The sequence below is a fragment of the Neobacillus sp. YIM B06451 genome, assembly GCF_032667185.1.
Classification (GTDB): Bacteria; Bacillota; Bacilli; order Bacillales; family Cytobacillaceae; genus Bacillus_D.
Genome location: NZ_JAVFKJ010000001.1, coordinates 576,717 through 632,988, shown reverse-complemented (window position 1 = coordinate 632,988; position 56,272 = coordinate 576,717). Strand labels below are relative to the sequence as shown.

The window sequence follows — 56,272 nt, the reverse complement described above, 5'->3', positions numbered from 1 at the left end:
GCCACGGCTACCGGCTCGATGCCATTAAGCACATAAATCATAAGTTTATCAATGATTTCGTTCATACGATGATGGACCACCGCGGCGAGGATTTCTTTTTCGTCGGGGAATTCTGGAAGCCCGATCTTCAAAAATGCCGCGAATACCTGGACATCGTCGACTACAATATCGCCCTGTTTGACGTACCTCTTCATTATAAATTGCACAATGCTTCAAAAGCCGGCCGTGACTTCGATTTGACGACGATATTCGATGACACGCTCGTCCAGTCCCACCGCCGCAATGCGGTCACCTTTGTGGATAACCATGACTCCCAGCCGCATGAAGCTCTGGAGTCGTGGGTTGAAGACTGGTTCAAGCAAAGCGCATATGCATTAATCTTGTTAAGGGGCGCCGGCTACCCTTGCCTCTTTTACGGAGACTATTTCGGAATCGGAGGGCCCGAACCTTGCGATGGGAAAAAAGCTGCCCTCGACCCCCTTCTGTATGCCCGAAAACATTTGGCCTATGGCGAGCAGACAGACTATTTCGACCATCCGAACACAATCGGATGGGTGCGTGGAGGCGTACCGGAACACGAGAATTCGGGATGTGCTGTTCTCATTTCAAACGGCGACGAGGGCGAAAAACGGATGTTCGTCGGTGAGGAGCGCGCCGGCCAAATGTGGAAGGACATTACCGGCAACCGCCAAGACGAAGCGGTGATTGAGCAAGACGGCTGGGCAACGTTCCGCGTCAATGGCGGAACCGTATCTGTTTGGGCGGTTGGCTGATTTTACTTGAATGTATGGGAAAACCACTTTCCATCCGCCAAACAGTAAACCGGCTTTTCGTTACCATTTTAACTGTCAAGTTTATAAGTCGATACAAGGTAACTGAAAACGGCTTTCCCAACGAGGGGGAAAGCCGCTTTTTCTTTTTTAAAAATTGAAGTTGTCCGGATCGGGACCGACACGGCGATCCTCATTCAGGCCGTTGATTTTTTTTATATCGTCCTGAGAAAGTTCAAAATCGAAAACCGATGCGTTTTCAATGATGCGGTGTTCATTGATTGATTTAGGGATGGTGACCACCTTATTTTGTAAATCCCATCGCAAAATGACCTGGGCGACCGATTTATTGTATTTGCTGGCGATTTCCTTCAATGTTTCATTGTCTAGAAGCTTACCATGGGCAAGTGGAGACCAAGCTTCTAGTTGGATCCCCTGCTCGCGGCAGAATGCAAGAAGGTCACGCTGAGCCAATTGCGGATGGTATTCAACCTGGTTAATCATCGGCTTGATTTCCGCATCCTTCAAAAGGTCCTCGAGATGATGGATGTGAAAATTGCTCACGCCAATCGCCCTGACACGCCCTTCCTTGTAAAGGGTCTCCAGCGCGCGCCATGTTTCTTTGTACTTCCCCTTCACCGCCCAGTGAATAAGGTACAAATCAAGGTAATCGAGGCCAAGCTTTTTCAAGCTCGTTTCATACGCCTCGAGTGTAGAATCGTACCCTTGGTCTGAGTTCCAAACCTTCGAGGTAATGAAAAGTTCCTCTCTGCTGAGTCCATTTTCATCAAGCGCTTCCTTGATCGCTTTTCCAACACCCTCTTCATTTTTATAAACAGCTGCCGTATCAATGCTTCGATAGCCATTTTTAATCGCAGCTTTCACGGCCCTGACAACCTCATCGCCTTCCTGGACCTTATAAACCCCAAGCCCGAACCAAGGCATCTTCACGCCATTATGTAATGTCACCGTATCCTGCAAATGCTTCGCAGTCATCCTCATTCCTCCAGACACGTTTCCTTAAAAATTGAACACTATACTTGCACTTACATATTGCCACTGTGCATATTTGATTGCAAACATTCCCGCTTTGCGGCATGTGGATGGTGCGGGTATGGGTTTGTACATTGTTTATGTCCATTTGTCATCATCATCAATCCATTGTTTATTATTTAAGTCATATGATTTTACATCATCATGGAAGACAAAATATGCAGGTATTTTCAAACCATCTCCACCCGCTTTTTCCCAGCATTGATTAAACCAATCCGTAAATACTTTTTGTTCTTGCGTATTCAGCACCTCTTCATTCTGCTCGTAAAACTCAAAAAAATCATCCAACTGACTTTCGTTAAGTTGAAAGTATTCAACTTCTGTAAGTACCTCACTCCCAGCAAAAACCGTTAAGTCATCCCCTTCATGAAAAACTTCATTGGCTTCTTTATCCATTGAAAACAATCGAATAGATAGTTCAAACCTTGTAGGCTCAATAAATGCAGAGAAATCAATTAAATCTATTTCCGAAGAAAAGTTATAGGTAAAAATAGTTTTTAAATTCCCTACCAAAACATCAGTTTGTTTTTCAAGGTTTGCTTTAATTGAATTTAAATAGCCATCCACTGAAAACATACATACCCCTCCATGATTAAGGAATTTTGCTGATTAGTTCAAAACGAAAAATTAGCCGATTCATTAGTTCTTTATTTCTCTTCAGTGCCACTATTCCCTCTTTTGAGCAGCACTTAATAAAATTTGAAAAGCCGTATAGGGAACTACAAACCCCATACGGCTTCTTATTGCAACGTAGGACGCAAATGAATTTGACGAGCGCCTGCTCCTGTTTATGTGACGAGGATAAATTTTTTAAAAAAACTGGCTGGTTCATTCATAAAAGTAAACTCAAAAACTTATGGACGATCACCGATCCAGTACAACTGGGTACCTGGGTAACTCCTTCCATGTTTATAAAAATTTTCTATAGCCTACGCCAGTTCGCAAAGTTTAGCGCAAAAACTTAAAAGTCGCATGCAAGAACGTCTTAACACCAATTTCCAGCGCATCCTCATCAATGGTGAATTTTGCGTGGTGATGTGGATACACAATCCCTTTGTCTTTGTTGCCTGCTCCGACATAGAAGAACGCGCCAGGAGCTTTTTGCTGGAATGCGGAGAAATCTTCTCCTCCCATGTTCGGGCGCATGAGGTCGAGTGTTTCTTCGCCGAATACTTCGAGGACTGTTTCTTCAATAACCTTCGTGACCTCGGCATCATTAATGACCGGGCGGTAGCCGAATTCATATTTGAAATCATAGGTTGCAGCATGGGCTTCGGTGATTCCTTTGATGACCCGTTCCATCACCGCAGGCATGGTTTCTCGCAATTTCGGGTCGAAGCTGCGGACTGTACCGCACATTTGCACGGAGCCCGGGATGACGTTATGAGTTGTTCCGCCAATGAACTGGGTGACGGACAGTACAAGATTGTCTAGCGGGTCGGTATTCCTTGAAACTACGTGCTGAAGGTTTGTGACAACCTGGGCGGCAATCGCAATCGAATCGATTGTCTGATGCGGAAGCGCTGCATGGCCACCTTTTCCTTTTACGGTAATCCAGAATGTATCAGGTGCGGCCATCATCGGGCCGTACACAACGCCAATTTTCCCAATCTCAAGCGGTGACCAAAGGTGAGTTCCGATGACGAGGTCGACGCCGTCCATAACCCCGGCCGAAACCATTTCCTCGGCGCCGCCTGGAAACAATTCCTCGGCGTGCTGGAACAGAAAACGGACTTCCCCTTTAATCTGGTCCTTCAAGCCAGAAAGCACTTTCGCCGTCCCGAGAAGCATCGCAGTATGGCCGTCGTGACCGCACGCGTGCATGACGCCAGGGTTTTGTGATGTAAATTCGAACTCATTTTCTTCCGTGATTGGCAGCGCGTCCATATCGGCGCGGATGGCAAGAACCTTACCTGGCTGTCCGCCAATGAGCCTCGCCATAACACTCGTTTTTGTCGGCCTCGACAATTCCAGCCCGCCAAATCCGGCAAGTGTATCATAAACAAATTGTGCTGTCTTTTCCTCTTGGAATGACAATTCCGGGTTGCTGTGAAGGTACCTTCTCCACTCGACAACCTGAGCAGAAATCTGCTCTGCCAGTTCGTTCAAGTTTAATGTTGCGCTTGTTTCCATTTTCCCCATCTCCTTCGATTAGTTTGCCAGTTTTAAAAGAGTCCTGTATAACACGTCCGCTCCGGCGGCGCAATCTTCCTGGGATGTCCATTCAGCAGGGTCATGGCTGATGCCGTTTTTCGAACGGACGAAAATCATGCCAATTGGCCATAAACCGATGAATTGCATCCCATCATGGCCGGCGCCGCTAGGCAGGGTCATTGTTTGTAAACCTGCTTCTGCAATTGACTCACGAACCGCCTGCTGGATTTCTTCGTTACAAGGTGCGGGTGGTATCCGCTGCAGGTCTTCGACAGTTAGTTTGACCCCCTGTTCCTCAGCTATCCTTCCCGCTTCTTTTAAAATTGCCCTTTCAACCATATCCCGGGTTTCTTCATTAATATCCCTTAGATCGAGCGAAAACTCTACCCTGCCTGGAATGATGTTAATTCCGCCTGGGAAAAGATTGAGCTGGCCGACCGTTCCGACGGACGTTCCTGTTTTAATAGCCTCCTCCTCAATCATCAACATCATCCGTGCAGCTGCTGTCATTGCGTCGTGGCGGATGCCCATTGGCGTATTGCCTGCATGGCCGGCCTCGCCTTCCACCGTAAACTTCATCCAAAGCGGTCCGGCAATGCCAGAAACAACTCCCACCGCTAAATTCTCTTTTTCAAGAACCTTTCCCTGCTCAATATGTAGTTCAATATATGCTTTCACATCTTCTTTTTTCCGGGCGGCCTTGCCGATTTCTTGAGGGTTGAACCCCGCTGCTTCCATCGCCTCCGCAATGGTAATGCCATCCTTGTCCCTGTTTTCAAGTTCTTCATTCAAAACCAGTCCAGCAATCGCGCGGCTTCCGAGCATCCCGAAGCTGAAGCGAGCCCCCTCTTCATCCGTGAAGGCTACAACCTCAATCGGATGCTCAGTTGTTACTCCTTCTTCCTCCATCGTCTGCAACGCTTCGATTGCCGACATCACGCCAAGTGGCCCATCGAAATTCCCGCCGTCAAATACGGAATCGATGTGCGAACCAGTCATAACGACAGGTGCACCCTCAACTGTGCCTTCCCTTCGGCCAATCAGGTTTCCGGCTTCGTCTTCCCTAACCGAAAGGCCCGCCTCTTTCATGAATTCAGCGATTAAATCCTTCGCCTCCCGCTCTTCTTTTGTAAAAGAAAGTCGGGTAACTCCCCCGTTCTGTGTCGCTCCTATCTTACTAAGCTGCTGCAGCCTCTCCCACAGCCGGTTCGAATTTACCATTCATAACATCTCCAATTAACGAATTATCATATAATTATAAAACTTTTTATTACGAAATGCGAACAACAAATGCGAACAGTGCCTGTCACTCCCCGAATTTTCTTGTTTCACAGAGTGTTTCACGGCGCTCTTGTTCTTTTACACGCCGTTTAATTGTGTCTAAAAAGTGGCAGTTTTCGATATCCGCCTTGAAATTTTCGATATCATTGAAAAAGTGGGGGATAAATTCAAAAAAGTGGGCGAAAAAATCCAAAAAGTGGGCGATATATTCTGGAAATCGGACGATACGCCGTGATTGTGAACCTAATCCATCCTCTATTCCAAAGCGAACCTGCCATTTCACACCGTAAAAGACGGCATTTCGCCGCCCTTCGCATAGGAAATCCTATTTTAAAAGAAAAGCTCAACAGATTTCTTCGTTTCAACTGTAAGCTTGCCGCTCTTCACTACGAAAAGCTTGGCTGGCATGTCGATGACTGCGTTAGTTACAGATTGAGTGTCAAGAAGGACAACGTCAGCGTTATTCCCCTCTTCAATGCCGTACCCGGAAACTTGCATCGCTTTTGCAGGGTTTGTTGTAATCATCGGCAATACGGTTGGCAGGTCATCCGCTCCGCCAAGGTGGGCCGCAGGGATTGCGAGCATCGCAGTTAGCATCACGTCGCCTGTTCCGTATGGCGTGAAGGCGTTGCGGATGTTATTTGTCGCGATGCACATATTGACGCCTCCGTCCCTAAGCGCTCTGATCGGAGTCAAAGCGCGGCGAACGTTGAACTCATCGTGCCTTCCGCCCAGGTGAAGATCGGTTGCGGGTAAGCTCATGACGCTGATTTCCGCTTCAGCCATTTTTTCAATGATTGGCTGCAAGCGTTCCTTTGGAAGTGCTCCTAGTGCAGTCAAGTGGCCGACGGAAACTCGTCCTTGGTAGCCTTCTTTTATTGTTTTTTCACAAACGTATTCGATGTTCATTCCGTCGGCACCATCTTTGAAGTCCTGATGGAAGTCGATGGGCTTGTCGTATTTCTTCGCAATTTCAAATACGAGGTCGATATGTTTATCCCATGGAGTATCGTTGTAAGGGATTCCGCCAACAACATCCGCGCCCATATCCATCGCTTCGTACATCATTTTTTCTGTTCCGGGCGCTTTCAAAATCCCTTCCTGCGGGAAAGCAACAACTTGGATATCTACGATGCCCCTGTACTTTTCCTTCAGTTCCATAACGGTTTCGAAACCTGTAAAGCCTTGGGAAGGATCGAACTCGGAATGCGTGCGGATGTGGGTAGTACCATGTTTGATTAGCATTTGAAGGGTACGTTCCGCCCGGTCGGCAATATCCTCTTTTGAAAAAGTAGGCTTCAGCTGGGCAGTTACCGACAGCGCCTCCTGCAAAGTACCTGATTTATTTGGAAGCCTGTCGGCAATCAGCGCTTTATCCAAGTGGATATGGCTTTCGACAAGGCCAGGGATTAATACTTTTCCGTTCCCTTCGATAACCCTCGCAGCATCCACATTCAGTTCTTTTGCAATCGCTTCAATTTTTCCGCGTTTGATGGCAACGTCTTTCAGCTCTTCACCATCTTTTAGCCTTACTTGCTTGAACAAAATATCCATCATACTGTCCTCCAGATTTTACGTTTTCCCTGCTTTAATAATTTTTAAATTCTCTCATCCATCATACGGAACGGCTGTATTCTCCGCAATTAATTCGTTTTTTTAGAATAAAACCAAATCTGAAAACTCCATATCCCAGCCTTAACTTACCTTGATTTTTTGTCATTTGCCAAGACAATTGCTATACTAGTATTATTTCTTAAAAAGAACCATTTAGAGAAAGAAGTTGAACGATATGAAAACAACTGTTGTGTACAAAACAATCGGTAACCTTGAAGTGAAAGGGGATTTTTATCCAGCATCGGCCAACTCGGCGCCAGTGATTATGTATATACACGGAGGCGGCCTCATTTGGGGCTCCCGCGAGGATATGAAGGAAGAGCAAATCAGGCTTTATAATGACGCGGGTTTTGCCGTGTTCTCCATCGATTACAGGCTTGCCCCGGAAGTAAAGATTCCTGAAATCAAGCAGGATGTAGAGGATGCACTCGATTGGTTGAGAACAGAGGGTGCGGCCCAATTTGGAATTGACCCGGAGAAAATTATCGTTTCGGGTGGTTCTGCTGGCGGCTACCTTTCCCTTTTGAGTGGGACATTAGAAACAAAGCCGAAAGCGATCGTTTCCTTCTATGGGTATGGAGATATTACGGGCAACTGGGCACTTAAACCAAGCCCATACTTTCAGGCGATGGCCAGGGTTCCAAAGGAGCTGCGGACCATGCTTGTAAAAAAGGACCCGATCACTGTAGGGCCAATCACCGAACGATATGGAATTTATTTATATGGAAGGCAAACCGGAGATTGGATTGGGGATGTATCAGGAATTGACACCCTCTTCGAGAAGAAGCAGCTTCAAAAATGGTCTCCTTTTTGGAATATCAATGCGAATTACCCACCAACAATGCTTCTGCACGGCACGAAGGATGACGATGTTCCATATGAAGAATCGGAACAAATGGCCCAAAAGCTGACTGAAGCGGGAGTCCAAAACAAACTGATTACTATACCCGGAGGCGCTCATTTATTCGATGAAAAGATGGACGACCCAGCGGTGAAGGATGCATTCTCCGAAGTCATCAACTTCCTGAAATCGGTTATTTGAAGACCAGTTAAAGAAAATCAATTATCTAAATAACAACCTTCTTAAAAGTCGCGCGCTTCGAAAAATACATCTTTAAACAAAACAAACCGGACTGGAACTGCCAGCCGGTTTGTTTTGTTCTTCTTAGGAAACTTTAAATAGAACATTGTTGAAAACTCAAAATGAGTTATTGTAATCCAGCTTCAGCGCCTAGCCCCTCGAGGTCTTAAGCCGGTTCCCTCCGGAGGGCAGGCCCGTCCTCGGAAATGCTTGCATTTCCTTCGTGCGTGGGCGAATTCAGGGGTGACATTCAGTGTCCTGCGGGCCCCGTCTTAAGCTTGTCGGGGCTAACCAAGGCGCTTGCGCATTTTGTTTTAATCAGCAAGTTCTTTATTCTTAAAAATCCTCATCGCGAGGAAGAGTAATATGGCGAGGATTACTGCCGTAAGCACGATCGTCATACTCCCATCCTGTTTAAGGCCATCCTCGAGAAGATAGCTTGAGGCGTATGTTGGCAGCATCCCTGGGCTCCATTCAAGAAGGTGTGCGAGCGAACTGCTGACAAGAGAAAGAATGATGACGATTCCCGCGCCTGCAAACCCCGCAGCGCCGGGAACATTGAATAAAGCGCTGAAAAACAACGTAATCGTGGCAATGAATGTTAGCCATAAGCCTTCAATAAAAAATGAACCAAGAAACGAGTCAAACGGGACCCAATCAAAGAGTAGCCCGGTATAATACCATGTTACAAGATATCCGATAAAGAATGAGGCCCAAAGGAGTAATAGGACGCCAACCCATTTTGCAGCGATATAGTAGCCATGTTTCACGGGCTTAACAAGGATCATCGCGGCTGTCCCGCTTTTCACCTCACCCGCTACGAGGCTCATGCATAAAAGGATAGTAATTATGAATCCAAACATATTGTACTGCCCGATGCCGCCAACGAGCACTTCCGCTGAGGAGGGCGTCGGGATTTCGATGACTGACCCTTCAGGTAGCCCGCCAAGCGAGTCAATAAGCTGCGGCATGTAATAGATTGACAACGGCTCCTGTACGCCGAGAATAATAAATACGATCGGAACCCAGACCCATTTATAGTTCCGCCACATTTCGAGTATTTCTTTTTGCAGAAGGGTTAGGAACTGGCTCATTTTCCCACCACCTTCATAAAAATATCTTCAAGTGTCATCCGGCTGGATTCAATCTTTGTAACCGGAAACTCTCCATTCGCTGCAATCTTCAGTATACTATTCGTAGCTTTATCAAGGTCGGTAACGAAAATCTTCATTTGGCCGTTTGCGACTTCTATGTCATGTACATACTGGGCCGATGCAAAGGCTCCTTTGTAATCTTCTGCCTGGCCATTGAATTGCAGCTCAACCCTCGATTGCTTATGGCGATCCCGTAGTTCAACCATCGTACCCGATTCTACGATTTCCCCATTATGGAGGAAGAGGATTTCATCACAAACTTCCTCGGCATCATTTAAAATATGTGTGGAAAACAATACTGTCGTTTCGTTTTTCAATTTTTCAAGAAGCTCAAGGACTTCCCTTCTGCCAAAGGGATCGAGCGCGGAAACCGGTTCGTCGAGCATAATGAGTTTTGGACGGTGAATCAGCGCCTGGGCGATACCGAGCCGCTGCTTCATACCGCCTGAATATTTGCCAACCTGACGCTTTTTCGCATCAGCAATCCCGACCATTTCCAGTAGCTCCCCGGTCCTCTCTTTCGCTTCCTTTTTCGAAAGCCCGCCGAGCCTTCCGGCGTACGACAAAAATTCCTGGGCAGTCATCCAGTTATAATACACAGGAAACTGGGGCAGATACCCGATAAACTTCCGGAGATCTTCCCCTTTTTTCGCATCCGGGAAAACGATTGTCCCTTCCGTCGGCTCCATCAGCCCGGACAGCATTCTCAGCGTCGTCGTTTTCCCAGCGCCATTTGGTCCAAGCAACGCTGTACATTTCCCTTTTTTTAAAACAAAGTCGAGCCCCTTGATGACTTCGTTTCCTTTAAAGCTCTTTTTAAGGCCGCTAATTTCTACGAGGGGCATTAAGTATTTCTCCTTCCAAAAATGAAATACACAATTGGCCCGATAAAACTGAACACCAAAATAACCAGCGCCCATACCCACTTCGGCCCATTCGTCTCTTCAGTCCGAATCAGGTCAACAATCGCGATAACAAGCAAAACTAGCTGGATTAGCATGATCGGCAGCAAAATGCCTAATCCAATACCGCCAACATCCATTTTTCATTCCCCCTTAACGAATATATGGTGACAATTCTGTGACTAAAGTCTTATTTTATAGTAGCATAAATAGGAGTTGCGTCCATATTTTTCTAATAGATTTTCAGAAAAAATATTATAAGGGAATAAAAAAGATTACTCCCTACTATTTAAGCCAGTATATAACTAACCTACTCGACGGTTAAAAAAACCTCAAAAAAGAGAGCTTGCCAAGTGGCAGGCTCTCTTTCAAATACTAAATAAAACGGATTGCCCAGGCTCTCAGCAAGTTGTTCCTATGACAATTTATAAACCTCAGAATATTTCGCTTCAAGGTACTCAGTAAGGTAATCTGCGTTCAATTCTTCTCCTGTTACCCGGACAATCAGCTCATTTGGCCTGTAAAGTGAACCGTGCTGGTGGATTTTCTCCTTCAGCCACCCGACGATTGGAGCAAAATCACCCTTGGCAATGGCCGCTTCATAATCAGGCATTTCCTTCCTAATGGTATTCAGGATTTGCGCCGCGTATAGGTTGCCAAGTGAATACGAAGGGAAGTAGCCGATGCCGCCAAATGACCAGTGGACATCCTGGAGGACGCCTTCCCGGTCCGTTTCTGGCGTGATTCCAAGGTATTCCTCCATCTTCCTGTTCCAGATGGAAGGAAGTTCATGTACCTCGATTTCGCCGGCCATGAGCGCTTTTTCAATTTCATAACGGACCATGATATGCAGGTTATACGTCAGTTCATCCGCCTCGATCCTGATAAAAGAAGGCTCCACAGTGTTAACCGCCCGGTAGAAATCTTCCTCGCTGACAGCTCCAAGCTGCTCTGGGAAAAACTCAACCATCCTTGGGTAAAAATAGCTCCAGAACGCCCTGCTGCGGCCAACCATGTTCTCAAGGAAACGCGACTGGGATTCATGAATGCCAAAGGAAGTCCCACTTGCCAATACGGTACCTTCAAATTTCGGGTCGATGTTCTGTTCGTAAATACCATGTCCTGCTTCATGGATTGTTCCGAAAAGCGCGGAGCGGACATTGTCTTCAAGATACCTTGTCGTCAATCGGACATCGCCGATCGTGATGCTTTGCGCAAATGGGTGGACGGTTTCATCTAGCCTGCCCGCTTCCATGTCAAAACCGATGATTGGCAAAATGAAGCGGTTGAATTCCTTTTGCTTCTCAACATTGTATTTCTGGCTGAAAATCTCCGAATTTGTCTGGTTCGGCGATTTCTTGATCCGCTCCAAAAGCGCGACGCTTGTGTCCCGCAGCCTTGCAAAAAGTGGGTCTAGCTTGGCCACCGTCAGTCCTGGTTCAAATTCATTGAGCATCGCATCATATCGATGGTTTTCATAACCGAACAACTCGGCGAATTTCCGCCTGAACGCAACAATTTTTTCAAGGTACGGAGCGAAATGGCCGAAGTCGTTGTGCTCTCTCGCGTGCTCCCACGCGTCATTCGCTTGGGCTGTCAAAATGGCGAATGCTTTAAAGTCCTCAGCGGGAATCCGCTTTGAACGATCATATTGTTCCTTCCGCTCGCGAACCTGTGCAGCTGTTACTTCGTCAAGTTCAGCCGATTCAGATGTCAATTCCTCAAGCAGCCTGCCCATCTCTTCTGAAACGGACAGCTTAAACGCTTCCGTCCGCAACGTGCCAATCGATTTGGCGAACTGGGCGCGCCCTTTTTTCGGTGCCATTACTTTCTGATCCCAATCGGCAAGGCCTGATATACTTTGGAAATGGGTAATTTTTTCGTCAAGTGCTTTAAAATCTTCAATTGCTTTCTGTCTATCCATTGATTTTCCCCCCTTTGAAAATTGCCGCCCTTAAAGGGTGGGCCGCTTCCCCATTATACCCGTTTTCTCTCTCCCATCCAAAAATTAGCTTAAATTTTCAAACTACTTTTTTATACAAAAGGAACCATTAAGTCCGTCTTTACGTAGACAAAACGCTAAAATTTCTGTTTCTTCCTATATAAAAATACAAAATTCTACAATTTTCTCCCAATATTGTCGAATATTATGTATACTAGGAACGGACAACTTTGGAAACAGCTCTTCCTATAACCTCAAACAAATCATCAAAAAGGCAAATCCCCTGAAAAGGGGTGGCGCAAAACTATAGGGACTAAGGCGAAATGCTATGTTAGCCAGTTGCTGGATTCGGAAGCGTGTAAATCTATTCAGTGCGCTTTTATTAAGGGGTGGATCGTATGTTGAAAAAGCTGAGTGAAATTAAGCCGGGAGACATTCTGAACGAAAATGTATATCTGGATCAGCTGTTAATCTTAAAGAGGGGCATGTCCCTTTCTCCTATTTTTATCAAAAAGTTAAGGGACCTGGGGATTGAAGAAGTGAACATCATTCATCCTTCTTCCTGGCATGAAGGAACAGCAAGCCATCCCCATAGCCTGAATGATATGAAGAATTCAAAAATGCATATTGAACAATTTTTCAATCTACTGGTGACCATTGGTACCGAAAAAAGATATGGACACCTTCTGTTTGAAATAGATGACCTTAATTTTGCCGAGACGATGTTCATCGGTATTATGAGAGATCGAACAATCTCTTCCCTTTTTTATGAAATGAAGGAATATGACACACTTACTTGGCAGCATTCCTTTGATGTTTTTCTATTAGGAATCCTCCTTGCCAAAAAGATTGGCCTGCGAAACCTGGAGGAGATTGCTATTGGCTATTTGCTGCACGACTTCGGAAAAACGAACATCACTAAAAAGATTCTTGATAAACCGGGTAAACTTACATACGAAGAATTCACGGAAATGAAAAAACATACCATTTACGGGCACAGGTTGCTGACGGAGAACGGATTTTCAGAATCGATAGCTGCTTGCGCCAAAAGCCATCACGAGCGCCTTGACGGATCCGGTTATCCAGAAGGCCTTGAAGCAAAAAATTTGGACATCCCGATGAGGATATTGATGATTGCCGATGTATATTCCGCCCTTACCCTCGAACGGCCGTACCGGCTAGCATACTCACCCCAAAAAGCCATCCAGATTCTGCTCGAGGATGAGAAATGCTACGACCTTGATATTCTCCTCCAATTTATCGATTTGATGAAAATCTATCCCGAGGATGCAGTCGTGAAGCTCTCAAATAACGAAAGAGCAACTGTAGTGAAAGTCATCGATGCAATACCGACCCTTCCCATTATCCGGACTGAAACAAAACGGGAAATTATCAAGCTTCCTGTTGACCACTCATTGACGATTAAGAGGATGCTGAAATGGAAGAAGGTGAATTCCGCTCTTTTATTCGAGTCTTACACAGATGCTCTCCTCCATGGAAGAAACACTCTCGCGTATGATTTATTCTCTGAGCTGACGGAGCATATGAGAATCGAAGAAATGTACGAAGAAGTCATCGGCAAATCCATGGACCGGATCGGTTCTCTTTGGGAAGAAGGCAGGATTTCTATTGCACAGGAACAGTTAGCGTCTTCCGTTACCATGGAACTGTTGGAAGAGCTTTCATTGAAAATTCCCCAGTCCGGGGATAACAATTCCGGAACGATTATCCTTGCCGTGCCTGGAACAGAGCAGCATATCATTCCACTCGAAATGGCGGCCGGCATCATAAAGCTGTATGGATTTAACATCCATATGGTATATGCATCGGTTCCAGATTCCGTACTAGCCTCTCTCATTGCCGATAAGCAAGCAATATGTGTTTGTTTTTCGGTAACAATGGATGAGAATATACCTTGTCTTATCCGGACCTGCGAAAGATTAAAGGAACTCTTTCCTGGGATACCCATCATAGCCGGCGGGCGTGCCGTCCAGGGCAAAAAAATAAAGTCTGCAGATCTAATTGCCAAAACGGTCCTTGATGCGGTTTCCTTTATGAAAACACTCAACTCTTCCAAGGTGTCTTAAAAGGCTGCCCACAAATTAAGAGTCATTTTACCCTGGGCTTAATGAAGGTATAGTTAGAAAGTGTGTTTTTCGGGTAAAAATAAAGAAACAAGTGTGGGAGGAATCATCGTATGTGGATTATTTACTTAAGCATAGGCGCTATCATCCTGTCACTGGCATACCTAGGGTTTGTCGCCTTTAAAACATTCAAGGAATCAAAACCGGCAATCAACAGACTGAATGAAACGATCGCAAGGGTTCAGCAAAAAGCCGATACGCTAAAAGTTGAATCGGACCAGCTGACGAAAAGCCAGCAGGAAATTGTCTCGGACATCGATTACAAAAAAGAGGCTGTTTCCTATACTACGGATGCTGCAAAGGATACCCTTGCCACTTTTAAAAAGCTGGTGAAAATCCGGCCTATAGCAAAGTTGAAAAGGAAGAAGTCCAGGACGCCCGCTTATTGATTTTTCCAAAACCCGCCCACTATTGGCGGGTTTTTATCATTATTTCCGCTCCGTTCATCCATACTAAAGATGAGGAGGGAAGCCCGAAGATGATAAAAGCAGTCATACTGTCAGCTGTTTTAACTTTATTGCCAGCTAGCCATCACACGTTATTCATCGAGTCTGACGGACAGCTCATCACTGTCATTCACCGTGAGAATATAACCCTTCTCCCAGTTCCGGGCAGCGCATTTCCAGACCCAAACAAAGTCTCAAATTTATTGGACAGCCTAGAAAAAGAAGTGGATGCTCCACCCGAAAACGCCAAAATCGATGGATCCGGAACAATCGTTCCCGAAAAGGCCGGCAGTAAGCTTGATCGCGAAAAGATGGAGGAGATTTTGTATTCGTTTATTTATTCCGGAAAACCTTTGCGGACCGAAATACCGACCAAAACGATCTATCCCGATGTTGACAGCGAGTTGCTCGACCACATTCGGACAAGGCTGATCGGCCGCTATAGGACTTTTTATAATGGAGGCAATAAAGAACGCGCTCATAATATCAAGCTAGCCACTGAAACGCTGAATGGCAAAGTCGTTTTCCCCGGTGAAACTTTTTCCTTTAATAAAGCGATTGGAAAAAGAACAGCGGAGCGTGGGTATATGAAAGCCCCTGTCATCGTGCGCGGAGAATTATCCGAAGGGATTGGCGGAGGAATTTGCCAGGTTTCCTCAACCTTGTTCAATGCGGCGGACAATGCCGGCATGTCGATTATCCAGCGTTATTCGCATACAAAGGCTGTAACCTATGTCCCCTCAGGCCGTGATGCGACAGTCAGCTGGTACGGGCCCGATTTTGTTTTTAAAAATCCGTATAGCCAGCCTGTGCTAATACGGGCCAATGCGTATGGGAGCACATTATCAGTTACCATGTACTCTGCTCCGAACATTGCATTCAAGCCGCGGAGCATCCCCGGCGCCCCTGCCATCCTGCCTGAGGAAACAACGTTCAAGAATTCGGGACGATAAGTTCGCTTGTGGAAAAATCGGTTAGGATTATAAAGGGACATAAAAAAACCAAGGCTACGCATTGGAATGATGCGTATGCCTTGGTTATTCTTATTAAAAAAGTTACCCACTGCTGAACGATTTCGTTTTGCGTCTAGCAATAACACATAAAGGGCCAGATGCGTTTTTTAAAAAAACTTCAATTCCTTCAATGCCTGTTCTAGGTTGCTGTAGATGGATATTCCCTGCAGATTGATTCCCAGATTGATGAATGTCTGGCTAAGCTCGCCTTTCATCCCGGTTATGACAGGCTTTACGCCAAGAAGATTGAGGGAACGGATAAGCTTGAAAAGAACCTCAATACCGATCAAATCCACTTCATAGACTCCGGAAAGGTCGATGACGAGCGTTTCGATCCGCTTTTTTACACACGTATCAAGGGAATCGACAATCAATGTTTCCGAACGCATTTCATTGATTTCACCAATAAGCGGCAGAACAGCGAGCTTTTGCGAAATCGGTACAATCGGAACGGAGATTTTCAAATAAAGCTCCCTTGATTCCTGAAGGAGTTTTTCGGCATTGTTCGTAAATGAGGTGCTGAAACCGTGGACCATGTTATTGAAAATATGGTCGGTTTCCATGATGATATCCAGCAACTCCTCATTGTTTATTTGAATATTCCTTCCCTCTTCAAGCAAAAAGGACCAAATGACATTTTTATAAACTGTCACTCCTTTGATGGTCCTTCCAAGATTCCCCCCATTTTCCACGGACTTGGCACCAATCAGTTCCCCCCACTTAAAGGCATGGTCCTTTACATCCTTATCTTTCAGGCTATTCAGGACAATTTGGACAAGCTCCCTGAATTTTTCGGTCGTCTCCTCTTTCTGCTCTTCATCCTGAAAGCGGAAGTTGTAGAAGGAAAGCATCTCCGATAAGAGTTGTTCTGTAATCCTGTCAATATTGGCCTCAATTTTTTCGCTAAAGTATTTTTTCAATTGATCAAGTTCCATTTGGCGTTTTCTCCTAAAAAATTTGGTTAAATTGACCATACCATTTTCCTTGCCTGATGCAAAGCGGGGAGTTGCTAATTGGACAATTTTCCTGAATTCACAGTTCATTTCCTATGTTTGATGCCTCATGCTAGGGGTAAATGTAACAAAGAAATGACTTGATGAAACGGAGGATGATGAACAATGGAAAAGGATCATGCGGTCCATAAGGATGGAGATTTTGAGCCATCGAAAGTAGATGACGTCATCGACCGGATTGACGAAGGCAAAATGTACGATAAACTCCAGGATTTCAATGAATTTCGATCATACCTGAGCAAGCGGATTGAACTAGGCAAGCGGATCGGGATGAATGAGGAAGAATTGGCAGTCGCTGCCCAGAAGGTTGCGAATTACCTTGCCAAGAACGCCGCACCGCAGAACCGCGAGGAAGCGCTCCTGATGGAACTGTGGCAAGTTGGTAATGATGAGGAACGCCATATGCTAGCCCACATGCTCGTGAAGTGGGCAGAATAATAAGGATTACTTTCAGCACCGGCTTATTTCGAAGCCGGTGTTTTTGGTTTTAGGGGATGGTTACTATTTGTAGTAGGTCACGGCAACCGAGTCGCTTAGTTTCTGGTGTATGACAAAGATTTGGGGAAGAACTGTAAAGGTGTCGCTCAAATCCCGTTGAGTGACAAAGATTCGGGCAAAACCCGAAAAGGTGTCCCTCAAATCCCGTTGAGCCACAAAGATTCAGCCAAAACCTGAAAAGGTGTCACTCAATTCCAAATGTGCGACAAAGATTCAGCCAAAACCTGAAAAGGTGTCGCACAAATTCCGTTGAGCGACAATGATTCGTTCAAAACCCGAAAAGGTGTCGCTCAAATCCAAATGTGCGACAAAGATTCGGCCATAACCCGAAAAGGTGTCGCTCAAATCCAAATGTGCGACAAAGATTCGTGCAAATCTCGAAAAGGTGTCACTCAAACCCCGTTGAGCGACAAAGATTCAGCCAAAACCTGAAAACGTGTCGCTCAAATCCAAATGTGCGACAAAGATTCGTGCAAATCTCGAAAAGGTGTCACTCAAACCCCGTTGAGCGACAAAGATTCTTTCAAAACCCGAAAAGGTGTCACTTAAACCCCTGATGAGTTTTACCAACCCCTTTGTTTTACTCAGAACCGCACTAGTTACTATCCCCTCCCCTTTAGTTTTCCAATTTGGCACAGGAATGTAGAAAAATCGTAACATTACGCCGATTTTTCCACCATGCCCACTCTTATAATTAACTTATAGAACATCATGATTATGTTGCTTTCCACTAGGACGAATCATGGAACAAATACTAACGTGAAGCATGGTGATGAAAATGCAAGGAATGGGACATCCACATGGAATGGGACATCCGCATCGCGGCGGGCATCCTGGAGGACATCCGGGCGGGCATCCAGGGGGACACCCCGGTGGCCATCCGCATAATATGGGGCTTGGGCCGGTAATCGATTACAATGAAAACCCCTTTATCGTTATTTGGGAAGTGACACGGGCGTGCCAGCTTAAGTGTGTACACTGCCGCGCTGATGCACAGCTTAAGAAGGATCCGCGGGAGCTGACACATGAAGAAGGCATAAATCTGCTCGACCAGATTTATGACATGAACAACCCAATGCTTGTTTTTACAGGCGGCGACTGCATGATGCGCGAGGATTTATTCGAGCTTGCCGATTATGCTGTTAAAAAAGGCATTAGGGTGTCGATGGTTCCAAGTGCGACGGACAATGTGACAAAGGAAAAGATGCAAAGGGCGAAGGAAGTCGGCCTATCGCGTTGGGGATTCAGCCTTGACGGCCCGACACCTGAAATCCATGACCACTTCCGCGGGACGCCTGGTTCATTCGATTTGACGCTTGAGAAGATCAAGTACCTGAATGAACTTGAAATGCCGCTTCAAATCAACACAGTCATATCCCGTTACAACTATGATTCACTAGAGGAAATGGCAAAGCTTGTCGGTGACTTGAAAGCCGTTATGTGGTACATTTTCTTGCTTGTACCTACAGGCCGGGGACAGGAAGACAAGTGCATTACTCCTGCCGAGCATGAGAAAGTGTTCCGCTGGCTATATCAACTGAGCAAGACCGCCCCTTATGATATTAAAACAACCGCAGCCCAGCATTACCGCCGTGTCGTCCTTCAGGAAAAGGCCCGGGACCAAAAGATCGCAAAGGGTGAAATCCGCTACGAGGATACAATGACGATGGACCAGGAAGGTATCATCGACGGGCTCAAGCGCGCTCCAAAAGGTGTGAATGACGGAAACGGCTTTATCTTCGTCGACCATATTGGCGATGTGCTGCCAAGCGGCCTCCTTCCAATCCCGGTTGGAAATGTTCGCGAAAAACCACTGGCAGAGATTTATCGAAATTCAGAAGTGTTGAAAAACCTCCGCAGTCCCGATAAATATAAGGGCAAATGTGGCGTGTGCGAATACAACAAGATTTGCGGCGGCTCACGTTCTAGAACATATGCCGTGACAGGAGATTACATGGAAAGCGAGCCATATTGCGTTTACATCCCAATGGCGATGCGAAAGAAAGAAACTGCAAAATAATTGCGGGAACCAAAACTCACCTATTGGAAAACATGGATATGCAAATCAAAATGAGTGCCAACTTGGCATGCTTAAATAGATGTACCGCAAACTAAACATTGATAATAAGAGCCTGTATCTTTAATTACCAAGTAATTGTCGATACAGGCTCTTTTTCATTTTTAGTCTTGGGGAGGACGCATCTGAAACAATTCACAAATCAGAGTTAGAGTCGCATAAACCATATTAGATTATCTCCATTAATTTTCATAAATATGGTAATATTGGGTAAACAATTCCTAATTCAACTCCCTCAGTTTAATTCCTTAAGTGGTTATTTTAAAATGTTAAAAATCAGAAGTCGACAATGCCATTTTTCGGTAAGATTATAAATTGGAGGGATTGTATGAAAACAAGGAAACGATGGGTATTTGGAATTGTAATTATGGTTGTGCTGATCTTCCTTGCGTTTACAAATCCTAATGAAAAAGATTATTATAATTTTATCGAGAACGAGTATGGAAAATCGCCGGAAGATAGGTTGTATTTTTCTGAGTTGGAGAGAATAAATTTTTTTGTTTTCTCAACCTATACTCCTATTTTTATAACTGAACATGGAATAACTCATCTTGGTATTATGGGTAAATTTATTCAGATTTCAGATGGGCAATTTGATTATCCTTTATGGCTTAGATTGTTCAACTAAATGTCGCTCTAGTTGATAAAAAAAATAGAATCTACCCTATTACCGCATGGTTCTCCCCAGGCGTTTATTTTTGTTTATGATAATCAAAATAAAGCGTTAGGGTTTTGGAAGTAACTGACAGACTTAATGTTAATTGCTATACTGAATCCAATTAATTTTAAAGGGAGTGATGCCTCATGTTCTTCAATAAGACTAATATCCTAGGCGTTGCAATTAGAGTTCGGAAAATAAGTGTTATTAATTAACGCCGATTAAATCATAGAAAAGCTGAAGAGTATTTAAAATCTTAAAATGCTTAATCGGGACAAGGATGGTTAAAGTAAAATGAATAATTTCGACAAAAGAAATCGTTTAGGTGACGAACCTTTCAACTTTCGAGTGTCAAAAGATAAGACAGTCTTTTTGGATTATAATGGTCGACAGGTAAAAGTCATAAAAGGAACAGAAGCGGAGAAATTTTTAAAGAGAATTAACGCTGCTGAAAATACAGCTGAAGAACAATTAGTAATGGCGAAAATAACTGGAAATTTCAAAAGGGGTAATGAATGAAAAACTGAAGGTAAACAATAATCAATTGGTATAGATTTAAGATTCTAAAATCAACCCTTCCAAATTCACTGAATGTTGCGATGCTTAAAGAGCATCGCACTTTTTTATCCTTATATTAAATAGTGTTTTATTTTTTTCGAAAACAAAAAGCACCGCAAATACGGTGCAAATTGGTATACAGCTGTAATTCTAACAGGTACCCGAATCAGTTGGTGCCTCTTCTTTGCTCATCCCTTCTAACGTACTTCCATATACGGTAAAACCACTTTGTCGAATTCACGGTAGTCATCCACGTAAAAGTCCGCTTCCGATTCGTGGTTCTGATAGGATACTGTAAGGATTCCGAGTCGTCTAGCCGGTTCCAGATCGATAGCCCGGTCACCAATTACAAGGTCGATTCCGTGTTTTTTATGCAAGTAAGCATATGCAGCAGGGTCAGGCTTTCGAGGGAAGCCATTTTCCTTCCCGACTACTTCCGCAAAATAGCGATCAAAATTGTAATGGGCAAGGACTTTTTCAACATCCTCTTTTTCCTTATGAGTCATTATCACATTTTTATCCGCTTTTTTCAGGATATCCTCGACTCCCGGGAACGGGAGGAATTCGTCCGGCTTCAATCCCCTAACCTTTTCAAGCATTTTTCGGCTCTGTTCCTCGGTAATTTTAAAAAAACGGAACGCATGGCCGAATGATATTTTCAATTGGGCAAGAGTTTCCTCTTCTGTATAGCCGTCTCCTAGTATTTCCATCAGCAGTTTTGTATACGATGGATACGTATTGAATATCGTGCCGTCAAAATCCCATAATAGTTTCATTTCTCCACTCCTAGCGAATATTCTTCTCCACAAATAATTAAATACCCCTTTTATGGGTATATAAATACTAAATCTTCCTGATTGGAGGAACCCGTGATAAAGAAAATTGCAGCAGCAGGCATTGCAGCGCTTTCCCTCTCGATTGGAGCAGCGGGATGCTCTTCGGATGAAAAGAAAGAAAATAAACCGGTCATGGATGAAAAAGGGACGAAAGAAAGCGACCGGAAATCAAACGATACAGGGAAGTAGGTTCACTCCTCACTATTCCAATAATCTCATATTAGGAGGAAGACCCATGAAACGAAAACTAAATCAAAGCGACGATCAAAAGCTTGATGATAAGCAAGTTGCCGAAAACTTGACCGATCTTGTCAGCATCATCAACGCCAATGGTGACACTAAGGAAATCAAACGGATTATTGCCGAAAATCCGAGCAGCAGCGACGATGATTCTGAACAGAAATAAGGAAAGAGGATAGACTAAGAGGGAGACTGCCCGCTTAAATCTATCCTTTTTTTTAAAAAAATTGCCTACTCATCCTACTGATTTTATTTATTTCTTCGCTTCAAAGAGATGGAACTTTAAACCATACGGATCGGCAATCATCACACTCTTATCGGAGTATTCCTTCGTAATGACACATCCATTCTCCATTAAAATCTTTTTGGAAGGCTCAAAATCTTCTACAGCGAATTCGAAATAGGTATTGTTCTGCTCGCTTTTTTCAATGAAGAGATTCGTGCCGCTAATCGAAAATAATGTCTCCCCGGTAGAGGTATGCTTCTTTTCCATTCCAATAATGGTTTCATAGAATGTAACCGCTTGATCGTAGTCTTTGACGCCAATTGCAATATTATTGGTTAATTGGAATGGTGAGCGGTTATTGAGCATTTGTTTTGCAACGACGCCTTCAGAACCGGATGAAAGCAGCTCGAACAATGGCCATGTGACACAAAAATCATCTCCTGGCCCAAAAGGTGCTTGCGCAATTAAATAAATATTGTTTTCTTCGTCCTTACGGAATGTTGATACACCAGGATAAACATATTTCCCTTTTTGGAAACCCAAATCCTCGGCAAATGTACTTCCATTTATTGAAACCATTTGGAACAGCCATTTTCGGCTTGCCGCGAAATCTTCCTGTATTTCAGGTGCGTCCGGAGATGAAACAACAAAGCCAGCTTTTGCGATTAAATGGTGGTAAACCCCATTTAGACCGTCCGCCCACATTGTACAGTACGAGCACCCTTTCCCCATGTTATGTATGACAATCAATTCATTTTTGTCGCCAAAAAGCTCTAATAAAGTAGTTGTGCGCCCTTTGGAAACTTGAAACGTATAGTTTTTAACCAGTTTCTCCGGCACCGATTTTTTCAATTCATTCAACTGTTTCTTTTTTTCAATAATCTCATTTTGCAATTGTTCAATTTGAGACTCAACATTTGTAATCGACATTCCCTCAGCTCCCCTTACCATTTTCATGTTTATTTCTATAAGAATGGCTAATTTCCCTTTAAAAAATAACAAAAACGACTGCCCTTTCAAAAAGCAGTCGTTTTTTTCTTCCTAAAATAAGATTAGTATGCCTTTGCCCAGACAACCATTGATTCAGCTTTGCCGCCGCAGCAGACACATGTATCACTGATTTTTTCCTGCTCGAACGGGATGCAGCGAGAGGTAGCTCCTGTATCTTCCTTTATTTTGTCCTCGCATTCACGCTTTCCGCACCACATCGCTTTGATCATGCCTGGATTGCTCTCAAGCCGCTCTTTGAACTGCTCCATGGTTTCTGCTGTGGATGTCTTTTTTTCAAGGAGCTCTTTTGCCCGGCTAAAAAGATTTTGCTGGATTTCATCAAGCAGTGCACCTAGTTTTGCTTCCACTTCATCAACGGAAATGATCAGTTTTTCCCCTGTATCTCTCCTTACGAGCACAACCTGTTTTTTTTCAATATCGCGAGGGCCTGCCTCAAGCCTTACAGGGACTCCCTTCATTTCGTATTCGTTGAACTTCCAGCCAGGATTTTTGTCGCTGGCGTCGATGCCTGTACGGAATGCGCCTGACAGCTTTGCCTTCAGCTCGTATGCGAAATCAAGAACACCTTCCTTATGCTGGGCGATTGGCACAATCATCACCTGGGTAGGTGCTACTCTTGGCGGAATGACGAGTCCGCGGTCATCGCCATGGACCATAATCAAGGCACCGATTACCCTTGTTGTCATTCCCCATGATGTCTGGTGTACATGCTGGAGTTTTCCGTCCCTGTCCAAATAATTGATTCCGAATGCTTTCGCAAAACCATCGCCAAGATGATGGGATGTCCCTGCTTGAAGCGCCTTTCCGTCATGCATGAGGCTTTCAACCGTATAGGTGAACTTGGCACCCGCAAATTTCTCTTTTTCCGTTTTCTGCCCTTTTACAACAGGTACGGCGAGATAGTCTTCAAGCAGCGTTGCATAAACATCCAGCATCCGCTTTGTTTCCTCATGCGCGTCCTCATCGGTTTCGTGCGCGGTATGCCCTTCCTGCCACAGGAATTCAAGCGTCCTTAGGAACGGGCGGGTCGTCTTTTCCCAGCGGACGACATTGGCCCATTGGTTATAAAGCTTTGGCAAATCCCTGTATGAATGAATGATGTTTTTGTAATGCTCGCAGAACAGCACTTCCGAAGTTGGCCGGACGCAAAGCCTTTCCGCCAACTCCTCCGAACCGCCATGTGTAACCCAAGCAACCTCAGGGGCAAAACCGGCAATGTGGTCCTTTTCCTTCTCAAGAAGGCTTTCTGGGATAAACAAAGGCATATACACATTTTCATGCCCCGTTTCCTTAATCATGCCATCAAGCGCATCACGGATGTTTTCCCATAGCGCGTAACCGTACGGGCGGATGATCATTGAGCCGCGGACGGACGAGTAATCGATGAGATCCGCTTTCGTTACGACGTCGGTATACCATTGGGCAAAGTCTTTGTCCATGGCGGTAATACTTTTTACAAATTCCTTTTCCATTTGTCATCCCTCTTCTTTTTTATATTGGTTGTTGATAAGAGCTTCTTTTTTTAAAAAAATGCATAATACTGGGTCCTCGAAATAAACACAAAAAAGCCATGAATCCCCTAAAAAAGGGACCATGGCCTGGCGGTACCACCCTTATTCGCAGGCATATGCCCACGCACTTAACGTTTAACGGAACGCTCCGCCGTATCTTCGCAATTGTCCGATACAGAACTCCGGGGCAGGTTCGAATGGCCGTCCTGGAAGCCTTGCACCAACCAGCTTCCTCTCTGTGCAGGACATTCTCCATTGTACTGGTCCCCATCATTGTTTCAGGTTTATTTTTTGAAAATTATATATATCCCCCCCGGCAATGTCAACTGGGAACGGGAAAATTTTAAAAAAAAAGTTTCATGGATGTTTGTCAATGTGCCCAGTTCGGATATTATGAAGAAAAAGGCACCGGGGAGATACGTATGATTCGTACACTTACAATAAACGATACCGGCAAGATTTCCACAGGGATTCCCGTGGAAAAATTGGCTGAAGGAGAATCTTCTTTATGGTACTGGATTGACTTTAACAGCCCAAGCGATGAAGAATCGGCATTGCTTTTCAACCCGTTGAAATTCCACCCTCTTGCTATCGACGACTGCTTGCACAGGCTGCAGCGCCCAAAGCTCGATTATTATGATGGCTATACATTTTTCGTCACCCATTCAATCAATCAGGAAACGCTTGAGCGGGAAGAGGTAGATATTTTCCTAGCAAAAAACTTCATCGTGACCTACCATAAGCAGCCTTCCTTGGAAATTACAGAAATTTGGAATAGGGCAACATCTTCCGAAAACAAGGATGAATGGAATCCCTCTCTCATCCTGTATCATATTCTCGACCAGATTGTCGACAATTATTTCCCTCCGCTCTATGCCATTGAGGACCAGCTAGATGCAATGGAAGAAAAGTATACGGGTGACTATACAGAAGATGTGCTGAAAGAGGTTTTTGAAATCAGGCAGCGGCTGTTGATGCTCAGGCATACCGTTACTCCGACAAGGGACTTGATTTACCGGATGCTCAATTCACAAAAACTTACTGAGCTCCAAACGAGGCATGCGTACTATTCCGACATCCACGACCATCTTCTAAAGCTGACGGATATGATCGATTCCAACCGCGAGCTGACGAAGGACATCCGAGACAGTGTCCTGTCCATGAACACCCTCGAAACAAACCGCGTCATGAAAGTACTGACCGTCATCACGACGATTTTCATGCCGCTTACATTCATCGCAGGAATTTATGGGATGAACTTTGAGTACATGCCGGAAACGGCCTGGAAGTACGGCTATTTTGTATCGCTAGGCGTAATGGGGATGATCGCGGCGTCCATGTTCCTGTTTTTTTGGAAAAAAGGATGGTTTAAATAGCGGTATTCCAGCAAATAGAAAGGGCTGCACCGGCACTAAACCGGGCAGCCTTACAAAATGGAATATAATAGCAATTCAAAAAAGAGAAAGCGGCCAAACCAAAATCAACTAAGCAAAACCTCTTACCAATCCTTGTACTCCACATTGCCGCCGGTCAGGTCAATTGTATTCCGTTCACCCTTGTAGAACAGCTTCCCGTCCTCCACGACGATCAAATTCTCGAATGTATACACTTTATGTCCGTTCGGCAGGGTTACAATGACCTTCTTGCCGTTGTCGACAACAGGAGCCTCGATTTTGATTGTGCTTTGCGCATACCTGCTGAACCCAAGCATCACCCCGATGCAGACAAGCAAGACAGCAAACGTAAGAACCATTTTGTACACATTGATTTTCCTGGGCTTCATATGCCGCATTTCATACCTTGTCACCGGTCTCCCCCCGTTTCAAATAGTAATAGGAAATGCCCCTGAATACAGTGGCATCTTCGCTAACAGTAATACCCCATTCCACTGAAATTTAATCAAATATTGAAAAAATTTCCGGCGCACCCTACCAACTTATGCACCTACTTCGAAAAATATGCTTAGAAAGGCTAAAAAAACGGAAAAAATTTGTCTCCTTTTGCCACGCTGCTAGATGTATAATTGAAAAAGGTGTACATGGATTCGGAAGGTCTTTCTTTTTTTAAAAAAAGCACTTCCGACAGCCGGCTTACTACTATGAATCAATGGAGGCGTTACTTTATGGAACAGGAACGAATTGAAGAAATCGTCGGAATCCTGACTAACCTTGTTTCCATCCCAAGCCCTACCGGAAATACCGAAAAGGCGATTTCCTATGTGGAGGAATACCTGAAGGAGTATGGTGTGGAAACATATCGAAACAGGAAAGGCGGACTGATTGCAACCATCCCCGGAAAGGATACCGGCAGGCACAGGATGCTAACCGCCCATCTTGATACACTTGGCGCAATGGTGAAAGAAATCAAACCAAGCGGGCGGCTGAAAATCGACCTGATTGGAGGATTTAAGTACAACTCGATTGAAGGTGAATATTGCACAATCGAAACAAGTACAGGGAAAACGTATACGGGAACGATCCTCATGCACCAAACATCGGTCCATGTATACAAAGATGCAGGCAAGGCTGAGCGGAACCAGGATAATATGGAAATCCGTATTGATGAAAAAGTACATAGCGCCGGGGAAGTAAGAGCTCTTGGGATTGAAGTCGGGGATTTTGTATCGTTCGATCCGAGGGTCGAAGTAACATCGTCAGGCTATATCAAGTCCCGCCACCTTGATGACAAGGCGAGCGTCGCCATTTTGATGGAGCTAATAAAAAGGATTAAAACGGACAACATCGAGCTGCCGTATACAACCCATTTCCTCTTTTCAAATAACGAAGAGATCGGGTATGGAGGAAACTCGAACATTACCCCTGAAACAGTCGAATATCTTGCGGTCGACATGGGCGCGATGGGTGATGGGCAATCCACCGATGAATACACCGTTTCCATTTGTGTAAAGGATGCCAGCGGCCCGTACCATTACGGTCTCCGCAAAAATCTTGTAAACCTGGCGGAAGAACACGGCATCCCATACAAACTCGACATCTATCCTTACTATGGATCCGATGCATCGGCGGCTATCCGCTCTGGCCATGACATCGTCCACGGACTCATCGGCCCTGGCATCGATTCCTCACACGCATTCGAGCGTACCCACAGGCTGTCGCTCGGCCATACTGGCGCGCTGCTGTTTGAATACGTCCAATCGGATATGGTCCTTTAATGGTGCCTGCCTTCTTAGGCAGTTGATGGCGCCCGGCCATGAAACTTTTTATTTTGCCTTGCCCCCAACAGACACAACCAGCAACATAAAGATTTTATTAAAGGAAGGTTTAAAAGTATGGGTTCTATCCTAAAAAGCTATAAAACATCGATTATTCTCCTGGCTGCCATCATTATCGGCGGCGCCGCCGGGCTGATCTTCGGGACGGACGCAGCGGTTGTTAAACCGCTTGGGGACTTATTTTTGAATTTAATGTTTACGATTATCGTCCCGCTTGTCTTTTTCAGCATTGCATCGGCCATCGCCAATATGAGCGGCATGAAGCGCCTTGGAAAAATCATGGGGAGTATTTTCCTCGTCTTTTTTATCACGGCGGCAATTTCGGCTGTCGTTGCCTTTATCGGGACCACGATTGTAAACCCTCTAGAGAACACCGATATATCTTCGGTAAAGGAAATGATGGAAAAAGTCGATGCGCCTGAGCAGGCTGAGAAGCCTTCGCTTGCGGCTCAGCTTGTCGCCACCGTTACCGTCCCGGATTTCGCAAATCTGTTCTCCAGGAGCAACATGCTTCAACTGATTGTTTTCGCGGTCCTTTTTGGCCTGGCGACTGCGATGGCGGGCGAAAAAGGCAAACCTGTCGCCTCCTTCCTCGCTTCGGGCTCTGAAGTCATGATGAAAATTGTCAAAATCGTCATGTATTATGCCCCCATCGGCCTGGGTGCCTATTTTGCCACGGTCATCGGCGAACTTGGCCCTCAGATTTTGGAAGGCTATTTGCGAACATTCTTGTTGTATCTCGGCCTTTCCGTCCTGTACTATTTCGGTTTCTTCACGCTGTACGCTTTTATTGCCGGTGGTTCGGCCGGAGTGAAGATTTTTTGGAAAAATGTCATTGCCCCTTCTGTTACGGCAATCGCAACATGCTCAAGCGCGGCCTGCATACCGGTTAACCTCGACGCGGTAAAAAAGATGGGCGTTCCAAAGGATATCGCCGAAACAATCATCCCGCTTGGAGCAAATACACATAAGGATGGCTCCGTGTTCGGCGGCGTATTGAAAATCGTTTTCCTTTTCGGCCTTTTCGGCAAGGATGTGACAAGCCTTTCAAGCATCGCAAGCATCCTAGCCGTTTCGTTCCTGGTTGGCGCGGTCATGGGCGCGATTCCGGGCGGCGGCTTTATTGGCGAAATGCTGATTATAAGCGTATTCGGATTTCCGCCTGAGGTATTGCCGATCGTCGCCGTCATTTCAACGATTATCGATGCGCCGGCAACCTTGCTTAACTCTACTGGCAACACAGTATGCGGAATGCTCGTTTCCCGCCTTGTGGAAGGAAAGAACTGGCTGCAGGCAACCATCAAAGGGAAAGCGAACCATTTCGCCTCCTAAAAAGCTGCCCTCACCCCTTCACTCTTCACTTATCTTGTTTTAACGCCTCCTTTTAAGGGTAAAAAAAGAACAGAGGCAGAACAACAAGGAGGGTTCAATTATGAACAGAGATGAAACAAAAGGTGCATGGGACCAACTGAAAGGTGAAGCCAAAAGGACTGCTGGAAAGGCAACGGGCAATGAATCGCTTGAGGCTGAAGGCAATTTTGACAAAGGCAAAGGCGAGGTTAAAGAAAAATACGGCGAAGCCAAAGCCCGGCTTGCGAGTGAGTTTAATAACATGATAGACAAGACGAGATAGGATAAAAGTTCGAGCCGCCAGGACAATTCCAGGCGGCTTTTTTAAAATAAATGACCAGCTGTAGCCCATCCCAACGAAATTTGGGAAAGCTGAATGGCGGCATTCGCCATAATCCCCGAAAATTTGATTTTCCCAACTACCTCCAAACTAATTTGCATATCTTCAAACCCCAATGAATTAAGGTTTTATTCATTCTCAGGGGAATGTTTGTTCTCCCATTCTTTTAAAATAGGACTATAGTCCCGTGTTATTACTAGTAAGGAATGCTACTATTTGGGAAAGGGCAAATTTTACGAAAGTAAAAGACGCAAAGCCACGGGCCTAAAACAAGAAATTGTCATGGCAGCCGGGCTGCAGTACGCTTATAATCCCAAAACCTTTCCTGATTTGCCTTTTAAAATGGCGAAGGGGTTCTTGGCAATGAAATCAATACTCGTAGCAGACCGATCCATCTTTATTCGGAGCGTACTTAAAAAAAAGCTTTACAAAACTGATTATAGGGTCATGGCTGAAGCAGACAATGGAAAACAGGCCGTCCTGAAATACAGGACCGGATTTCCCGATGTTGTCATGCTCGAATTTTTATTACCCCAGTTGAATGGCTTTGAAACGCTTCAGGAAATTATCCGTATCAATCCGGAAGCAAGGGTCTTTATGATGTCGACCTTTACGGATGAATGCCTTGAACGGCAATCAAGGGAAATGGGAGCAAGCGGCTTCATTCTCAAACCGGGATTTGAAGGGTTGCTAACCGCCCTTGATGCTCTTGGAACACCAGTTTCGAACCTGAAAGGAACATAAGAAAAACGGCAGTAATGCATTCCGCACTGCCGTTTTTTCATCCACTTTGTTCATTCGTATCAGCCACTGCCCGTTCCCGAGGCCTTTTTCCCCTCTGCAGTTCACTGATTGAGAGCCCGAAGGTCATTTGCAAATGTGGGTAGTCCTTGAACCGTTCCCAATCTCCACCCCATTCGAATCCCATTCCTTTCGCCATCAATCCAACTTCCTCCCAATCCCGCCGGCCATTTCCATTCATATCATGGTCTGTATCCCAAATGAGCGATCCATCCTTGCCAGTTAAAGCAAAATCGACAGCAAGGCCATAATTATGGTATGATTCTCCACCGCGCGCATAGGTGACGATTTGGCCTCCATCGGAACGCCCTATTGCATAAAGTCGATTCTGCTCCTCAACTGTCCTGAACCCCTCAATCAGCTGGATTGTAATGCCTTTTTTCGCCGCTATCGAAACGAGTTCCTCCGCTTTTTCCCTCACCACTGGATGAAGGTCTGTGGGCATCGGGACATTTCTTCCGTTATTGTTGCCCGGGTAGCCCAATGCCTTCCATACAAGAAAAAGGACTGCCGCGATTACCAATGCAGCCCCAAACCGATTTGCTTTTCGCATTTCTCTCTCCTACTGTGTCAATAAACATGTGATACTCTTATTTTATCTTTGTTTTCCACCATAAATCCATTCTTTTGTTTTAAGCTTCAATTTAAAGATTTAAAGTTCGGCCCAGATTGGCGACTCGGTAAAAGAAACTCTCTCCAGACAATTTCATAAAAATCCCTTTACAATTATTTTAATTTTCAGTATTTTAAATTTACTTAAAGGGCAAAATGGTGTATGATTATGGGAAGAACAAAAAAGGAAATATTTTCTACAACTGATGCGGCTGCCTGATGAGTATGAAGGCGGCTGTTTTTGTCCCAACCATTCCAGGTTTCTTGCAGAGCAATTTTATCTTCCCAACTTTGTTACGGCAGAAAAACAACATTCTTTCCGGAAAGAAGTGATGAGGATTGAGATATCATCTGGCAGCTGCATTTCTCTTTTGGTCCATTGGCTTGTTGCGTCCTCCTGTATCAGAAGTGCTGATTGTTTCATTGATGATTGCTGGCTTGCTGGCGTTTTTCCTTTTTATAAAAGAAGTTCTGGAAACCGTTCGCGCCCGTTTTCTCGTCTTGGCTGTTAAAGCGGAACAAAAAGGTTTGGAGGAGCTCTCTTGCTTCACCGGGAAGTTCGTGGAAATTAAGGATGGCTATATTCCTTTAAAGGCGGATTTTACGTACATCATTTTTTCCAATGGTGATCATGATATTCCATTGTTCTGCAGAAATTCAGCTGTTGCCCAAAAAGCCGCCCAATCAGGAAAAACAGTCCGGGTATATTATGACGATTATATTTTGGTTGACATAAAGGAGGTTTGATAAGATTCTTTCAGCCAATCATTTACCATACCCCTCTTACATCCCCATTACAAACACATTATATTTTATTACAATGTCCACCTGCCCCGTTTTCCCGTACCCGAGTCTGGTATGATAGAATATAGGGCTAGGGCGGAACCGCCAATGGTGAACTATTTTTCCAACCGAATGCCAAGGGAATTTTGGAATGTTATATAAAAGGGGCTGGGAAAAATGAAGATTGACGAACTTCGCCATTTGGCAGAGGAATTGAAAGAGGTTCCTTATATCGGATCCGATGTCACTCATGTTTTTTCCCTCGACAACAAGGAATTGATTAAATTGAAATATGATAAGGAACTTGACTTATTCCGCGTGACATCAATGGAACGGAATACCGCGGAAAATTACAAACAGGCCTTCCAAGCGGCGGATGCCATTAAAGCAGTATTGGACGCCTACTCAGGAAACGAAAAACACGGCCAAAGCATCTTGCCGCGTTCTTAAACAACAAAAAAGTGAACCTTTCATCAATGGGCATCCTGTTTGTCCATACCTATATCCTGCTGTTCGACTGAAACTTAGGCGGTGGCCTTACTGCCTTGAACATCTTAGGTGAAGCTATTTATCATCGTTACCCATCTGATTTACTTTGATTAAAAACAGGTTAAAACCGAAAAACATTCCGTTTTTCGGTTTTGTCTTTTTTAAAATTGGGAAAAAGTTAGGATGTGAAACCGCCGTTGTCATGGGACCATTCTTTGGCTCGCTTACGTACGGGCCTGCTTGAATAGGAGGAGATTACGATAAAACCGGTACATTCAATTCGAAGCGGCAGCCGCCACAGTGTCCAAAGGTTTTCCACTGGCATCGGGTATTTCTCTTTTGACTATCCAAGGTTTTCAGCAAAAATTATCTGCGAGCCATCAACTGGCGGATATGAAAGAGATTGCTATTCGTATAAACAGGTTTCCGGGATTCCGTATAAGTACCCAATGCAGCAATTATAAGCAGCATCCCGTTACTTAAGGTCGGATGCAAAAAAGGGCGCCGTATAAGCGCCCTTTTTCACGTTTCCATCCTCTTTTGAATTCGGTCGTTGTGCTCTTTAAAAAAGGCAAGCATTTCGTTTAAAAATAGGGCCGCCTCCCGTGAGTTCTTCTCATCGATCGCGATTTTCAGATTAATGGCCAAGGCATGCCCTTTCATACCGTAGTTCATTCCCATCCTTACTTTCTCATACGCCTTTTTCATGTACTCTTCTTTTGTAAGCTTGCCGGACTCATATTGTTTTTTCAGCTCGGAGAGTTCCTTCCGCCTATCCTCACGTTTCTTTTGGAGCGCTTCACGTTTTGCCTCCATTTCCGGGCTTAGCCAGCGTTCCTTCAGACGCTCCCTTTCCGCAAGGACTTCCTTCCATTCACCCACCCTGTCAGGTGTATATTTTTCCGCCCAAGCAACATACTCCTCATCGCTTATACGGAACAGCCCCGCTTTATGGTGGCGGCCTTCGCCTTTTTCATGTCCACCCTTTTCAATCATTTCAGCCATTGCCGATGATGAGCCACTAATGATGGAAGGATGTGGTGAAGAAATGAGGCCAAACAATACAATTCCCGCTACAATTCGAATCTTCATCATTCATTCTCCTTTTTAAAATCATCTACCGGACATACTATCCCCAAATTACCAGGAAACTATGAATGGAATATTTTTTTAAAAAAGGCTTGTGCAATTTAGTAAAATCGATTATTATATTCCTATAAAGGTTATGTGAAAACATTCACAATATAGTAAGTTAGTTCTTTTATTTTTATTTTATTATGTGAAATATTTCACAATTAAACATGCTCGTCTTTTTATTTTTCTTATATTATGTGAAATGTTTCACAAAATTGATGGGAGCGGAATTCTTATGAAAAAGCCACATATCGTCATTCTTGGCGCAGGCTATGGTGGCCTGGTCACAACAAAAAAACTCGAAAAGCTGCTTCGTTCAGGAGAAGCCTCTGTAACGTTAATTAACAAACATTCCTACCATTACATTACGACCCAGCTTCACAAAGTTGGTGTAGGAACCGCGCCGGACAGGAAAATCGCCTTATCTATTCCGGAATTGGTCAACCATGCTAAAACCCGTTTTAAGACAGGAACAGTCACCAATGTCGATCCCAAATCCCAAACCGTTGTTCTTGAATCAGGGGAGGAAATCTCCTACGACTATCTTGTCATCGCCCTTGGCTTTGAAGTTGCCACATTTGGCACCCCCGGCATAAAGGAGCATGCATTTGAGATTCGCAGTTTCAGAAGTTCCAAGGCGATTTACCACCAAATTACAAAACAACTGTCACTTTACAAAGAAGACAAGGATCCTTCGAGGTTGACATTTGCCGTTGCAGGCGGCGGTTTTACAGGTATCGAAATGCTTGGAGAGCTTGCCGAAGGGCTGCCAAAGCTGTGCGAGGAGTACGGCGTTCCGTATGAAAGTGTAAAAATAATCGGCATTGAAGCCGCCGATTCATTGATTCCATTCTTCGGGGATGAATTAATTGCCTATACGTCCCATATTATGGAGGCGTACAACGTCGACATTTTTACTTCAACGAAAATCAAGTCATGTACCGAAACAGCTGTCCAGCTTGAGAATGGCCTTGACATCCCTTGCCGAACGCTCATCTGGTCATGCGGCGTGAAGGCGAACTCCCTGCTTGAAACGTTCGGGCTTCCACTTGTGATTGGCAGATTACCAGTTGAAGAGTCACTCCTTGTAAAAGGAACAGAAAACATTTTTTGCATTGGCGACTGCGCCTTGTTTATGAAAGATGAAAAATCGGCGTTGCCTCCTACCGCTCAGGTAGCCATGCAGGAAGCAGATGTTTGTGGCAAAAACCTTGTTGCCCTTGTTCGTGGCGAAAGGCTTAAAACCTTTGAATACCACCATAAAGGATCCGTGGCTTCGATTGGCGACCGGACAGCGGTCGGCAAGGTTGGCAGCTTCACAATGTCCGGCCGGTTCGCGGCAATCATGAAACGTGTGATTGAAACCCGGTACTTATTCGTCCTCGGCGGACCGGCATTGGTCCTAAAACAGACTCTTTTCCTAAAAAGGGAACAGCTTACTGCACCTGCAAAACAACAATAATGAATACTGGAAGGAAGGAATCCCTCATTCCGCCCTTCCTGTTATAAATCTAATTAAATCGTTTACCCGGTGCCCATCCCTTTCTCCTTCCAAAGGCACCGAATCCCTACCCCGCCCTTCCTTTTTTAAGGAAGGGTTATTTTTTCGTCTAAAATCTCGTCCGGGCGTATGCCGCCACAAAGTTTTCACAAACTGTATGTCTATTTACATGGGTTCTCAGCGGAGAACATATGCATATCGAACTGTTTTGTCCCGCTGATATTGATTTAGTGAAACCGCCGTTATACAATCCATTTCGTGACTAAAAATGGAATGGAGATTGTTTATCTTGGCCCATACAAAAGACGAAAAATTAAGCCTGTACCATGGGCTTGCTTCGACGATATCAACGACTGCGGTTAACGGATATATCCCATTGTTCGCCATCAGTGTCCTTGGCGTGACCGATGGCCAAATGGGACTAATCACATCCCTCCCATCCATCGTGGCTATGCTAGCCCTTATCCCGGGCGCGATTTGGCTGAACCGGTCGAAAAGCAAAAAGAATTTTGCCGTATATACAACCCTCGCCACCAGGCTAATGTTCATGCTTATCCTATTCGTCCCTTTTCTGGATACACATTATGCTCCGTGGGTGCTTGTTTTTTTAATAGCGTTATTGAACTTCCCTGGCGCGCTGTCAGGGCTATCATGGCAGACATTGATTGGCGGGCTCATCCCCGAAGGACGCCGTGGATCATTCTTCAGTACAAGGAACCAATGGACAACTATCGCAGCGATGATCGTGACCTTCCTGACTGGCTTTTTTCTGCAGCAGTTCAGCAAGACTGATGCTTTCCCATATCAAATCCTGTTTGTAGCAGGCTTCCTATTCGCACTTCTGGAAGTGTTTTACCTTTATAAGCACAGTGACGTGAAAGAGGAAAGGATTGAAAAAATTGAAACCCAGGCTTCCAAAAGGAAATTTTCTTTGGACGTTTTCCGGTACAAGCCGTTCCTTTCGTTCATCGTATGCGCAGTCCTTTTCAACATCGGTGCGCAAATGGCCTGGTCCCTGTTCAGCATCTACCATATCCGCGAAGCAAACGCGACCGCGCTCTGGTTCAGCTTTTTCTCGGTTACAAACCAAGTCGCCCAAATCTTAAGCGTGAAATGGTGGGCAAAAGCCGCCGACAAACACGGGAACACGCTCGTCCTGTTCGTCGCCGCTGTCGGTATGGCGACCGCGCCAATCCTGACCATGCTGTTCACCAACCTGTTCTATCTGACAGCGCTTAACTTGTGGATCGGCCTGTTCGTATCCGGCACAAACCTGCTGCTGTTCAACCAGCTGCTAAAAGCAACACCAGAAATAAACCGGTCCACTTATCTAGCAAACTATCAATTTATCTTGTCAATCATCGGTTTTGTTGCGCCGCAGCTAGGTGTCTTCCTGCTCGGCCAATTCGGAATGTTCTCGGCAATGGCTATCGCTTCGGTCGTCCGCCTGCTTGCCGGCTGTTCCTTCCTGCTCGTCGCACTTAAATTCGAGCGCAAGCAGCCAGCCCAAGCCTTATAATTGGAAAACCCGCAAATTCCTTGGCTGGGAATGCGGGTTTCTCTCTTTTATTGACCTAGTTTTTAGATGCCTGAGAAATCGTAGTTGTCTGGCAATGTTATGGTTTATTGGATGCCACTTCAGCTGGGGTAAAGCTGCTGCACGTGGTTTATTTTACCCACTCAAGGAATTCTAGCCTGTTGCCAAATGGGTCCGCGGCATAAAACCGGTTCGCGCCTGGAAGATTGTTATCCTCAATCACGTCCACCCCATTTTCCTTTAAATGAGCCTTCAATCCCTCTAAATTTTCGATTTCAAACGCGGGATGCGCCTTCTTTGCCGGAAGGAACGGATCCTCGACGCCAATATGTAATTGAATCGTTCCGTTTTGAAACCAGGCCCCGCCTTTCTTTTTTAAAACGGGCGGTTTTTCAATTTCCGTAAACCCCAATAGCTTTCCGTAAAAAGCACGCGCGTCCTCCTCGCATCCTTTTGGAGCTGCAAGCTGGACATGGTCAAGCTGCTTGAATGTAAATACCATCCTCTCATTCCCCCTTTGTCATTCCATTATAAGCCAGAGTGGATGGTATAGAAATTAGGAGACTATTATCCATGCTGATAATTAATTCTTATTATACAGTTGTGTTGGAGAGGATTCCGGATAGGTGCTGTGTGAGGTTTTTTAAGATTTGGTTCTTAGTTGGTATTTCTTAGGGGGTGAGTGACACCTTTTCGGGATTTTGACCAATCTTTGTCGCTCATTTTGATTTGAGCGACACCTTTTTGCGATTTTGACCCACCTTTGTCGCACATTTTGATTTGAGCGACACCTTTTCAGGATTTCACCGAATCTTTGTCGCTTATTTTGATTTGAGCGACACCTTTTCGGGATTTCACCGAATCTTTGTCGCTCAACCGGATTTGAGCGACACCTTTTCAGGATTTCGCCAAATCTTTGTCGCACATTTTGATTTGTGCGACACCTTTTCGAGATTTCACCGAATCTTTGTCGCTCATCCGGATTTGAGCGACACCTTTTCAGGATTTCACCGAATCTTTGTCGCTCATCCGGATTTGAGCGACACCTTTTCAGGATTTCTCCGAATCTTTGTCGCTCATCCGGATTTGAGCGACACCTTTTCAGGATTTCGCCAAATCTTTGTCGCACATTGTGATTTGTGCGACACCTTTTCGAGAGTTCACCGAATCTTTGTCGCACATCCGGATTTGAGCGACACCTTTTCAGGATTTCACCGAATCTTTGTCGCTCATCCGGATTTGAGCGACACTTTTTCAGGATTTCGCCAAATCTTTGTCGCTCATTTTGAATTGTGCGACACCTTTTCGAGATTTCACCGAATCTTTGTCGCTCTACCGATTTGAGCGACGTCCAGCTATTGCCTTCTTGAATGTCACTCAACATGGATACTTGAGAAAACCAGTTTAATACCCGCTCATACTGGTTAATCCTCAAATTCAAAAAGGCACGGCGCCAAGTTAGCACCGTACCATACAATCAATGTTAAAACGTTGCCGCCATGTCCTTTGCTCTCCGGATGGCGTCTTCCTTGATTTCCTGCGCCCGATCAGGGAACTGGTTATGCCCTTCAACGAACAGGCCTTCGAAGGACGGAATTCCGAAAAACTGCATGATGATTCCGATGTAGCGGTGGCCCATTTCCATTGCCGCAGCAGGTCCTTCCGAGTACACGCCGCCGCGTGCCTGGATATGGAGTGCTTTTTTATCAGTAAGAAGTCCGACCGGCCCCTTCTCGGTATACTTAAAGGTTTTTCCGGCCGAACAGATTGAATCAATGTATGCTTTCATGACCGGAGGAAAAGAAAAGTTCCAAAGCGGCGTAACAAAGACGTATTTATCAGCGGCGACAAATTGGTCAGTCAATTCCCCAAGCCGGCTAACTTTCCGTTTTTCCTCACCGGACAGTTCATCGAACGCGGAACCCGATCGGAGTTTTCCCCAGCCGCTAAAAACGTCTACGTCTATTTGCGGTATATCCTCTTTGTACAAGTCAAGATGGATTACCTCATCATTGGGATTTGCTTCACGGTATTCTTCAATAAATGCTTTTCCGACCGCCATGCTGTATGAAGCCGTATCGTCATGCGGATGGGCGGTGATGTATAAAATCTGCGACATTTTAACCCCTGCCTTTCCAAATATTGCTGACTCCATTATTATTCCTGTTTATGAGGCCAGTAATCGTGGAAAAAGCAGGAAGGTTTGTTTAAAAAAGAAAAACGAATTAAACGAGCGAAATACTTTTTAAAAAATCGAATCACACTTCCATGCAGATACATCTTTTAAAACATCAGTCTTAATACACATCTCTATTGATAAAGACATAGAACGATATGAACAGGCCGGCAGCCCACCATGCGAGCAGGACGGCGAGCGAGAAAGAAAGGGTCATCCCTTCAATCGGGGGCGCGGTGCCATTCATGTAATCAGTAAGCCTTAGGTTTACCATGAACAGGTATTTCGCGGATTCCCAAGAAGATACCATATTGCTTAAAATTGCCCCGGAGATGAGTGCAGCTAGCATGATGCCCATTCCGGCCGCCGTGCTTCTGATTAATACCGACAACATGAACGACAATGTCCCGACGACGATGGCGACGAACCAGACAAGCCCAAATTCCATCAACAAATATTGCCACTGGTCAACCAATTTGACGCCTGACGTATCAAGCGTGCTACCCGTAGCGGAAAAGCCGGTTAGAATTGGCGCGCCCCAGCCTTTGTAACCAAACACAAGGCCTGAGATTAAATACGACAGAATGCCCATGATCGCGACAATGACCGAAACGGAAAGGCAAAGTGAAATGTATTTGCTGAGCAAAACCCGCCAACGTTTAATTGGCCGTGTCAGCAATAGCTTGATTGTACCCTGGCTGTGCTCGGAGGACACAAGGTCGCTCGCTATGACCATAACCATGAGCGGCAGGAACAAGTCGATTGAATTTTCGATGAACATGCGCATAAAGGTTGGCGCGCCTGGCTCGGATGGATTGATATTATGGTCCAGGTAGTATTGCTGCTGCTGAAGGCTGATTTGCAGCTGCTTTTTCCATTCTTCGCTTATACGGCTCGAGGAAAGCCTGTTTTGCGTATCGATGATTTGCTGCTGGAGAATGGTTTTCCAATCGGTTGTGCCCATCCTTTCGCGCTGTGTTTCAACCTGGCGAAGCTGCGCATACGTGAACAGGGCGACGAGGACGGCGATGATTGCCGCGATAACCAGGAGTCTCTTTTTAGCCAATAGCTTGAGCATTTCATTATGTATGAGCTTAGTCAATCGTGTCACCCCCGGTAAGCTCAAGGAACAGGTCTTCGAGGACCGGCATCTTCCTGTTCATTTCCGAGACGCCGATTCCCGCTTCGACAAGCTTTCGGTTCCACTCGGCGGCTTTATCAGCGCTGTACTCTGTAAAAATGGAGCCATCTTCAGCGACTTCAATCGAGGTAAGGGCGCCCAGGATTTTTTTACCCTCCTCGAAGGGTTCGAGCTTCCAGGCAATCCGCTCCCTGTTGCCGAGCAGGACCGAAACCGTATCCGTTTTAATGACCCGGCCTTTTGAGATGATAGCTACCCGGTCGCATAGAAGCTGGATTTCGCTTAGCAAATGGCTCGATACGAGGACACTCAAGCCTTCTTTTTCTGCAAGGAACCGGATGAATTCCCTCATCTCGCGGATTCCCGCTGGGTCGAGGCCGTTTGTCGGCTCGTCCAAAATGAGCACATTTGGGCTTCCAAGAAGAGCCTGGGCAATCCCGAGCCGCTGTCGCATCCCGAGCGAATACGTTTTTACCTTGTCATGGATTCGTTCGGAAAGGCCCACAAGCCGCACGACTTCCCAGATGCGAGCATCGCTGACACCATCAAGCATTCTTGCAAAATGGGCAAGGTTATCCCAGCCAGATAAATACGGATAAAGCTCCGGGTTTTCGACGATGCAGCCGAGATGCCTCATTGCGTTCGGGAAGTCCTTCCTCAAATCGTATCCGCAGACGGAAATGGTGCCCGATGTCGGTTTGATCAGCCCGACGAGCATCCGGATTGTCGTTGTTTTTCCCGCGCCGTTTGGGCCTAGGAAGCCAAATACCTCCCCTTTATGAAGCTCAAATGAAATTCCTTTAATAATCTCTTTTTTGCCAATCCGTTTTTTCAACTCTTTGACTTCAAGCGTTACGGAGGACATCAGTTTTTCCCCTTCCAAGCCACCAATGCCGCCACCCTGTCCGCGATAAGCTGGTAGCCTTTTGTATTCGGGTGGAATTTATCTGTATACAAATAATCGTTTACGTTCTGTTCGAACAAATCAAATGTCGGGACATACACCACCTTCTCAAATTTCGCGGCGAGATTGGCAGACGCGAAATTCCATTGCCTGATGACAGCGGAAATTTCCTTTCCATCAGCAAGTTCGATGAATGGATTGTACAGTCCTATAAAATAAACGGTCGCCTCTTTATTTACAGCCCTGATTTCCGATAGAACGGCGTTTACGTTTGCGAGGAACTTCTTTTCGATTTCTTCGGGAGTTTGGCTGTCGAATTCAACAAGCCCTTGCCCGCCCCTGAATAAATCATTTCCGCCTATTGTAATAAGGACAATATCCGCATGTCCGAGCTGACGTTTGACCTCGGTTTGCTTAACCTGATTGGCAAGCTGTTCTGATCGCTGGCCATTTATGCCAAGATTGACTAGCTTGATGTCCTCTTCGGATCGCTTTTTCAAACTGTCGGCCAAATAGCCGACATACCCACGGCCTGCGGCATCCCCGGTTCCTCTTGTCAATGAATCGCCCATCGCGACAATCGTAAGATCCCCTTCTTTTTTTGTTTGGATTGGGGTTTCAGGGTTCCTGGCCTGTGGTTCCGATGGTTTGCCAGCGTAATAATCGCCAACTGCCCAAACTAGCCCCGCAATCCAAAGCAGCATGCACAATGCTGATGCAATCATCCAAATGCCAACAGTCCTTTTTCGCAAAAAAACCATCCCTTTCAAAAACTTCCTTATTTTATTTAAACATAGAATAGGCCCAATTCAAATTTTGCAGAGCTCATTTAATTAAATTCTGTGAGGTTTTTGAAATACACAGCATGCTTTAGTTAAAAAAGCAAAAAACAAAAGGACTTCGAAAGTGTGAAGTCCTTGGTAAGTGCTATTTTTGATTCAGGTTGGGTGAAAGGTTAAAGGATGGCAAAAAATTTTTTAAAACATGCCTCCCCGTTCGAGTTCAAAAACAAGAGTCAAAGTAGTTCCCCTGTCGTAATTGGATATAAGTTCCCATTAAAAGCAAATGAAATTTTACCCGTTTCCTCCGATACAACAAGGACGAGAGCATCACATTTTTCGGATAGCCCTAGAGCAGCCCGATGGCGTGTCCCCAATTTATTATCTCCCACATTTCTGTTTGAGAGTGGGAGGACATTGGCCGCGGACAGGATATGATTTTGACTAACCAGCACAGCGCCATCATGTAAAGGATTTCCCGGAAAAAAGATTGATTCCAGTAAGGAATGGCTCAATTCTGCCCCTATCGCAATACCAAGATGAATGTAAGGTTCAAGTGCATCTTCACGTTGAATGACGATTAAACCGCCATGTTTCCGCGCCGACATATTTTGCACACAGATGGTTAAATCCGAATATTTATCTGTAAAAGGGGACAAATAGCAGTTTAAATAAAAGGAAGCCGCGGTCATTTCGACTTGTATAAATTGATTTTTTATTCTTTCAAAATTTCCAAGAAGGCAATAATTTTCATTATCCATTGTTTCCAAGCTACTCTGTAAGGCCGTTATAACCTGGCTTATATCCTTTTTCAATGATTGCTTCATCGGCGAGAAGTCACAATTTTCCTGGTCCACAGAGACACCTCTTCGTAATCACTTTTTATATGGATAATGAAGCTTTTACTTCAATTCCTTCATCTCACCTTATGTTTTTCTACAAGAACACGAATTATTCGCTGCTTGGCTTTTATACATACATGTTAGAGCTTTGTGCTTTTTGTAAAAAAATCAGCAACCTGCCTTAGACTGGATGCATTTCTTGCCAATCTAAAGCAATATAAAAAGGGCCCGACAAAATTCGGAACCCATACTGTTTAACTCAATTTTTAATTGGTGGACCAGCATAATGCCCCATTCCAATTCTCAATCAAATTAACGAATCAATTTGGAGAGCTTCCGCCTAAGCCTGAAGCCGAAATCGGAGACGCGCGGGCTCGTTTTTCCAGCCAAAAAGAATGCAAGAAATACTACGAGAAGGACCATGCTGGTGATGTAGAGGGAATTTTTCACTTCCTCATGGTACAGCATCCAGCCCGGGCCGATCATTTTACCTATTATGATGAAAGGTGTGGCCCAAATAAGCGATCCAAGTGCTGTGCATATCGCATACGTCCTTGCCGGAAACTTTGTAATGCCGGCAAAGAAGCCGATTGCGTGGCGGGCCCCCGGGACGAAGAATACGATAATCAACAGCTTATTGCCGTATTTTAAAAACCAGTCTGATAATTTATCAAGGGTTTTTGGTTTCAGGAAAAAGTAATGGCCGTATTTTTTAAAAAATCCATAACCGAGCTTTTTGCCAATCCAATAGTTGACAATCATTCCGAGAAAAGTTCCTGCAGCTGCTGCAAGCACGCATGTAAACCAGTCCAAATCACCTTCAAATGAAAGATAACCTGAATATCCCATTATCGCTTCCAACGGCAAAGGCAGGATAATCATCCCTGTCGCCATCGACAAAAAGAGAAACCAGTAGCCGTATTCATTCATAAATGCCATCACTTGCTGCATTGGGCACTTCCTCCCCCGGAATACTTTATGTGAAATCAAGCTGCGAGTCTGTCCCCAACTTTCTCCAATTTAACTATAGTACCAATACGCCCCTCTGGCAATAAGCAATTTTCTTCAAAAAACGTGAGTTCGGTTTTAATTTTTCTATAAGGCTTTTCCAAAAAGCCTGAGTTCGGTTTATATTTTTTCACCAAGGCTTTGCCAAAAAACGTAAGTTCGATTTATATTTTTCCACCAAGGCTTTGTCAAAAAACGTAAGTTCGATTTATATTTTTCCACCAAGGCTTTGCCAAAAATGAAACTTCCTGGAATGTGTTCCGTATACTTGAACAGCGGGCAACAAAGCGGTGCAATTGCCGCCGGGTTTAAAACCCGAGGGCCCGAGGGAAGATACCCGTATAGATTAAACAGGTTAGGAGTGTCGAAAATGGGAAGAGGCTTTAAGGGAACATGGCTTGTCGTCCTCGGTATCATCGTTGTGCTTGCCATCATGTTGATGTCCAGCTACAACGGGTTTGTCAATGCCGAGGAAAACGTGGACCAATCGTATGCGCAAATTGAAAACCAGCTACAGCGAAGGCTGGATTTAATACCAAACTTGGTGAACACGGTTAAGGGCTATGCCGCCCATGAAAAAGAAACAATTGAGGCTATCTCTGATGCCCGCGCACGTCTTGCAGGCGCAAGATCACCTGAAGAAGAAGCAACCGCCAACGCGGAATTGTCGGGGGCGTTGAGCCGATTGCTTGTGGTCGTTGAAAATTATCCAAACCTGAAAGCTGACGCACAGTTCAGGCAGCTGATGGATGAACTTGCCGGGACGGAAAACCGCATCGCTGTCGCCCGCAAGGATTACAACGATCAAGTCGCGGTCTTTAATAAGAAGGTAAAACGATTCCCTGGTGCGATTGTCGCATCGATTACAGGCTTTGATGAAAAGGAATATTTCCGCGCAGACCCGCGTGCCCAGGAAGCACCTGAAGTCGACTTCGGGGGCAACGGGTAATGAAAGCGGCAAAGGCCTCAGCCATTCTTTCGCTGTTAGTCCTGTTTCTGCTTGGCGGCAGCGCTGGGGCCTATGCTGCCGGCGAAAAAATCCCGGAACCGCGGGGAGATATTTACGTTCAGGATTTCGCCGATGTATTAGGTCCGGCCGAGGAACAGCAAGTGATCGGCTGGGGCCGGCAAATTGAGGACAGCACGGGCGGCGCCCAGGTTGCCGTCCTGACTGTTGACTCGCTTGGCGGCCGCGATATTGAAGGGTACGCAAATGAAGCATTCCGGAAATACAAGCTTGAAAGCGCAGAAAAGGATAATGGTGTTCTCCTTGTCCTCGCAATAAAAGACGAGAAAATCAGAATCGAAGTCGGCTACGGCCTTGAAGGGATTATCCCCGATGGCAAGGCCGGGCGTATTCTCGATACTTACGCGATTCCCTACCTTCAGCAAGGTAAGCCGGGCCAGGCTGTGATGAAAACGTACCAGGCGATTGGCAATGAAGTCATCGGCGAAGGTACGGGTGTCGGGGCCACAGACGGAGAGCAGGCTTCCCAGAAATCCGGCGGCCTGCCTGAATGGCTGATCATCCTGCTCGTCGTCGGGTTTATTATCGTCGATATGGTTTTCTTCCGCGGCACATTCACCTTCCTCCTCCTCTCCATGATTGGACGTGGTGGCGGCGGTGGCGGTGGCGGTGGAGGCCCACGTGGAGGCGGCGGTGGTTCGTCTGGAGGCGGTGGTGCGAGCCGGGGCTGGTAAAATGGGATTGGAGTGCAGTGTGATTTGCCGTCCGGGAACCCGGGCGGTTTTTTTTATGCTGAGCTCACTGAGTTGCGAACCCTGCTTATAAAAAAATTTCTGCCTGAATGCGAAAAAGCTGCTCCCGGCAAGGAACAGCTTTTTTTATGTCATTTAACATGTGTGTGTTCAGTCGGCCGCCTTCATCAACGGAAATCTTCATTATCATAATTTTGCTCTTTGAGAATGCCCATCTCATCAATGTGCTTCCTGGCTTCAGCATCGCCGAGCCGGTAAATCATCGCATAAATAAGTTCAATCGACCTATCGTAATCTTTATTTTCCCCTTCTGAAAATTCATGGTATGGCTGCCACGGCAAATGCGTCCGCAAATAGCCTCGCTTGTCAGCATCATAATTTTCCTCAAACAGCTCCCGCAAATCCTGGATTTCCTGCTCATCCGCGATGACGGTAAACGTATTTTCCGCGGTCGGTTCCATCGTAATTTCCCCTGTCTTAATATCGACGAAATACATCTTCTTTTCCTGCGGGTTATCCAGCATGGTTTCATCTCCTGTTCAACGCAATCTACTATACTTTCCTTTACCACTTTTGAAAACTTTTAATCTTTTCGGATGGGTGATCTGGGCTTCGGCTTGCCAACTTGGGGGTTGATGGTAAACGCGGCCTCTTTTTGTGCCGGTAAAAGGGAGCCCAATGGAAGTAAGGAGGTTGTATGCCTGATCGGGCTTTGTTAACTTTAGAAACCGTCTCAACTCGGAATTTGTAAGTTCGGGAGAAATCAATAGAAAATAATCCTGGATTGCCTCCAAATGGGCGGTTTGCGATATATCGCCACATCGGCTGCAGTAGCTTTTTCTATAATGAAATTTCATGGTAAGTGAGAAGCATTTGGGGCAAAAGATGCCAGGAAGGATTTCGGTAGTGGAAATGGTGAAGTTTTTTAGGACGTCGGGACGGTGTGGCGTATGTTGCTGGAGGATCGCCTTCTTTACCTTTTTCAAAGCCTTTGTTTCCAGAACAAGCTGATTATGGCGTTCATCGAATTCGGAAACTTTTTCAACAAGGCGTATGGCGAGAATGACCTTTTTAAAAACTTCGTAGTAGCCGGGATCGGCTTTCAGCTTTGAGGAATTGTTACTCATCATGACAAGGAATTCAATTGGGATGTCCGGTAAGTTATGATTTTTGAGCCACTCCTTTAATTTGCGCGTCTGCATCTTTGCTTGAGATACCGGGTTTGTGTAGGTTGCTGTTTTACCATCTTTCTCCTGAAAAACTTGGCAAAAATTTTTCTCAAAATGGATTTCCCCTCCCCAATTCTTGATTTCGAGAATCAATGCGAAGAACGGAGTGATTAAAAGCGTGTCAATTTGAAAAAAGAAGCCGTTATTGTTGAGCCGCAATCCTTTGAAAATCAAAAATTTCTCTTGGTCGAGGAAATTTAGGTAATGATCAACCGATTTTTCACCGTTGTACCCCGCTTTTTGGGTCCTTAATGATTCCTCAATGTCCTTTCTCTTTGGGTGGCCACCCGGCAGCCTCCTTAATAATGCCTCGAGCATCAAAATAATAAGCGGAATTGCTCTTTCCAATGCAATCAATCTCGTAACCTCCTTTCTTTCTGTTACAATTCTAGCACTTTTTGTAAAATCCTGCCGAATTGGAGGTTCATTCGTGAACTTTTCGGGACTGTTCTATTTGGGGGAAAAAATATCCGGGTTTTTGAGGTACTTATCCGGGTTTTCGAGGTAATTATCCGGGTTTTCGGGCCACATATCCGGGTTTTTAACCACGATATCCGGATTTGTCACTTTTCCGCCACATTTATAGCGCAAAAGGCCCGGTTAACCACCCCGCCATGGTGGCAATAGGTGAACGAACTGCCAGTTTTATAAGGGCACCAACTTTGAAACGGGGCATCTGCTTTTCAACTGGCTGGCTTTTCGGCAATTTGCATGTAACACCCTTGTGAACGAACCCCAGGTTGGAAAAAGCCTTACCATAATCACAGCCCCAGCTCTTCAACCCAGCCGGCTCTTCGGCAACTCGCCCGCCCCAATAAGTTGAAAGCACAAAACAGAAAAAAACCGCCGCACCCACTACGTGGACACAGCGGCCTTCCAAACCGCCGTGATTCCCGCTGTTGTCACATCTGTCAGCATCACTTCGGGTGTCCTCAGCCGGAATCCGCCTTCCCCTCCAGCTCCCATAATATGAACATGGGAATCTATGAATCCCGGGAATATGTATTTCCCCTCCGCATCTATCACATCAATTTCGACAAAATCGGACGGTTGCCTGATTTCATCCTCTACAAACCCAATCTGGTCCCTTACAATTAAAAGATCCTTTTTGCCAAGAAAATCGGGGCTGTACACAATTCCGTTTTTTATAAGCGTCAGCATGGCAAGCCACCTTTTCTTATACGAGTTTGACAGTACTTTTACCCAAACGCAGGAAACCAAAACCCTTTCAGCCTCTCAGATACAGAATTGTTTACCGCGGTACATAAACAGGGAAAAAGCACAGTATGAGAGAGAAAACGGAGGATTTCTATGTGGATTGAAAAACCATTCTTCAGGTATGCGACAGCCGCAATCCTGCTATTATTGATCATTTTTCTGCTTGGCAAAATCGATTACTTTGTCTGGCCGTTCAAAAAACTCATCGCCACCATCTTTTTTCCAATGTTATTATCAGGTTTCCTCTATTATATTTTGCGTCCACCAGTGCGCTTTTTGGAAAAATTCATGCCCACGACCCCAAGCATACTGACCGTATTTTTGCTGATTTTCGCAATAGGGTTCGCCTTCTTTCATGTCGCCGGCCCCCAAATCACGGAACAGGTAAAGGAAATCAGCAGCCATCTCCCATCAAAGGTAGCCGAGGTCACGAACGAATCAAAAGAGTTGGTAAAGGAAAACGAAAAAGCCAAGCAATCCGTTGATGATATCAAAACGAAAGCGGAAAGCATGGTCGGGGAATTTTTCAGTGCAGCCGAAAGAAATATTGGGAAAGTCCTTTCCGCCATTGCAGGCATTGTAACTGTTCTCGCCGTTGTACCCTTCATCGTGTTTTATTTGTTACGGGATGCAGAACGGCTTCAGCCCGCGTTGCTGCGCCATTTGCCAAACGACAGGAAGGACGAGGGGCGAAAAATCCTCCGTGATATCGATAAAACCCTGTCATCGTATATTGTCGGGCAATTCATCATCGCGGTCTCGGATGGGATTATGCTTTATGCAGGCTATTTGATCATCGGACTAGAAAACGCCTTACTGCTAGCATTGTTTGCCATGTGTGTCGCGATCGTCCCGTTCCTCGGGCCCATCATCGGGGTTATCCCGGCTGTGTTTATCGCGCTCATGGACGGGCCTGGCCTGGTCGTAAAGGTCCTCTTGGTCATGTTCGTTGTCCAGCAGCTCGAAGGCAACTTAATTACGCCTAGGGTAATGAGCAATAAGCTGAACCTCCATCCGCTGACCGTCATCCTCGTCCTGTTGATCGCGGGATCCCTATATGGTGCGATTGGCGTCATTATATCAATCCCTTTATTCTCGGTTTTGAAAGTAACATTCAAAAACATTCAAAAATTTTATAACCTCAATAAAATCAAAAAGGCAATCTAGTGAAAATACCACGGCCATGATGATGTGGTAGTACAACAAGCTGCATCGGGAGTGAACGAACGGGTTCCGTTTTCGAAAACAAATACTAAAATATCACCCAAATTGCAGTCTAATTCAAATATGAATTGGACTGCATCTCTTTATTGGTATAACAAGGTTTTGCATTATTTTACGGATATTTTGTACCACTTTCCGTACCCCTTAATATCAGCTGAGAGAAATTATTGTAAGTGTAGAATCCGTGTAATAATTGACTATTAGCTGGCATTTTGGATGTTTATGTAAAAATTAATAAGTCCTTATTGAGCAAACGGTGCAGATTACTTTAATGAGGATAAAATAAAAATGGCTGTAAATCCCCTTGTGGAATATAATGTAAGAGAGAGGGGTGTTTTTATTTGGCTGTAATTTGGTTTTTTATTATTGTTATTCTCGGCATTTTCGGATTTGCATTAATAATCGACTTGAAAAGAAAGAAAAACAATAATAACCCTCCTATTCCAACCAATCCAAACGCTAAGCCAGGGGATAGTTCAAATTATATAATGGGCGATTATAAAGACACTGGTGGATTTCAATAACCGTTTGCAACTAACTAAAGCGATTCTTCAATAGCGGAGGATCGCTTTCTTATTGAAGTAACGGGGTTACTTCAACAAAGGGACTAAAAAAATAGTAAGGTTCTGGGGAGGTAGGGGATAAAAGTGAAAGTAAAAAGTTTAATAAAATTTGGGCTGATTTTATCAATCATTCTTAATTTGTATTTGTTTCAACAGTTAAATAATAGTAAAGAACAGTCAAGGTTAGCAATGTTTGAAAAAATTCAAAATGGAGTTAATTATTCATTTAATTTTGGTGAGACTTTGCAAAGAAAATATTCCGATATTTCCATAAAGGAAAAATCGGAATATTTAACTGCTATGTCTTGGAGTCTGCAATTATCTACTCATACACTAGAAATTGTCGAACCAAATGATGATAGATATAGAAAACTAGCTAACTTATTCAATATTTATAGTCACATTCCATCATCAAATGATTTAGGGGATATGATAAGTAATGAAAATGTATCAGATGACGAAATCTTGGAATTACTTAATATATGGTTAACTGACATGAAGTATCTTGATGAAAAACTGGATTACAATCAATTGTCTAAGATGAATTACACGGAATTAAGCGCATATTGGGAAACGCTACTATCCAATTTAAAATACCATAATGATGCTTTAATTAAATACAAACAATCATTCTAGAGAAAAATAGCTTATTGAAATAACGGGTGCGAATGTAATGAAAATAAAATACACAAAAAATGCTTGGACTGCTCCAAGCATTTTTGTGGTAATTTACTAATCAAATTGGCTTGCTAATTCAAGTTCGGTTAGAATGCGAATAGCTTTGTTAATTTGGACTTTAACCTCAAAACCGAACCCTCTAGGAGTGAACTGGGTCGGTTTTTTTCAGTTAGTTTTGCCAAACGCGTTTGTTTTCAACGCGTTTTGTGAGTCCTTTAGCGTCGAGACGTTCGAGGAATGGAATCATGTATTTCCTGGATAGGCCCAATGCATCCTTTGCGTCGCCGACCTCGAACTCAGGGCCGGTACTTACTCGCAGTGTCTGGACTGCTTTTTCAAAAACATCGCCATGGTAAAAATACTGGCCATCAAGCGGGACAAGCTGCCCTGTTTCCTCAAGAAATCTTTCCAAATCTCCGGCAAGGGAATCAGGAATTCCAGCGGCCGAAAAATAGTCCGCAAGATATTTTACCTGCAGCCCATCCTTCTTCAATTCTTCGACAAGGTTCTCGGCGCGTTTTTGCCAGTTTTTCGGGACATGGCGTGTAAAATCGGCGAGGGACACGAACTGTCCGCCCCGTTTAAACGTCCCCTTGCCAATCGCGTTCTCCACCGTAAAATCGAGGAGTCCGCGCGGGAAGGATTTGTTCATTGATTGGAGAAGCTCGGCTTTATTCAGCCCCTGCTTCATCGGATGTTGCTGGTGGTAGTCCTGAAGCCGGTCGTACATATCTTCCGTAATTGAATCCACTAGCTGCAGCAGAGTGAATTCCTTCCCGTTATACAGAAGGAAGCTTTCGTCTTCAAGCTCGGCAGCTAAAATGTCGCTATCGAGCGCAGTCCGTTTGATCAGCTCGTTAAAGCCAAGGCTTTTCGCCTCATAGAGCGCCGCGGCAATACGTTCCTTCGGCTTGCCCGCCTTCTTTTTCTCCAATTCTTCAATTGTCTGATTCCCGAACCGGTACTTATTGCCGCGAGGATCGATGACCCAGCCACCGCCAATCGTTTCCTGCGGGCTCGGACGGCGGAGGATGAATCGGTCGCCGCGTTTCGTCAGTACTTCCTCCTCAAGCCGGAGCTGGCAAAGGATTTCTCCGGACTCTTCCTTCAATTCGTTCCGGTCAAAAAAGACAATCCGTCCCATTACTTCGGCTGTGCCGATATGGAGTTTTACAGGCATGCGTTGTTTTACCATATAATCAAGGTCTTCGACGACCCTAATTGCAACATCAAGCGTTTTTGAAACGATGAAATGCTCGGAGGAAACAAGGACATCACCCCGTTCAAGGTCCTCCTTCGCCACTCCTGAAAGATTGATCGCTGCCCTTTGGCCGGCATACGCTTTCTGCGCCGGTTTATGGTGAACCTGAAGCTGCCTCGCCCGGACTTCAATTCCCTTCGGCATGATTTTCAGCGCTTGTCCCTCTTCGACCGCTCCTTCATAAACAGTTCCTCGGACGACCGTCCCCTGTCCCTTTACCGTGAACACCTGATCAATCGGAAGCCTGAACGCGCCGCGGGCATCGCGCATTTCCTGTTCTTTCAAGGTTGCGATAATCAATTGTTTCAGTTCTTCGATTCCTTTTTTCGAAAGGGAATCAACGAGCATGAATGGCGCGTTTTCAAAAACAGTACCCTGCAGCTCTTCAAGGATGTCATCTTTTACAAGCTCGATAAACTCCTCTTCAACCCGGTCCATCTTCGTGATCGCTACAATGCCGTTTTTGATCCCGAGGAATCCAAGAATATCGAGATGCTCCCTCGTCTGCGGCATAACGCCTTCATCCGCGGCAACAACGAGGACAACAAGGTCGATTCCCGCAACCCCGGCAATCATCTGCCTAATGAACCGTTCATGGCCGGGAACATCAATGACGGAAATTTGAATTTCGTTATCTTCATAAAGCGGGGCAAAGCCCAACTCAATTGAAATTTGCCGTTCTTTTTCCTCTTTCAGCCGGTCCGTGTCGACGTTGGTCAGCGCCTTTGTAAGCGACGTTTTCCCGTGGTCAATATGGCCCGCCATGCCAATCGTAAAAAACCGTTTTTCCAAATAAGCCACCTTCTTCAACCATTCTCCCTATATTCTGACTGAAACGGCTGGTTTGTTCAAGAAACTCTTTTTAAAAGCGGGCGGATTGGCTGTTTACCCAGGAACCTGTTTCCGGCAAGGGCCTACCTGATGTTTATTAAGGCTTTCCCTAGCACAGCCAGTACTGCCGTTAGTTCAGGAACCTCTTTTCATGCGCTGGCATATTCCAAGGTTCATATCAAGAATCCCATCCAAAAAGCCAGTCAGCTTGGCAGGACTAGTAATGATTTTCTTTTCAAGCGCTAGTCAGTGCTCAGTTGCACTTTCAGCCATTAGCGCCCCGAGTGCCCCGCAATATTCCCCGTTCCCGAGGAAAACCGGTTTAAGGCCAAATGCACCTGTATAAGCGGACAGGGCGTCCTTTAAAGGCGCATTTCCGGCCAGCGTGCTGCCGGCATACACGATTGTGTCCACTTTGTTCGCCCTGGCAAGCTGCGAAGTGAGCAGAATAATTGTTTCCGCGATCATATTGATAAGCGCCGCCGTGAGGTCCTCCTTCCCCTCACCCTTCCCTTTTGCAAAATTGGCCGCCGTCATGTCTCCGTTCAGCGGTTCATCTCGTCCTCCATATATGTCCTTCACCAATAAATCAACATGCTGCCTTGAACCGGCGGCTGCCATGCCGACAATCTCGGAGAAATCTTCCGTTCCTGTGAGCAGGTTGCCGAGCCCAGTCAAGGTTCCGCCGCCAAGGCCGCTTCCCCCGATGCGGTGGCACTTTCCTTCTCCAGCGAGGAAAATAGATGTTCCAGTACCTATATTCACGACGATAAATTGCCCCGCCGTAGTGTTATTTTCTTTCCTGAGGAGAATATCAACACCCGAGCAGACCGCCTCGAATTCATGGACAAGCCGGGCGTTCGGAAAAAAATTCTCTTTTATCCACAAGGCCTTTCCGCCCGTGACTGAAGGGGAAGCACTTGGTGCGATAAGCTTCAGCCAATTGAGCAACTCTTTCGCTTCCTTATATCCGGCTTTCCTGTACTTAATCCTTCCGCTTTCTTCATAGGCAATCTTCACCAGCGTACCGCCCGCGTCAATTCCAATCCTGCCCGCTTCCATCCTAGTCCCCCATTTCTGCATTACTTGTTTTTTATTATAGTTGAGTTGTTTGAAAATTCCAGCTTTGGGCTCCCTCCACCATTTATTTGACACTTCAATTTTGAGAATGGCCATTTGGGGTACCAGTCATCATTTGAAAAGTTGAATTCATAATGTCTAGATTGTATTTGGAAAAGACCAGGGGTTAAAATTCTTTTTTTTTGCACCTAACTTTCTGTGATTCGGATAATTTTTGCCATCGGAGGGACACTAAGTAAGATGATGTGGATTATTTTACAAAAGGGAGTGTAATTATGGGAATTTTGAGTGGAAACCCGCAATCAGAACCTCTGCATTATGGTGAAGTGTATGCGCTTTGGTCTTATATGGCTGGCAGCAAGGCAATGAAGGCTGCTTACCAAACGTTCCTAAACCATATCGGCGACAAGGATTTAAGGAATTTGATCGAGGAATCGATCCAAACATGCCAAAATGAAGAAAAGCGGGTCGAGGATATTTTAAAAGAAAACGGGATTGGTCTCCCGCCTACGCCACCTGAGAGGCCACTGGCGGATTTGGAGAGCATCCCGCCCGGAGCAAGGTTTATGGATAACGAAATTTCCTATGCGGCATCCGCAAATCTTGCGGCTGGATTGGTGATGTGCAGCGGAGCAATGGGAAATTGTATCCGGGAAGATATCGCGATGCTGTTCGGCGAATTCCATATGACAAAGGCGCAACAAGCCGCCCGTTATTTGAGGCTAAACAAAGAAAAAGGCTGGCTCATCCCGCCGCCGCTCCATATGCAAAAACCAATGGAAGAGTAATGCCGGATTTTTCTCTACCCTCTGTCCGACTTAGCATGACTTCATTATAACTCCGAAATCGATCAAAAAAGGATGGCGGCCGCCATCCTTTTTGCTTTTACGTATTAGCCAGTCAAGTTTTGATCTAAAGCCGGTTCACAGTCCAGGCACACTTCCATGCCTTCGATTACATGGATGTCTTCAGGGCTGTACTCAATTCCGCACTGGCTGCATTCGATCATGTTTTCAGTTATCGGAATAAACTGTTCCGGGGAGGCATCATTGATTTCAATCTTCTCAACCCAAATCCTTGTCGAATGCGGAAGCTTGTTCGATAGATAGTCATTTGCCGCTTCCTCAGTCTCCCAAACCCCCAGGTCATACAAAAATTCATTGCCGCTTCCTGTGTTTGTCATTAATCCATATACAATCCTCATATGGAATTCTCCTCTCATGTATGAAGCAGAATGTGTATCGTTTCGTTTGCTTTCTACATATCCGCTTTTGCAAAAGTTCAAACCAAGAAGGGATTTATTGGCAGGACAACGAATATACGGGAGAGGGGGAAAAAGATGATCAATCTAGTTAGGGTAAAAAAAGAAGAAGAAGAAACACTCCATCATTTAATGCAATTCTATATTTATGAATTTGCAGCGTTAAAGCCAGAAATCAAATTGGAACAGGACGGAACGTATAAGCGTTTTGACTTAACCTCTTATTGGGTAGAACCAAACCGCCACCCTTTTTTCATAAAACTTGACGACGAACTCATTGGCTTTGCTCTCGTTGCCACAGGGAATGAAGAAAATCCAAATTCAATCGAGGAATTCCAGGTTATCCGGAAATACAACGGCTTTGGGTACGGCAGGCAGGCTGCATTAAAATTGTTCTCAATGTTCCCCGGCAGGTGGCGGATTACGCAAATCGAAGCCAACGACCCCGCGAAAGCATTTTGGCGTAAAGTAATCGGCCAGTATACTAATGGTAGCTATAGTGAAACAACCGATGCCAACCGGAGGACCATCCAGGAATTTAAAAATGTTCATGTGTGACATTGCGCTGGGGAATACATTATCGGATGTTAGCGCCCCTACCTTTGGATAACTAACGGCAATTTTACGAAAAGCCGGCTAGACAAGGCCATGTTGGAGTGTTCAGGGATGTTCATTCCGTTTTTATTAAAAAATGAAGACCGTTTCAAGGCTAAGAATCCTTTGAAACGGTCTTCATCTGTAAACTATTGGATCGCAAAGACCGATTCAACCACAAAACCCCATCAAAACGGTCTTCACCATAAAATTACGCCTGTTTAAACCCCTATCACAAACTCGGTTTTGCTTCCGGATTGAGTTGAGGTTACCTCTAACCTGGCGTCAATGCGTTCTTTCAGTTCCGGTACGTGCGAGATGATGCCGACAAGCCTGCCGGTCGACTGGATGTCTATAAGTGCATCGATTGCCTGTTCGAGCGATTCCGGGTCAAGTGTCCCGAAGCCTTCATCGATGAACATCGTTTCAAGCGATACGCCGCCTGCATTGGCCTGGACGACATCCGCCAGCCCGAGTGCGAGCGACAACGCAGCCTTGAAGCTTTCACCGCCCGAGAGCGTTTTTACATGGCGCTCCTGGGATGTATACTGGTCGAATACGAGCAGTTCGAGGCCGCTCTGGACATTTCCTTTCGAGCGGTCTGTTTTCCTCCGTAGCTGGAAGCGTCCGGATGTCATTTTGGAAAGTCTTCCGTTCGCTTCCCGTAAAATATCATCAAGGAAGGCGGCGAGAACGTAGCGTTCGAAGGTGAGGCGATACGAGTTCTGGCCCCTCGCGATATCCGACAGGTCTCCGACAATGCGATAGCGTTCCTCAAGCTGCTTCATTTCCTGATTCAGGCTTTCGACGCGATGCAAGATTTCCTCGTTCTGGTTTTTCCGTAAATAAAGATCCGTCCCGCGTTTATGAAGGGTGTCGATTTCCGCCGCGATGGCAGTGAGCGATTCGGTTAGGGCATCCAGGTTCGGCGGCTGCACGCCGGCAAGTTTTCCTGAAAGCTCGGACAATCGTTCCGCGCATACTTTCATTTCTTCGTTATACGTCTTTACTTCCTCTTCAATCCGGGCAATTTCGTCTTCCTTCAGCCTTGCCCTCTCGTATGCGGAATAATTTTCGAAGCCCCTCGCAAGCATTTGCGAACGGAAGCTTTCCCGCTCTTCAGCGAGTTCCTTTTCCTTTTTCGTAAAATAAAGACGCGCATCCTCGAGCCGGGCTGCTTCCGCACCGGACTTTTCTACCGCTTCCTGAAGACGTTTTTGGGCCTGTTCGAGCTGCTTTACAAGCAATTCGTGACGGCTTTTCACGTCGTTAAGCGTTTTTTCATACACAGGTACCGAGCGAAGGCCTTCCGGTACAATTGCAAGCATCCTGTTAAACTGCGCCTTCAGCTCCGCGATTCGGACGGAGAGGTCACCAAGTTCCACCCTTAACGCATCGAGCTCATTCTTTAGGGATAACCGGGTTTCCTCAATTCCGCTCAGGAGTTTCCCGACATGCGTTTCCTGCGCGAGAATCGCCGCAATCTGTTCCTTCGCTGTGAAAAGGGCCTTTTTCTCGCCAAGTAGCGCTGTACGGAATGCTTCTTCCCCATTAGCAATAAATTCCGGCGCTATTTTGCCAAGTTCGCCAGAAGCGGCCTCCACATCCTCGGACAGCCTGGACGCGGCCGATTTGCTTTCGAGATATGCGCTTTCCGCTTTCACCTTTTCCTGCTCATGCTGGGACGCATTTTTCTTGGCAACCCTCAGTGCTTGCTCATCTGGTATTTCGCCGTCGGTTCCATGCGCGGGTGCCGGGTGATGGTTGGACCCACACACAGGGCATTGGTCTCCAGGTTGAAGC

At 45.4% G+C, this 56,272-nt stretch carries 61 protein-coding genes, 2 riboswitches and 1 other annotated feature (2 of these 64 only partly in view); of the genes, 29 read left to right on the top strand and 32 right to left on the bottom strand.

All coding sequences use genetic code 11. The features are described from left to right. Nucleotides 1-773: the 3' portion of an alpha-amylase gene (locus RB160_RS03045; RefSeq protein ID WP_316568724.1), read on the top strand. The gene continues 679 nt to the left of window position 1, outside the view; the window shows 773 of its 1,452 coding nt (coding positions 680-1,452); its start codon lies beyond the left edge, outside the window; its stop codon occupies nt 771-773. Nucleotides 774-920: 147 nt separating this feature from the next. On the opposite strand, the gene RB160_RS03040 is transcribed toward RB160_RS03045, so the two are convergent. The 4 genes from RB160_RS03040 to RB160_RS03025 all read right to left on the bottom strand — a co-directional run bounded on the left by RB160_RS03040 (nt 921) and on the right by RB160_RS03025 (nt 5,198). After that, complete coding sequence (locus RB160_RS03040) at nt 921-1,766, bottom strand: aldo/keto reductase (RefSeq protein WP_316568723.1); 846 nt, start codon at nt 1,764-1,766, stop codon at nt 921-923. A gap of 135 nt (nt 1,767-1,901) precedes the next feature. Then, a complete protein-coding gene (locus RB160_RS03035) occupies nt 1,902-2,399 on the bottom strand; it encodes a Vir family protein (protein WP_316568722.1) in 498 nt (165 codons plus the stop codon). Nucleotides 2,400-2,771: 372 nt separating this feature from the next. Continuing rightward, complete coding sequence (locus tag RB160_RS03030; RefSeq protein ID WP_316568721.1) at nt 2,772-3,956, bottom strand: M20 family metallopeptidase; 1,185 nt, start codon at nt 3,954-3,956, stop codon at nt 2,772-2,774. 18 nt (nt 3,957-3,974) lie between these two features. Next, on the bottom strand, nt 3,975-5,198 hold the full coding sequence (locus RB160_RS03025; protein WP_316568720.1) for a Zn-dependent hydrolase: 1,224 nt from the start codon (nt 5,196-5,198) through the stop codon (nt 3,975-3,977). A 166-nt stretch (nt 5,199-5,364) separates the two neighbouring features. Between RB160_RS03025 and RB160_RS03020 the strand changes: the two genes are divergently transcribed. Further along, nucleotides 5,365-5,493: a hypothetical protein gene (locus RB160_RS03020; protein ID WP_316568719.1), complete on the top strand. Its 129-nt coding sequence runs from the start codon at nt 5,365-5,367 to the stop codon at nt 5,491-5,493. A gap of 95 nt (nt 5,494-5,588) precedes the next feature. On the opposite strand, the gene RB160_RS03015 is transcribed toward RB160_RS03020, so the two are convergent. Next, nucleotides 5,589-6,815, bottom strand: a complete 1,227-nt coding sequence (locus tag RB160_RS03015; protein WP_316568718.1) for an amidohydrolase family protein — start codon at nt 6,813-6,815, stop codon at nt 5,589-5,591. Nucleotides 6,816-7,047: 232 nt separating this feature from the next. On the opposite strand from RB160_RS03015, the gene RB160_RS03010 reads away from it, so the two are divergent. Continuing rightward, nucleotides 7,048-7,914 carry an alpha/beta hydrolase gene (locus tag RB160_RS03010; protein WP_316568717.1) on the top strand — a complete coding sequence of 289 codons (867 nt, stop codon included), beginning with the start codon at nt 7,048-7,050 and terminating at the stop codon, nt 7,912-7,914. Nucleotides 7,915-8,267: 353 nt separating this feature from the next. Here RB160_RS03010 and RB160_RS03005 read toward each other — a convergent pair whose 3' ends face one another. The 4 genes from RB160_RS03005 to RB160_RS02990 form a co-directional block, all read right to left on the bottom strand. Further along, a complete protein-coding gene (locus tag RB160_RS03005; RefSeq protein ID WP_316568716.1) occupies nt 8,268-9,047 on the bottom strand; it encodes an ABC transporter permease in 780 nt (259 codons plus the stop codon). Beyond that, a complete protein-coding gene (locus RB160_RS03000) occupies nt 9,044-9,952 on the bottom strand; it encodes an ABC transporter ATP-binding protein (RefSeq protein WP_316568715.1) in 909 nt (302 codons plus the stop codon). Before RB160_RS03000 ends, RB160_RS03005 begins: the two co-directional genes overlap by 4 nt. Then, nucleotides 9,952-10,149, bottom strand: a complete 198-nt coding sequence (locus RB160_RS02995; RefSeq protein ID WP_316568714.1) for a PLD nuclease N-terminal domain-containing protein — start codon at nt 10,147-10,149, stop codon at nt 9,952-9,954. The genes RB160_RS03000 and RB160_RS02995 overlap by 1 nt, the downstream gene beginning before the upstream one ends. A 275-nt stretch (nt 10,150-10,424) precedes the next feature. After that, a complete protein-coding gene (locus RB160_RS02990; RefSeq protein WP_316568713.1) occupies nt 10,425-11,933 on the bottom strand; it encodes a carboxypeptidase M32 in 1,509 nt (502 codons plus the stop codon). 281 nt (nt 11,934-12,214) lie between these two features. Beyond that, nucleotides 12,215-12,298, top strand: a riboswitch (cyclic di-GMP riboswitch). Nucleotides 12,299-12,349: 51 nt separating this feature from the next. On the opposite strand from RB160_RS02990, the gene RB160_RS02985 reads away from it, so the two are divergent. From RB160_RS02985 to RB160_RS02975, 3 genes are all read left to right on the top strand, one after another. Then, nucleotides 12,350-14,038: an HD domain-containing phosphohydrolase gene (locus RB160_RS02985; protein ID WP_316568712.1), complete on the top strand. Its 1,689-nt coding sequence runs from the start codon at nt 12,350-12,352 to the stop codon at nt 14,036-14,038. Between the two features lie 110 nt (nt 14,039-14,148). Next, on the top strand, nt 14,149-14,484 hold the full coding sequence (locus RB160_RS02980; RefSeq protein WP_316568711.1) for a DUF948 domain-containing protein: 336 nt from the start codon (nt 14,149-14,151) through the stop codon (nt 14,482-14,484). Beyond that, nucleotides 14,481-15,494, top strand: coding sequence for a VanW family protein (locus RB160_RS02975; protein WP_316568710.1), 1,014 nt, complete (start codon nt 14,481-14,483; stop codon nt 15,492-15,494). The genes RB160_RS02980 and RB160_RS02975 overlap by 4 nt, the downstream gene beginning before the upstream one ends. A 167-nt stretch (nt 15,495-15,661) precedes the next feature. Here the strand turns inward: RB160_RS02975 and RB160_RS02970 are convergent, their stop codons facing one another. Then, the gene (locus tag RB160_RS02970; protein ID WP_316568709.1) at nt 15,662-16,489 is read right to left on the bottom strand and encodes an STAS domain-containing protein; all 828 of its coding nucleotides are present in this window, start codon (nt 16,487-16,489) and stop codon (nt 15,662-15,664) included. 183 nt (nt 16,490-16,672) lie between these two features. Between RB160_RS02970 and RB160_RS02965 the strand changes: the two genes are divergently transcribed. After that, complete coding sequence (locus RB160_RS02965) at nt 16,673-17,005, top strand: DUF3243 domain-containing protein (protein ID WP_316568708.1); 333 nt, start codon at nt 16,673-16,675, stop codon at nt 17,003-17,005. Nucleotides 17,006-17,068: 63 nt separating this feature from the next. Here RB160_RS02965 and RB160_RS02960 read toward each other — a convergent pair whose 3' ends face one another. Then, nucleotides 17,069-17,221, bottom strand: a complete 153-nt coding sequence (locus tag RB160_RS02960) for a hypothetical protein (protein ID WP_316568707.1) — start codon at nt 17,219-17,221, stop codon at nt 17,069-17,071. A 57-nt stretch (nt 17,222-17,278) separates the two neighbouring features. Next, the gene (locus RB160_RS02955; RefSeq protein WP_316568706.1) at nt 17,279-17,461 is read right to left on the bottom strand and encodes a hypothetical protein; all 183 of its coding nucleotides are present in this window, start codon (nt 17,459-17,461) and stop codon (nt 17,279-17,281) included. Between the two features lie 493 nt (nt 17,462-17,954). Here RB160_RS02955 and RB160_RS02950 point away from each other — a divergent pair, with 493 nt between their 5' ends. The 3 genes from RB160_RS02950 to RB160_RS02940 all read left to right on the top strand — a co-directional run bounded on the left by RB160_RS02950 (nt 17,955) and on the right by RB160_RS02940 (nt 20,319). Next, nucleotides 17,955-19,085, top strand: a complete 1,131-nt coding sequence (locus RB160_RS02950) for a TIGR04053 family radical SAM/SPASM domain-containing protein (RefSeq protein WP_316569050.1) — start codon at nt 17,955-17,957, stop codon at nt 19,083-19,085. Between the two features lie 385 nt (nt 19,086-19,470). Continuing rightward, nucleotides 19,471-19,770 carry a hypothetical protein gene (locus RB160_RS02945; protein ID WP_316568705.1) on the top strand — a complete coding sequence of 100 codons (300 nt, stop codon included), beginning with the start codon at nt 19,471-19,473 and terminating at the stop codon, nt 19,768-19,770. 324 nt (nt 19,771-20,094) lie between these two features. Beyond that, on the top strand, nt 20,095-20,319 hold the full coding sequence (locus RB160_RS02940; RefSeq protein WP_316568704.1) for a hypothetical protein: 225 nt from the start codon (nt 20,095-20,097) through the stop codon (nt 20,317-20,319). A 236-nt stretch (nt 20,320-20,555) separates the two neighbouring features. Here RB160_RS02940 and RB160_RS02935 read toward each other — a convergent pair whose 3' ends face one another. Next, nucleotides 20,556-21,134 (bottom strand): HAD-IA family hydrolase, encoded by a 579-nt coding sequence (locus RB160_RS02935; RefSeq protein WP_316568703.1) that lies wholly within the window; start codon nt 21,132-21,134, stop codon nt 20,556-20,558. Nucleotides 21,135-21,227: 93 nt separating this feature from the next. Here RB160_RS02935 and RB160_RS02930 point away from each other — a divergent pair, with 93 nt between their 5' ends. Together RB160_RS02930 and RB160_RS02925 are read left to right on the top strand one after the other, a co-directional pair. After that, nucleotides 21,228-21,383 (top strand): hypothetical protein, encoded by a 156-nt coding sequence (locus tag RB160_RS02930; RefSeq protein ID WP_316568702.1) that lies wholly within the window; start codon nt 21,228-21,230, stop codon nt 21,381-21,383. 46 nt (nt 21,384-21,429) lie between these two features. Continuing rightward, nucleotides 21,430-21,600, top strand: a complete 171-nt coding sequence (locus RB160_RS02925) for a hypothetical protein (RefSeq protein ID WP_316568701.1) — start codon at nt 21,430-21,432, stop codon at nt 21,598-21,600. An 87-nt stretch (nt 21,601-21,687) separates the two neighbouring features. Here RB160_RS02925 and RB160_RS02920 read toward each other — a convergent pair whose 3' ends face one another. Next, nucleotides 21,688-22,590 (bottom strand): DUF899 family protein, encoded by a 903-nt coding sequence (locus RB160_RS02920; protein WP_316568700.1) that lies wholly within the window; start codon nt 22,588-22,590, stop codon nt 21,688-21,690. 122 nt (nt 22,591-22,712) lie between these two features. Continuing rightward, the gene (gene proS / locus RB160_RS02915) at nt 22,713-24,143 is read right to left on the bottom strand and encodes a proline--tRNA ligase (protein ID WP_316568699.1); all 1,431 of its coding nucleotides are present in this window, start codon (nt 24,141-24,143) and stop codon (nt 22,713-22,715) included. Nucleotides 24,144-24,254: 111 nt separating this feature from the next. Then, nucleotides 24,255-24,465, bottom strand: a binding site (T-box leader). Nucleotides 24,466-24,604: 139 nt separating this feature from the next. On the opposite strand from proS, the gene corA reads away from it, so the two are divergent. Then, the gene (gene corA, locus RB160_RS02910; protein WP_316568698.1) at nt 24,605-25,558 is read left to right on the top strand and encodes a magnesium/cobalt transporter CorA; all 954 of its coding nucleotides are present in this window, start codon (nt 24,605-24,607) and stop codon (nt 25,556-25,558) included. Nucleotides 25,559-25,680: 122 nt separating this feature from the next. Here the strand turns inward: corA and RB160_RS02905 are convergent, their stop codons facing one another. After that, nucleotides 25,681-25,989 (bottom strand): hypothetical protein, encoded by a 309-nt coding sequence (locus RB160_RS02905; RefSeq protein WP_316568697.1) that lies wholly within the window; start codon nt 25,987-25,989, stop codon nt 25,681-25,683. Nucleotides 25,990-26,304: 315 nt separating this feature from the next. Here RB160_RS02905 and RB160_RS02900 point away from each other — a divergent pair, with 315 nt between their 5' ends. The 4 genes from RB160_RS02900 (at nt 26,305) to RB160_RS02885 (ending at nt 29,848) form a co-directional block, all read left to right on the top strand. Further along, on the top strand, nt 26,305-27,354 hold the full coding sequence (locus tag RB160_RS02900; RefSeq protein ID WP_316568696.1) for a M42 family metallopeptidase: 1,050 nt from the start codon (nt 26,305-26,307) through the stop codon (nt 27,352-27,354). A gap of 117 nt (nt 27,355-27,471) precedes the next feature. Next, complete coding sequence (locus RB160_RS02895) at nt 27,472-28,746, top strand: dicarboxylate/amino acid:cation symporter (protein ID WP_316568695.1); 1,275 nt, start codon at nt 27,472-27,474, stop codon at nt 28,744-28,746. Nucleotides 28,747-28,846: 100 nt separating this feature from the next. Further along, entirely contained in the window at nt 28,847-29,047 is a 201-nt protein-coding gene (locus RB160_RS02890) for a CsbD family protein (protein WP_316568694.1), read from the top strand. A gap of 272 nt (nt 29,048-29,319) precedes the next feature. Continuing rightward, nucleotides 29,320-29,406: riboswitch (cyclic di-GMP riboswitch) on the top strand. Nucleotides 29,407-29,467: 61 nt separating this feature from the next. Continuing rightward, a complete protein-coding gene (locus RB160_RS02885; protein ID WP_316568693.1) occupies nt 29,468-29,848 on the top strand; it encodes a response regulator in 381 nt (126 codons plus the stop codon). Between the two features lie 37 nt (nt 29,849-29,885). Here the strand turns inward: RB160_RS02885 and RB160_RS02880 are convergent, their stop codons facing one another. Then, nucleotides 29,886-30,458, bottom strand: coding sequence for a M15 family metallopeptidase (locus RB160_RS02880; protein ID WP_316568692.1), 573 nt, complete (start codon nt 30,456-30,458; stop codon nt 29,886-29,888). 398 nt (nt 30,459-30,856) lie between these two features. On the opposite strand from RB160_RS02880, the gene RB160_RS02875 reads away from it, so the two are divergent. Continuing rightward, on the top strand, nt 30,857-31,264 hold the full coding sequence (locus tag RB160_RS02875) for a hypothetical protein (RefSeq protein WP_316568691.1): 408 nt from the start codon (nt 30,857-30,859) through the stop codon (nt 31,262-31,264). A 213-nt stretch (nt 31,265-31,477) separates the two neighbouring features. Further along, on the top strand, nt 31,478-31,750 hold the full coding sequence (locus tag RB160_RS02870) for a hypothetical protein (protein WP_316568690.1): 273 nt from the start codon (nt 31,478-31,480) through the stop codon (nt 31,748-31,750). Between the two features lie 561 nt (nt 31,751-32,311). Here the strand turns inward: RB160_RS02870 and RB160_RS02865 are convergent. After that, the gene (locus tag RB160_RS02865; protein ID WP_316568689.1) at nt 32,312-32,884 is read right to left on the bottom strand and encodes a hypothetical protein; all 573 of its coding nucleotides are present in this window, start codon (nt 32,882-32,884) and stop codon (nt 32,312-32,314) included. A gap of 274 nt (nt 32,885-33,158) precedes the next feature. Here RB160_RS02865 and RB160_RS02860 point away from each other — a divergent pair, with 274 nt between their 5' ends. Both RB160_RS02860 and RB160_RS02855 read left to right on the top strand, forming a co-directional pair. Next, nucleotides 33,159-34,385, top strand: coding sequence for an NAD(P)/FAD-dependent oxidoreductase (locus tag RB160_RS02860; protein ID WP_316568688.1), 1,227 nt, complete (start codon nt 33,159-33,161; stop codon nt 34,383-34,385). Between the two features lie 328 nt (nt 34,386-34,713). Further along, complete coding sequence (locus RB160_RS02855; protein ID WP_316568687.1) at nt 34,714-35,943, top strand: MFS transporter; 1,230 nt, start codon at nt 34,714-34,716, stop codon at nt 35,941-35,943. A gap of 148 nt (nt 35,944-36,091) precedes the next feature. Here the strand turns inward: RB160_RS02855 and RB160_RS02850 are convergent, their stop codons facing one another. Next, the gene (locus tag RB160_RS02850; protein ID WP_316568686.1) at nt 36,092-36,463 is read right to left on the bottom strand and encodes a VOC family protein; all 372 of its coding nucleotides are present in this window, start codon (nt 36,461-36,463) and stop codon (nt 36,092-36,094) included. A 278-nt stretch (nt 36,464-36,741) separates the two neighbouring features. Between RB160_RS02850 and RB160_RS02845 the strand changes: the two genes are divergently transcribed. Then, nucleotides 36,742-37,305, top strand: a complete 564-nt coding sequence (locus RB160_RS02845) for a hypothetical protein (protein ID WP_316568685.1) — start codon at nt 36,742-36,744, stop codon at nt 37,303-37,305. 139 nt (nt 37,306-37,444) lie between these two features. Here RB160_RS02845 and RB160_RS02840 read toward each other — a convergent pair whose 3' ends face one another. The 6 genes from RB160_RS02840 to RB160_RS02815 all read right to left on the bottom strand — a co-directional run bounded on the left by RB160_RS02840 (nt 37,445) and on the right by RB160_RS02815 (nt 42,754). Next, entirely contained in the window at nt 37,445-38,080 is a 636-nt protein-coding gene (locus RB160_RS02840; RefSeq protein ID WP_316568684.1) for an FMN-dependent NADH-azoreductase, read from the bottom strand. 178 nt (nt 38,081-38,258) lie between these two features. Further along, nucleotides 38,259-39,239 (bottom strand): ABC transporter permease, encoded by a 981-nt coding sequence (locus tag RB160_RS02835; RefSeq protein ID WP_316568683.1) that lies wholly within the window; start codon nt 39,237-39,239, stop codon nt 38,259-38,261. Further along, a complete protein-coding gene (locus tag RB160_RS02830) occupies nt 39,232-40,143 on the bottom strand; it encodes an ABC transporter ATP-binding protein (protein ID WP_316568682.1) in 912 nt (303 codons plus the stop codon). The genes RB160_RS02835 and RB160_RS02830 overlap by 8 nt, the downstream gene beginning before the upstream one ends. Then, nucleotides 40,143-40,943 (bottom strand): SGNH/GDSL hydrolase family protein, encoded by an 801-nt coding sequence (locus tag RB160_RS02825; protein WP_396954653.1) that lies wholly within the window; start codon nt 40,941-40,943, stop codon nt 40,143-40,145. Before RB160_RS02825 ends, RB160_RS02830 begins: the two co-directional genes overlap by 1 nt. A gap of 254 nt (nt 40,944-41,197) precedes the next feature. Then, nucleotides 41,198-41,818, bottom strand: a complete 621-nt coding sequence (gene cdaS / locus RB160_RS02820; RefSeq protein ID WP_316568680.1) for a sporulation-specific diadenylate cyclase CdaS — start codon at nt 41,816-41,818, stop codon at nt 41,198-41,200. Nucleotides 41,819-42,115: 297 nt separating this feature from the next. Next, on the bottom strand, nt 42,116-42,754 hold the full coding sequence (locus tag RB160_RS02815; RefSeq protein ID WP_316568679.1) for a DedA family protein: 639 nt from the start codon (nt 42,752-42,754) through the stop codon (nt 42,116-42,118). Nucleotides 42,755-43,181: 427 nt separating this feature from the next. Between RB160_RS02815 and RB160_RS02810 the strand changes: the two genes are divergently transcribed. Together RB160_RS02810 and RB160_RS02805 are read left to right on the top strand one after the other, a co-directional pair. Then, nucleotides 43,182-43,760 (top strand): LemA family protein, encoded by a 579-nt coding sequence (locus RB160_RS02810; protein WP_316568678.1) that lies wholly within the window; start codon nt 43,182-43,184, stop codon nt 43,758-43,760. Beyond that, on the top strand, nt 43,760-44,512 hold the full coding sequence (locus tag RB160_RS02805; RefSeq protein ID WP_316568677.1) for a TPM domain-containing protein: 753 nt from the start codon (nt 43,760-43,762) through the stop codon (nt 44,510-44,512). Before RB160_RS02810 ends, RB160_RS02805 begins: the two co-directional genes overlap by 1 nt. Nucleotides 44,513-44,697: 185 nt before the next feature. Here RB160_RS02805 and RB160_RS02800 read toward each other — a convergent pair whose 3' ends face one another. From RB160_RS02800 to RB160_RS02790, 3 genes are all read right to left on the bottom strand, one after another. Beyond that, on the bottom strand, nt 44,698-45,054 hold the full coding sequence (locus RB160_RS02800) for a hydrolase (RefSeq protein WP_316568676.1): 357 nt from the start codon (nt 45,052-45,054) through the stop codon (nt 44,698-44,700). Between the two features lie 15 nt (nt 45,055-45,069). Continuing rightward, complete coding sequence (locus RB160_RS02795) at nt 45,070-46,116, bottom strand: nuclease-related domain-containing protein (protein WP_316568675.1); 1,047 nt, start codon at nt 46,114-46,116, stop codon at nt 45,070-45,072. A 498-nt stretch (nt 46,117-46,614) separates the two neighbouring features. Further along, a complete protein-coding gene (locus RB160_RS02790; protein ID WP_316568674.1) occupies nt 46,615-46,920 on the bottom strand; it encodes an amidohydrolase family protein in 306 nt (101 codons plus the stop codon). A gap of 150 nt (nt 46,921-47,070) precedes the next feature. On the opposite strand from RB160_RS02790, the gene RB160_RS02785 reads away from it, so the two are divergent. From RB160_RS02785 to RB160_RS02775, 3 genes are all read left to right on the top strand, one after another. Then, complete coding sequence (locus tag RB160_RS02785) at nt 47,071-48,144, top strand: AI-2E family transporter (RefSeq protein WP_316568673.1); 1,074 nt, start codon at nt 47,071-47,073, stop codon at nt 48,142-48,144. A gap of 398 nt (nt 48,145-48,542) precedes the next feature. Beyond that, entirely contained in the window at nt 48,543-48,725 is a 183-nt protein-coding gene (locus RB160_RS02780) for a hypothetical protein (protein ID WP_316568672.1), read from the top strand. Nucleotides 48,726-48,848: 123 nt separating this feature from the next. Next, nucleotides 48,849-49,400, top strand: coding sequence for a hypothetical protein (locus RB160_RS02775; protein WP_316568671.1), 552 nt, complete (start codon nt 48,849-48,851; stop codon nt 49,398-49,400). A gap of 211 nt (nt 49,401-49,611) precedes the next feature. On the opposite strand, the gene selB is transcribed toward RB160_RS02775, so the two are convergent. Together selB and coaW are read right to left on the bottom strand one after the other, a co-directional pair. Next, a complete protein-coding gene (gene selB, locus RB160_RS02770; protein WP_316568670.1) occupies nt 49,612-51,495 on the bottom strand; it encodes a selenocysteine-specific translation elongation factor in 1,884 nt (627 codons plus the stop codon). A gap of 285 nt (nt 51,496-51,780) precedes the next feature. Continuing rightward, entirely contained in the window at nt 51,781-52,596 is an 816-nt protein-coding gene (coaW, locus tag RB160_RS02765; RefSeq protein ID WP_316568669.1) for a type II pantothenate kinase, read from the bottom strand. A gap of 293 nt (nt 52,597-52,889) precedes the next feature. On the opposite strand from coaW, the gene RB160_RS02760 reads away from it, so the two are divergent. After that, nucleotides 52,890-53,402, top strand: a complete 513-nt coding sequence (locus RB160_RS02760; RefSeq protein WP_316568668.1) for a DUF3231 family protein — start codon at nt 52,890-52,892, stop codon at nt 53,400-53,402. A gap of 104 nt (nt 53,403-53,506) precedes the next feature. On the opposite strand, the gene RB160_RS02755 is transcribed toward RB160_RS02760, so the two are convergent. Continuing rightward, entirely contained in the window at nt 53,507-53,818 is a 312-nt protein-coding gene (locus tag RB160_RS02755; RefSeq protein WP_316568667.1) for a hypothetical protein, read from the bottom strand. 135 nt (nt 53,819-53,953) lie between these two features. On the opposite strand from RB160_RS02755, the gene RB160_RS02750 reads away from it, so the two are divergent. Beyond that, nucleotides 53,954-54,433, top strand: a complete 480-nt coding sequence (locus RB160_RS02750; RefSeq protein WP_316568666.1) for a GNAT family N-acetyltransferase — start codon at nt 53,954-53,956, stop codon at nt 54,431-54,433. 257 nt (nt 54,434-54,690) lie between these two features. Here RB160_RS02750 and RB160_RS02745 read toward each other — a convergent pair whose 3' ends face one another. Continuing rightward, nucleotides 54,691-56,272, bottom strand: the 3' portion of a protein-coding gene (locus RB160_RS02745; RefSeq protein ID WP_316568665.1) for an AAA family ATPase. 1,556 nt of this gene lie beyond the right edge of the window; the window shows 1,582 of its 3,138 coding nt (coding positions 1,557-3,138); its start codon lies off the right edge, out of view; it ends in the stop codon at nt 54,691-54,693.

What these genes read in the sequence shown, in the direction of transcription:
- RB160_RS02830 (WP_316568682.1), bottom strand. Translation starts at nt 40,143, where the DNA reads ATGTCCTCCGTAACGCTTGAAGTCAAAGAGTTGAAAAAACGGATTGGC.
- RB160_RS02755 (WP_316568667.1), bottom strand. Translation starts at nt 53,818, where the DNA reads ATGAGGATTGTATATGGATTAATGACAAACACAGGAAGCGGCAATGAA.
- RB160_RS02785 (WP_316568673.1), top strand. Translation starts at nt 47,071, where the DNA reads ATGTGGATTGAAAAACCATTCTTCAGGTATGCGACAGCCGCAATCCTG.
- RB160_RS03005 (WP_316568716.1), bottom strand. Translation starts at nt 9,047, where the DNA reads ATGAGCCAGTTCCTAACCCTTCTGCAAAAAGAAATACTCGAAATGTGG.
- RB160_RS02865 (WP_316568689.1), bottom strand. Translation starts at nt 32,884, where the DNA reads ATGATGAAGATTCGAATTGTAGCGGGAATTGTATTGTTTGGCCTCATT.
- RB160_RS02790 (WP_316568674.1), bottom strand. Translation starts at nt 46,920, where the DNA reads ATGCTGACGCTTATAAAAAACGGAATTGTGTACAGCCCCGATTTTCTT.
- RB160_RS03035 (WP_316568722.1), bottom strand. Translation starts at nt 2,399, where the DNA reads ATGTTTTCAGTGGATGGCTATTTAAATTCAATTAAAGCAAACCTTGAA.
- RB160_RS02985 (WP_316568712.1), top strand. Translation starts at nt 12,350, where the DNA reads ATGTTGAAAAAGCTGAGTGAAATTAAGCCGGGAGACATTCTGAACGAA.
- proS (WP_316568699.1), bottom strand. Translation starts at nt 24,143, where the DNA reads ATGGAAAAGGAATTTGTAAAAAGTATTACCGCCATGGACAAAGACTTT.
- RB160_RS03030 (WP_316568721.1), bottom strand. Translation starts at nt 3,956, where the DNA reads ATGGAAACAAGCGCAACATTAAACTTGAACGAACTGGCAGAGCAGATT.
- RB160_RS02965 (WP_316568708.1), top strand. Translation starts at nt 16,673, where the DNA reads ATGGAAAAGGATCATGCGGTCCATAAGGATGGAGATTTTGAGCCATCG.
- coaW (WP_316568669.1), bottom strand. Translation starts at nt 52,596, where the DNA reads ATGGAAGCGGGCAGGATTGGAATTGACGCGGGCGGTACGCTGGTGAAG.
- RB160_RS02870 (WP_316568690.1), top strand. Translation starts at nt 31,478, where the DNA reads ATGAAGATTGACGAACTTCGCCATTTGGCAGAGGAATTGAAAGAGGTT.
- RB160_RS02940 (WP_316568704.1), top strand. Translation starts at nt 20,095, where the DNA reads ATGAATAATTTCGACAAAAGAAATCGTTTAGGTGACGAACCTTTCAAC.
- RB160_RS02945 (WP_316568705.1), top strand. Translation starts at nt 19,471, where the DNA reads ATGAAAACAAGGAAACGATGGGTATTTGGAATTGTAATTATGGTTGTG.
- corA (WP_316568698.1), top strand. Translation starts at nt 24,605, where the DNA reads ATGATTCGTACACTTACAATAAACGATACCGGCAAGATTTCCACAGGG.
- RB160_RS02840 (WP_316568684.1), bottom strand. Translation starts at nt 38,080, where the DNA reads ATGTCGCAGATTTTATACATCACCGCCCATCCGCATGACGATACGGCT.
- RB160_RS02970 (WP_316568709.1), bottom strand. Translation starts at nt 16,489, where the DNA reads ATGGAACTTGATCAATTGAAAAAATACTTTAGCGAAAAAATTGAGGCC.
- RB160_RS02810 (WP_316568678.1), top strand. Translation starts at nt 43,182, where the DNA reads ATGGGAAGAGGCTTTAAGGGAACATGGCTTGTCGTCCTCGGTATCATC.
- RB160_RS02980 (WP_316568711.1), top strand. Translation starts at nt 14,149, where the DNA reads ATGTGGATTATTTACTTAAGCATAGGCGCTATCATCCTGTCACTGGCA.
- RB160_RS03040 (WP_316568723.1), bottom strand. Translation starts at nt 1,766, where the DNA reads ATGACTGCGAAGCATTTGCAGGATACGGTGACATTACATAATGGCGTG.
- RB160_RS02880 (WP_316568692.1), bottom strand. Translation starts at nt 30,458, where the DNA reads ATGCGAAAAGCAAATCGGTTTGGGGCTGCATTGGTAATCGCGGCAGTC.
- RB160_RS02850 (WP_316568686.1), bottom strand. Translation starts at nt 36,463, where the DNA reads ATGGTATTTACATTCAAGCAGCTTGACCATGTCCAGCTTGCAGCTCCA.
- RB160_RS02920 (WP_316568700.1), bottom strand. Translation starts at nt 22,590, where the DNA reads ATGTCGATTACAAATGTTGAGTCTCAAATTGAACAATTGCAAAATGAG.
- RB160_RS02895 (WP_316568695.1), top strand. Translation starts at nt 27,472, where the DNA reads ATGGGTTCTATCCTAAAAAGCTATAAAACATCGATTATTCTCCTGGCT.
- RB160_RS02925 (WP_316568701.1), top strand. Translation starts at nt 21,430, where the DNA reads ATGAAACGAAAACTAAATCAAAGCGACGATCAAAAGCTTGATGATAAG.
- RB160_RS03015 (WP_316568718.1), bottom strand. Translation starts at nt 6,815, where the DNA reads ATGATGGATATTTTGTTCAAGCAAGTAAGGCTAAAAGATGGTGAAGAG.
- RB160_RS02805 (WP_316568677.1), top strand. Translation starts at nt 43,760, where the DNA reads ATGAAAGCGGCAAAGGCCTCAGCCATTCTTTCGCTGTTAGTCCTGTTT.
- RB160_RS02990 (WP_316568713.1), bottom strand. Translation starts at nt 11,933, where the DNA reads ATGGATAGACAGAAAGCAATTGAAGATTTTAAAGCACTTGACGAAAAA.
- RB160_RS02825 (WP_396954653.1), bottom strand. Translation starts at nt 40,943, where the DNA reads ATGGTTTTTTTGCGAAAAAGGACTGTTGGCATTTGGATGATTGCATCA.
- RB160_RS02815 (WP_316568679.1), bottom strand. Translation starts at nt 42,754, where the DNA reads ATGCAGCAAGTGATGGCATTTATGAATGAATACGGCTACTGGTTTCTC.
- RB160_RS02860 (WP_316568688.1), top strand. Translation starts at nt 33,159, where the DNA reads ATGAAAAAGCCACATATCGTCATTCTTGGCGCAGGCTATGGTGGCCTG.
- RB160_RS02800 (WP_316568676.1), bottom strand. Translation starts at nt 45,054, where the DNA reads ATGCTGGATAACCCGCAGGAAAAGAAGATGTATTTCGTCGATATTAAG.
- RB160_RS03000 (WP_316568715.1), bottom strand. Translation starts at nt 9,952, where the DNA reads ATGCCCCTCGTAGAAATTAGCGGCCTTAAAAAGAGCTTTAAAGGAAAC.
- RB160_RS02760 (WP_316568668.1), top strand. Translation starts at nt 52,890, where the DNA reads ATGGGAATTTTGAGTGGAAACCCGCAATCAGAACCTCTGCATTATGGT.
- RB160_RS03025 (WP_316568720.1), bottom strand. Translation starts at nt 5,198, where the DNA reads ATGGTAAATTCGAACCGGCTGTGGGAGAGGCTGCAGCAGCTTAGTAAG.
- RB160_RS02885 (WP_316568693.1), top strand. Translation starts at nt 29,468, where the DNA reads ATGAAATCAATACTCGTAGCAGACCGATCCATCTTTATTCGGAGCGTA.
- RB160_RS02890 (WP_316568694.1), top strand. Translation starts at nt 28,847, where the DNA reads ATGAACAGAGATGAAACAAAAGGTGCATGGGACCAACTGAAAGGTGAA.
- RB160_RS02750 (WP_316568666.1), top strand. Translation starts at nt 53,954, where the DNA reads ATGATCAATCTAGTTAGGGTAAAAAAAGAAGAAGAAGAAACACTCCAT.
- RB160_RS02995 (WP_316568714.1), bottom strand. Translation starts at nt 10,149, where the DNA reads ATGGATGTTGGCGGTATTGGATTAGGCATTTTGCTGCCGATCATGCTA.
- RB160_RS03010 (WP_316568717.1), top strand. Translation starts at nt 7,048, where the DNA reads ATGAAAACAACTGTTGTGTACAAAACAATCGGTAACCTTGAAGTGAAA.
- RB160_RS02900 (WP_316568696.1), top strand. Translation starts at nt 26,305, where the DNA reads ATGGAACAGGAACGAATTGAAGAAATCGTCGGAATCCTGACTAACCTT.
- RB160_RS02950 (WP_316569050.1), top strand. Translation starts at nt 17,955, where the DNA reads ATGGGGCTTGGGCCGGTAATCGATTACAATGAAAACCCCTTTATCGTT.
- RB160_RS02935 (WP_316568703.1), bottom strand. Translation starts at nt 21,134, where the DNA reads ATGAAACTATTATGGGATTTTGACGGCACGATATTCAATACGTATCCA.